60 protein-coding genes, 1 tRNA gene and 1 pseudogene are annotated in these 53827 nt (G+C 71.4%); 30 read left to right on the top strand and 32 right to left on the bottom strand.

What is annotated here, in order from left to right:
* Positions 1-846, bottom strand: an 846-nt coding sequence (locus ABZ693_RS05395) for a cobalt-precorrin-6A reductase (protein WP_435842349.1), incomplete at its 3' end; no start/stop codon positions are given.
* Here ABZ693_RS05395 and ABZ693_RS05400 point away from each other — a divergent pair.
* The 4 genes from ABZ693_RS05400 to ABZ693_RS05415 all read left to right on the top strand — a co-directional run bounded on the left by ABZ693_RS05400 (position 841) and on the right by ABZ693_RS05415 (position 4039).
* Complete coding sequence (locus ABZ693_RS05400; protein WP_359873616.1) at positions 841-1992, top strand: cobalt-precorrin-5B (C(1))-methyltransferase; 1152 nt, start codon at positions 841-843, stop codon at positions 1990-1992. The genes ABZ693_RS05395 and ABZ693_RS05400 overlap by 6 nt on opposite strands.
* A gap of 42 nt (positions 1993-2034) precedes the next feature.
* Entirely contained in the window at positions 2035-2595 is a 561-nt protein-coding gene (locus tag ABZ693_RS05405; RefSeq protein ID WP_359873618.1) for a GNAT family N-acetyltransferase, read from the top strand.
* A gap of 261 nt (positions 2596-2856) precedes the next feature.
* Entirely contained in the window at positions 2857-3498 is a 642-nt protein-coding gene (locus ABZ693_RS05410) for a hypothetical protein (protein WP_359873620.1), read from the top strand.
* A gap of 139 nt (positions 3499-3637) precedes the next feature.
* Positions 3638-4039 carry an SHOCT domain-containing protein gene (locus ABZ693_RS05415; RefSeq protein ID WP_359873622.1) on the top strand — a complete coding sequence of 134 codons (402 nt, stop codon included), beginning with the start codon at positions 3638-3640 and terminating at the stop codon, positions 4037-4039.
* A gap of 39 nt (positions 4040-4078) precedes the next feature.
* On the opposite strand, the gene ABZ693_RS05420 is transcribed toward ABZ693_RS05415, so the two are convergent.
* Positions 4079-5539, bottom strand: coding sequence for a cation:proton antiporter (locus ABZ693_RS05420; protein WP_359873624.1), 1461 nt, complete (start codon positions 5537-5539; stop codon positions 4079-4081).
* A gap of 255 nt (positions 5540-5794) precedes the next feature.
* Between ABZ693_RS05420 and ABZ693_RS05425 the strand changes: the two genes are divergently transcribed.
* The gene (locus tag ABZ693_RS05425) at positions 5795-6460 is read left to right on the top strand and encodes a hypothetical protein (protein WP_359873626.1); all 666 of its coding nucleotides are present in this window, start codon (positions 5795-5797) and stop codon (positions 6458-6460) included.
* A gap of 300 nt (positions 6461-6760) precedes the next feature.
* On the opposite strand, the gene ABZ693_RS05430 is transcribed toward ABZ693_RS05425, so the two are convergent.
* The 3 genes from ABZ693_RS05430 to ABZ693_RS36150 form a co-directional block, all read right to left on the bottom strand.
* Complete coding sequence (locus ABZ693_RS05430; protein WP_359873628.1) at positions 6761-7180, bottom strand: SRPBCC family protein; 420 nt, start codon at positions 7178-7180, stop codon at positions 6761-6763.
* A gap of 48 nt (positions 7181-7228) precedes the next feature.
* Positions 7229-8239, bottom strand: a complete 1011-nt coding sequence (locus ABZ693_RS05435; protein WP_359873630.1) for an aldo/keto reductase — start codon at positions 8237-8239, stop codon at positions 7229-7231.
* 267 nt (positions 8240-8506) lie between these two features.
* Positions 8507-8797 carry a hypothetical protein gene (locus ABZ693_RS36150; protein WP_435842350.1) on the bottom strand — a complete coding sequence of 97 codons (291 nt, stop codon included), beginning with the start codon at positions 8795-8797 and terminating at the stop codon, positions 8507-8509.
* A gap of 278 nt (positions 8798-9075) precedes the next feature.
* Here ABZ693_RS36150 and ABZ693_RS05445 point away from each other — a divergent pair, with 278 nt between their 5' ends.
* Positions 9076-11472, top strand: a complete 2397-nt coding sequence (locus ABZ693_RS05445) for a DUF8508 domain-containing protein (protein ID WP_359873957.1) — start codon at positions 9076-9078, stop codon at positions 11470-11472.
* On the opposite strand, the gene ABZ693_RS05450 is transcribed toward ABZ693_RS05445, so the two are convergent.
* Positions 11462-12004: a hypothetical protein gene (locus ABZ693_RS05450; protein ID WP_359873632.1), complete on the bottom strand. Its 543-nt coding sequence runs from the start codon at positions 12002-12004 to the stop codon at positions 11462-11464. The two genes, ABZ693_RS05445 and ABZ693_RS05450, sit on opposite strands and share 11 nt — an antisense overlap.
* Positions 12005-12067: 63 nt before the next feature.
* Here ABZ693_RS05450 and ABZ693_RS05455 point away from each other — a divergent pair, with 63 nt between their 5' ends.
* Together ABZ693_RS05455 and ABZ693_RS05460 are read left to right on the top strand one after the other, a co-directional pair.
* Complete coding sequence (locus ABZ693_RS05455; protein ID WP_359873634.1) at positions 12068-12370, top strand: DUF418 domain-containing protein; 303 nt, start codon at positions 12068-12070, stop codon at positions 12368-12370.
* 248 nt (positions 12371-12618) lie between these two features.
* The gene (locus ABZ693_RS05460; protein ID WP_359873636.1) at positions 12619-12834 is read left to right on the top strand and encodes a DUF6243 family protein; all 216 of its coding nucleotides are present in this window, start codon (positions 12619-12621) and stop codon (positions 12832-12834) included.
* 69 nt (positions 12835-12903) lie between these two features.
* Here ABZ693_RS05460 and ABZ693_RS05465 read toward each other — a convergent pair whose 3' ends face one another.
* Together ABZ693_RS05465 and ABZ693_RS05470 are read right to left on the bottom strand one after the other, a co-directional pair.
* Positions 12904-13149, bottom strand: a complete 246-nt coding sequence (locus ABZ693_RS05465) for a hypothetical protein (RefSeq protein WP_359873638.1) — start codon at positions 13147-13149, stop codon at positions 12904-12906.
* Positions 13150-14190: 1041 nt separating this feature from the next.
* Positions 14191-14529 (bottom strand): MerR family transcriptional regulator, encoded by a 339-nt coding sequence (locus tag ABZ693_RS05470; RefSeq protein ID WP_359873640.1) that lies wholly within the window; start codon positions 14527-14529, stop codon positions 14191-14193.
* 804 nt (positions 14530-15333) lie between these two features.
* Here ABZ693_RS05470 and ABZ693_RS05475 point away from each other — a divergent pair.
* A complete protein-coding gene (locus ABZ693_RS05475) occupies positions 15334-15690 on the top strand; it encodes a hypothetical protein (RefSeq protein ID WP_359873642.1) in 357 nt (118 codons plus the stop codon).
* Between the two features lie 31 nt (positions 15691-15721).
* A pseudogene (locus ABZ693_RS05480) lies at positions 15722-15862 on the top strand (IS30 family transposase); the annotation flags it as partial.
* Positions 15863-15978: 116 nt separating this feature from the next.
* Here ABZ693_RS05480 and ABZ693_RS05485 read toward each other — a convergent pair.
* From ABZ693_RS05485 to ABZ693_RS05500, 4 genes are all read right to left on the bottom strand, one after another.
* A complete protein-coding gene (locus ABZ693_RS05485; protein ID WP_359873644.1) occupies positions 15979-16290 on the bottom strand; it encodes an SCO5918 family protein in 312 nt (103 codons plus the stop codon).
* Positions 16291-16445: 155 nt separating this feature from the next.
* Positions 16446-16724 carry a CBS domain-containing protein gene (locus tag ABZ693_RS36155; RefSeq protein WP_435842351.1) on the bottom strand — a complete coding sequence of 93 codons (279 nt, stop codon included), beginning with the start codon at positions 16722-16724 and terminating at the stop codon, positions 16446-16448.
* 35 nt (positions 16725-16759) lie between these two features.
* A complete protein-coding gene (locus tag ABZ693_RS05495) occupies positions 16760-17065 on the bottom strand; it encodes a hypothetical protein (RefSeq protein ID WP_359873988.1) in 306 nt (101 codons plus the stop codon).
* Between the two features lie 133 nt (positions 17066-17198).
* Complete coding sequence (locus ABZ693_RS05500) at positions 17199-17402, bottom strand: cold-shock protein (protein WP_359873646.1); 204 nt, start codon at positions 17400-17402, stop codon at positions 17199-17201.
* Between the two features lie 948 nt (positions 17403-18350).
* Between ABZ693_RS05500 and ABZ693_RS05505 the strand changes: the two genes are divergently transcribed.
* Positions 18351-18614 (top strand): STAS domain-containing protein, encoded by a 264-nt coding sequence (locus ABZ693_RS05505; protein WP_359873648.1) that lies wholly within the window; start codon positions 18351-18353, stop codon positions 18612-18614.
* 432 nt (positions 18615-19046) lie between these two features.
* Here ABZ693_RS05505 and ABZ693_RS05510 read toward each other — a convergent pair whose 3' ends face one another.
* The 4 genes from ABZ693_RS05510 to ABZ693_RS05525 form a co-directional block, all read right to left on the bottom strand.
* Positions 19047-19319, bottom strand: coding sequence for a hypothetical protein (locus ABZ693_RS05510; RefSeq protein WP_283852583.1), 273 nt, complete (start codon positions 19317-19319; stop codon positions 19047-19049).
* A gap of 37 nt (positions 19320-19356) precedes the next feature.
* A complete protein-coding gene (locus tag ABZ693_RS05515) occupies positions 19357-19623 on the bottom strand; it encodes a hypothetical protein (protein WP_359873651.1) in 267 nt (88 codons plus the stop codon).
* 106 nt (positions 19624-19729) lie between these two features.
* Complete coding sequence (locus ABZ693_RS05520) at positions 19730-19939, bottom strand: hypothetical protein (protein WP_359873653.1); 210 nt, start codon at positions 19937-19939, stop codon at positions 19730-19732.
* Positions 19940-19943: 4 nt separating this feature from the next.
* Complete coding sequence (locus ABZ693_RS05525; protein WP_359873655.1) at positions 19944-20501, bottom strand: DUF5994 family protein; 558 nt, start codon at positions 20499-20501, stop codon at positions 19944-19946.
* A 246-nt stretch (positions 20502-20747) separates the two neighbouring features.
* On the opposite strand from ABZ693_RS05525, the gene ABZ693_RS05530 reads away from it, so the two are divergent.
* Entirely contained in the window at positions 20748-21203 is a 456-nt protein-coding gene (locus ABZ693_RS05530) for a DUF5994 family protein (RefSeq protein ID WP_359873657.1), read from the top strand.
* On the opposite strand, the gene ABZ693_RS05535 is transcribed toward ABZ693_RS05530, so the two are convergent.
* A complete protein-coding gene (locus tag ABZ693_RS05535) occupies positions 21136-22344 on the bottom strand; it encodes a PP2C family protein-serine/threonine phosphatase (RefSeq protein WP_359873659.1) in 1209 nt (402 codons plus the stop codon). The genes ABZ693_RS05530 and ABZ693_RS05535 overlap by 68 nt on opposite strands.
* A 143-nt stretch (positions 22345-22487) precedes the next feature.
* Positions 22488-22667 carry a hypothetical protein gene (locus ABZ693_RS05540; RefSeq protein WP_359873661.1) on the bottom strand — a complete coding sequence of 60 codons (180 nt, stop codon included), beginning with the start codon at positions 22665-22667 and terminating at the stop codon, positions 22488-22490.
* A 315-nt stretch (positions 22668-22982) separates the two neighbouring features.
* Here ABZ693_RS05540 and ABZ693_RS05545 point away from each other — a divergent pair, with 315 nt between their 5' ends.
* The gene (locus ABZ693_RS05545) at positions 22983-23492 is read left to right on the top strand and encodes a DUF5994 family protein (protein WP_359873663.1); all 510 of its coding nucleotides are present in this window, start codon (positions 22983-22985) and stop codon (positions 23490-23492) included.
* Between the two features lie 41 nt (positions 23493-23533).
* On the opposite strand, the gene ABZ693_RS05550 is transcribed toward ABZ693_RS05545, so the two are convergent.
* Together ABZ693_RS05550 and ABZ693_RS05555 are read right to left on the bottom strand one after the other, a co-directional pair.
* Positions 23534-23881 (bottom strand): STAS domain-containing protein, encoded by a 348-nt coding sequence (locus ABZ693_RS05550; RefSeq protein WP_359873665.1) that lies wholly within the window; start codon positions 23879-23881, stop codon positions 23534-23536.
* A gap of 277 nt (positions 23882-24158) precedes the next feature.
* Positions 24159-24446 (bottom strand): ATP-binding protein, encoded by a 288-nt coding sequence (locus tag ABZ693_RS05555; RefSeq protein ID WP_359873667.1) that lies wholly within the window; start codon positions 24444-24446, stop codon positions 24159-24161.
* Between the two features lie 417 nt (positions 24447-24863).
* Between ABZ693_RS05555 and ABZ693_RS05560 the strand changes: the two genes are divergently transcribed.
* Positions 24864-25721 (top strand): slipin family protein, encoded by an 858-nt coding sequence (locus ABZ693_RS05560; RefSeq protein WP_359873669.1) that lies wholly within the window; start codon positions 24864-24866, stop codon positions 25719-25721.
* An 820-nt stretch (positions 25722-26541) separates the two neighbouring features.
* On the opposite strand, the gene ABZ693_RS05565 is transcribed toward ABZ693_RS05560, so the two are convergent.
* Positions 26542-26612 (bottom strand) — tRNA-Gly (locus ABZ693_RS05565).
* A 402-nt stretch (positions 26613-27014) separates the two neighbouring features.
* Between ABZ693_RS05565 and dcd the strand changes: the two genes are divergently transcribed.
* Positions 27015-27590, top strand: coding sequence for a dCTP deaminase (gene dcd, locus ABZ693_RS05570; RefSeq protein WP_359873671.1), 576 nt, complete (start codon positions 27015-27017; stop codon positions 27588-27590).
* A gap of 10 nt (positions 27591-27600) precedes the next feature.
* The gene (locus ABZ693_RS05575; RefSeq protein WP_359873673.1) at positions 27601-28098 is read left to right on the top strand and encodes a phosphoribosyltransferase; all 498 of its coding nucleotides are present in this window, start codon (positions 27601-27603) and stop codon (positions 28096-28098) included.
* A 103-nt stretch (positions 28099-28201) separates the two neighbouring features.
* Here the strand turns inward: ABZ693_RS05575 and ABZ693_RS05580 are convergent, their stop codons facing one another.
* The 3 genes from ABZ693_RS05580 to ABZ693_RS05590 all read right to left on the bottom strand — a co-directional run bounded on the left by ABZ693_RS05580 (position 28202) and on the right by ABZ693_RS05590 (position 32295).
* The gene (locus ABZ693_RS05580; RefSeq protein ID WP_359873675.1) at positions 28202-29131 is read right to left on the bottom strand and encodes a Yip1 family protein; all 930 of its coding nucleotides are present in this window, start codon (positions 29129-29131) and stop codon (positions 28202-28204) included.
* Between the two features lie 239 nt (positions 29132-29370).
* On the bottom strand, positions 29371-31632 hold the full coding sequence (locus ABZ693_RS05585) for a (Fe-S)-binding protein (RefSeq protein WP_359873677.1): 2262 nt from the start codon (positions 31630-31632) through the stop codon (positions 29371-29373).
* A gap of 120 nt (positions 31633-31752) precedes the next feature.
* On the bottom strand, positions 31753-32295 hold the full coding sequence (locus tag ABZ693_RS05590) for a sugar transferase (RefSeq protein WP_359873679.1): 543 nt from the start codon (positions 32293-32295) through the stop codon (positions 31753-31755).
* A 228-nt stretch (positions 32296-32523) separates the two neighbouring features.
* On the opposite strand from ABZ693_RS05590, the gene dnaK reads away from it, so the two are divergent.
* The 4 genes from dnaK to ABZ693_RS05610 are packed head-to-tail and all read left to right on the top strand — an operon-like array spanning position 32524 to position 36690.
* Positions 32524-34365, top strand: coding sequence for a molecular chaperone DnaK (dnaK, locus tag ABZ693_RS05595; RefSeq protein ID WP_359873681.1), 1842 nt, complete (start codon positions 32524-32526; stop codon positions 34363-34365).
* On the top strand, positions 34365-35009 hold the full coding sequence (gene grpE / locus ABZ693_RS05600; protein ID WP_359873684.1) for a nucleotide exchange factor GrpE: 645 nt from the start codon (positions 34365-34367) through the stop codon (positions 35007-35009). Before dnaK ends, grpE begins: the two co-directional genes overlap by 1 nt.
* A 30-nt stretch (positions 35010-35039) precedes the next feature.
* Positions 35040-36218 (top strand): molecular chaperone DnaJ, encoded by a 1179-nt coding sequence (gene dnaJ / locus ABZ693_RS05605; protein WP_359873686.1) that lies wholly within the window; start codon positions 35040-35042, stop codon positions 36216-36218.
* A gap of 4 nt (positions 36219-36222) precedes the next feature.
* Positions 36223-36690, top strand: coding sequence for a heat shock protein transcriptional repressor HspR (locus tag ABZ693_RS05610; protein ID WP_359873688.1), 468 nt, complete (start codon positions 36223-36225; stop codon positions 36688-36690).
* Between the two features lie 106 nt (positions 36691-36796).
* On the opposite strand, the gene ABZ693_RS05615 is transcribed toward ABZ693_RS05610, so the two are convergent.
* Positions 36797-37777 carry a helix-turn-helix transcriptional regulator gene (locus tag ABZ693_RS05615; protein WP_359873690.1) on the bottom strand — a complete coding sequence of 327 codons (981 nt, stop codon included), beginning with the start codon at positions 37775-37777 and terminating at the stop codon, positions 36797-36799.
* Between the two features lie 131 nt (positions 37778-37908).
* Here ABZ693_RS05615 and ABZ693_RS05620 point away from each other — a divergent pair, with 131 nt between their 5' ends.
* A complete protein-coding gene (locus ABZ693_RS05620; protein ID WP_359873692.1) occupies positions 37909-38268 on the top strand; it encodes a hypothetical protein in 360 nt (119 codons plus the stop codon).
* Positions 38265-38597, top strand: a complete 333-nt coding sequence (locus ABZ693_RS05625; protein ID WP_359873694.1) for a Rieske (2Fe-2S) protein — start codon at positions 38265-38267, stop codon at positions 38595-38597. The genes ABZ693_RS05620 and ABZ693_RS05625 overlap by 4 nt, the downstream gene beginning before the upstream one ends.
* Positions 38598-38843: 246 nt before the next feature.
* Here ABZ693_RS05625 and ABZ693_RS05630 read toward each other — a convergent pair whose 3' ends face one another.
* The gene (locus tag ABZ693_RS05630) at positions 38844-39257 is read right to left on the bottom strand and encodes a pyridoxamine 5'-phosphate oxidase family protein (RefSeq protein ID WP_359873695.1); all 414 of its coding nucleotides are present in this window, start codon (positions 39255-39257) and stop codon (positions 38844-38846) included.
* A gap of 128 nt (positions 39258-39385) precedes the next feature.
* Between ABZ693_RS05630 and clpB the strand changes: the two genes are divergently transcribed.
* Positions 39386-41986, top strand: coding sequence for an ATP-dependent chaperone ClpB (gene clpB, locus ABZ693_RS05635; protein ID WP_359873959.1), 2601 nt, complete (start codon positions 39386-39388; stop codon positions 41984-41986).
* 15 nt (positions 41987-42001) lie between these two features.
* On the opposite strand, the gene ABZ693_RS05640 is transcribed toward clpB, so the two are convergent.
* The gene (locus ABZ693_RS05640; RefSeq protein WP_359873696.1) at positions 42002-42532 is read right to left on the bottom strand and encodes a hypothetical protein; all 531 of its coding nucleotides are present in this window, start codon (positions 42530-42532) and stop codon (positions 42002-42004) included.
* A 103-nt stretch (positions 42533-42635) separates the two neighbouring features.
* Between ABZ693_RS05640 and ABZ693_RS05645 the strand changes: the two genes are divergently transcribed.
* Entirely contained in the window at positions 42636-43184 is a 549-nt protein-coding gene (locus ABZ693_RS05645) for a type III secretion system chaperone family protein (protein ID WP_359873698.1), read from the top strand.
* A 134-nt stretch (positions 43185-43318) separates the two neighbouring features.
* Here ABZ693_RS05645 and ABZ693_RS05650 read toward each other — a convergent pair whose 3' ends face one another.
* The 3 genes from ABZ693_RS05650 to ABZ693_RS05660 all read right to left on the bottom strand — a co-directional run bounded on the left by ABZ693_RS05650 (position 43319) and on the right by ABZ693_RS05660 (position 45769).
* Positions 43319-45091, bottom strand: a complete 1773-nt coding sequence (locus ABZ693_RS05650; protein WP_359873700.1) for an NlpC/P60 family protein — start codon at positions 45089-45091, stop codon at positions 43319-43321.
* A gap of 150 nt (positions 45092-45241) precedes the next feature.
* Entirely contained in the window at positions 45242-45502 is a 261-nt protein-coding gene (locus tag ABZ693_RS05655) for a Txe/YoeB family addiction module toxin (protein WP_359873702.1), read from the bottom strand.
* Positions 45503-45511: 9 nt separating this feature from the next.
* Positions 45512-45769: a type II toxin-antitoxin system Phd/YefM family antitoxin gene (locus ABZ693_RS05660; RefSeq protein WP_359873704.1), complete on the bottom strand. Its 258-nt coding sequence runs from the start codon at positions 45767-45769 to the stop codon at positions 45512-45514.
* Between the two features lie 118 nt (positions 45770-45887).
* Between ABZ693_RS05660 and ABZ693_RS05665 the strand changes: the two genes are divergently transcribed.
* Both ABZ693_RS05665 and ABZ693_RS05670 read left to right on the top strand, forming a co-directional pair.
* Positions 45888-46079, top strand: a complete 192-nt coding sequence (locus ABZ693_RS05665; protein ID WP_359873706.1) for a DUF6342 family protein — start codon at positions 45888-45890, stop codon at positions 46077-46079.
* 206 nt (positions 46080-46285) lie between these two features.
* Positions 46286-47242, top strand: coding sequence for a helix-turn-helix domain-containing protein (locus ABZ693_RS05670; RefSeq protein ID WP_359873708.1), 957 nt, complete (start codon positions 46286-46288; stop codon positions 47240-47242).
* A 50-nt stretch (positions 47243-47292) separates the two neighbouring features.
* On the opposite strand, the gene ABZ693_RS05675 is transcribed toward ABZ693_RS05670, so the two are convergent.
* Both ABZ693_RS05675 and ABZ693_RS05680 read right to left on the bottom strand, forming a co-directional pair.
* Complete coding sequence (locus ABZ693_RS05675; protein WP_359873710.1) at positions 47293-47862, bottom strand: VOC family protein; 570 nt, start codon at positions 47860-47862, stop codon at positions 47293-47295.
* A 413-nt stretch (positions 47863-48275) separates the two neighbouring features.
* Positions 48276-49451 (bottom strand): pyridoxal phosphate-dependent aminotransferase, encoded by a 1176-nt coding sequence (locus ABZ693_RS05680; RefSeq protein ID WP_359873713.1) that lies wholly within the window; start codon positions 49449-49451, stop codon positions 48276-48278.
* 122 nt (positions 49452-49573) lie between these two features.
* Here ABZ693_RS05680 and ABZ693_RS05685 point away from each other — a divergent pair, with 122 nt between their 5' ends.
* From ABZ693_RS05685 to ABZ693_RS05700, 4 genes are all read left to right on the top strand, one after another.
* A complete protein-coding gene (locus ABZ693_RS05685; protein ID WP_359873715.1) occupies positions 49574-49840 on the top strand; it encodes a hypothetical protein in 267 nt (88 codons plus the stop codon).
* Between the two features lie 354 nt (positions 49841-50194).
* Complete coding sequence (locus tag ABZ693_RS05690) at positions 50195-50713, top strand: DUF2617 family protein (RefSeq protein WP_359873717.1); 519 nt, start codon at positions 50195-50197, stop codon at positions 50711-50713.
* A gap of 74 nt (positions 50714-50787) precedes the next feature.
* Complete coding sequence (locus ABZ693_RS05695) at positions 50788-52635, top strand: spermine/spermidine synthase domain-containing protein (RefSeq protein WP_359873719.1); 1848 nt, start codon at positions 50788-50790, stop codon at positions 52633-52635.
* 93 nt (positions 52636-52728) lie between these two features.
* On the top strand, positions 52729-53763 hold the full coding sequence (locus ABZ693_RS05700) for an SRPBCC family protein (protein ID WP_359873721.1): 1035 nt from the start codon (positions 52729-52731) through the stop codon (positions 53761-53763).
* Positions 53764-53827 lie beyond the last annotated feature (64 nt).

Raw genomic sequence — 53827 nt, forward strand, 5'->3', positions numbered from 1 at the left:
AGAAGAATCGACAAGACCCGGGCGCGGGTCCCGGCGGAGTACGGCCATCCGGGACCCCGCCGGTCGAGTGAGCTCCCCGAGCCTCCTGAACACCCACGCGGCCGCCTCCCCCGGGGAGGCGGCCGTCGGCGTGTCCGCGGGGACCGGCGGGCGGCGGACCAGGACGACCGGGATGCCGGCCTCGCGGGCGGCGGTCAGCTTGGGCGCGGTGGCGGCGGCGCCGCTGTCCTTCGTCACCAGGACGTCGACGCGGTGGCGGGCGAGCAGTGCGCGTTCGCCGTCCAGGGTGAACGGGCCCCGGTCCAGGAGGACTTCGGTACGCGCCGGCATCGGGGCCTCGGGGGCGTCCACCGAGCGGACCAGGAACCACTGCGGGCAGTCGGCGAAGGCCGCCAGGCCCATCCGGCCGGTGGTGAGGAAGACCCGGTCGCCGAGGCCGTCGAGGGCCCGCGCCGCCCCGGCGAGGGAGTCCGCCTCGTGCCAGTCGTCCCCGTCCCCGGGGACCCAGCCGGGGCGGCGCAGCGCGAGCAGGGGAACATGGGCGGTGGCGGCCGCCTCGGCCGCGTTGAAGCTGATCCGCTCGGCGAAGGGATGGGTGGCGTCGATGACCGCGTCCACGGCGTGCTCCCGTATCCACGCGGCGAGCCCGGCGGGACCGCCGAAGCCGCCGATCCGCACCTCGCCGGCCGGTAGCCGCGGGGCGGCGACCCGCCCGGCGAGCGAACTGGTCACGCGGATCGCGCCGGTCTCGCCCGTCCCGTCGATTCCGTGGGTCCCGCCGGCTTCGTGGAGCAGTCCGGCGAGGACACGGGCCTCGGTCGTCCCGCCGAGAAGGAGGATGTGCATGAGAGTCCCGGGGGTCCCTTCGTGAGCGGCGGCGGGCGTGCCGCCCAACTCAAGCACACGGGCCTGCGGCCCGGCTGGACGACCGGCGCCTGCGCGACGGCGGCCACGACCGCCGCGTACACCGCCCTGCTCACCGGCGAGTTCCCGGACCCGGTGACGATCACCCTGCCCAAGGGGCAGACGCCCGCCTTCGCGCTGGCCGTCGAGGCGACGGGGCCCGGGTTCGCGACCGCCGGGGTGGTGAAGGACGCGGGCGACGATCCGGACGTCACGCACGGGGCGACGGTCCGCGCGACCGTACGGGAGCTGCCGCCCGGCTCCGGGGTCGTCTTCCGAGCCGGGGAGGGCGTCGGGACCGTCACGCTGCCCGGGCTGCCGCTGGAGGTCGGCGAACCGGCGATCAACCCCGTCCCCCGGCAGCTCATGCGCGACCACGTGACCGAGGTCGCCGCCCGGCACGGCCGGACCGCCGACGTCGAGATCACGATCTCCGTCGACGACGGCGCCGAGATCGCCCGGTCCACCTGGAACCCGCGCATCGGCATCCTCGGCGGCCTGTCCATCCTCGGCACCACCGGCGTCGTCGTCCCCTACTCCTGCTCGGCGTGGATCGAGTCGATCCGGCGCGGCATCGACGTGGCCCGGGCCGGCGGTCTCACGCATGTCGCGGGCTGTACGGGTTCCACCTCCGAGCGGACCGTCGACGAGCTGTACGAGCTGCCGGAGATCGCCCTCCTCGACATGGGCGACTTCGCCGGCGCCGTCCTCAAGTACCTGCGCCGCCACCCCGTGGACCGGCTGACGATCTGCGGCGGCTTCGCGAAGCTCTCCAAGCTCGCGGCCGGGCATCTCGACCTGCACTCCGCCCGTTCCCAGGTCGACAAGTCCTTCCTGGCCGGCCTGGCCCGTACGGGCGGGGCGGACGAGGCCCTCGCCGCCGAGGTCGCCGCGGCCAACACCGGACTCGGCGCGCTCCGGCTGTGCGAGGCCGCCGGTGTCCCGCTCGGCGACCTCGTCGCCGCCGGTGCCCGCGACGAGGCCCTGGCGGTGCTGCGCGGATCGCAGGTCGCGGTGGACGTGGTCTGTATCGACCGGGCGGGCGTGGTCGTCGGGCGCGCGGCGGTGAGGGGGCCGAAGGGCCCGTAAAAAGGGCATGCCGTCCTCCGGTTCGCCTTGCAGAATGCCCAGATGACCGACTTCTCGTTCAAGCCCACCCTGACCGGCGAACGCGTCACCCTCCGCCCCGTCACCGAGGAGGACGTCCCCGCGCTGTTGCCGCTGTTCGAGGACCCCGAGATCTCCCGGCTGACCGGCTCGCACGCGGACTTCACGGAGGCGGCGCTGCGGCAGTGGTACGCGACGCGCGGCGCCCGCGCCGACCGGCTCGACCTCGCGGTGGTCGACCGGGCGACCGGCCGGGTCGTCGGCGAGGCCGTCCTCAACGAGTGGGACAAGCCCAACGAGAGCTGCGCCTTCCGGATCTGCCTGGTCCCGGACGCCCTCGGCCGCGGCTTCGGTACGGAGGCGACGCGGCTGATCGTCGGCCACGCCTTCGAGGAACTGGGCCTGTACCGGGTGTGGCTGGAGGTGTACGCGTTCAACCCGCGCGCCCGCCGCGCCTACGAGAAGGCCGGCTTCCGGGCGGAGGGCGTGCTGCGCGGGGCGCTGCTGTGGGAGGGGGAGCGGGTGGACGCGACGCTGATGTCGGTGATCGCGCCGGAGTGGCCGCCGCCGGCGGCGGCCGTCTGACGAGGCGGCGAGGCATAGGCCCGAGCGGGGATGTGACGTCCTGTCATATGCCCGCCTGACGCACGGCGGTCACGACGGAAGAAGCCGCCCCCGATTCCTTTTCCTCATTCCTGGGAGAGCTCCTCCACGCATGGCACGACGCACGTTCTTCCCCGCTCCGCCGCGGTGGTGACGCTGTTCGCGGCGCTGGTCCTGGCGGGGTGCTCCGGGCCCGGTCGGGAAGTGGACCCCGGTCCGGGCGCCGCGCGGACGGACGCCGGGGTGTCCGGGAACCGGGCGGGCGAGCCCGCGCCCGCGGAACCGAGTCCCGACGCCCAGGTCGGGCTGGCCAACAGCGCCCTGGTGAGCGAGTCCTTCCACTCCTCCGGCACGAGCACCGCCTTCCCCGGAGCGAAGCAGGAGATGTGGTGGGAACCGGCCGGCGGGCTGCGTCTCCGCGTCACCGGCTCCGTGTCCGAGGACATGTACTGCGACGGCGGCACCTCCTACACCAGCGCTCCGCTGTTCGCCGCCTCGCTGACGTCACGCGGGCAGTCCGTCACGGTCCCCGGCCGGCTTGAGGACACCTACGTGTCCACCGTCCTGGACACGGGCTGCGAGGTGTACTTCTCGATCCCCGCCACCGCCAAGCCCGCCCCGGACAAGGACCGCGGTATCGACGGCGGGAAGGCCCTGGCGTACGAGGCGTCCGGCGCCGGCACCCGGGACGTCTACTACCTGCCGGACCTCTCCTCCCCGCCGAAGGGGGCGGTCCGGCTGGGCCCCCTCCGCCTCGAATCGACGCGCTCCGGCCGTACGAGCGTCACGACGTACGACTCCTACGGCGAGTCCTTCTCGATCACCATGCCGCCCGAATCGAAGATCATGACGGTCGAGGAGTTCCGCGCCGCGGTCCAGGGCTGAGCGGCGCACTCCGCCCCGTACTGCGCCCGCGTCTCAGGAGGCGCATCCCGCTGGGGATGCGGCGGGGGGCACCCGGACGCAGTCTGGGGGAGGGGGAATCGGGCCGCCGGTGCGCCGGCGTCGCGAGAGGAGTGGAGTCGTGGACTATCCGCTGTTGAACGCCTTCTGGACCATCATGTGGGTCTTCCTCTGGGTCCTGTGGTTCATGCTGCTCTTCCGCATCATCGGCGACATCTTCCGGGACGACGGCCTGAGCGGCTGGGCCAAGGCCGGATGGTGCGTGTTCGTCGTCTTCCTGCCGTTCCTCGGCTGCTTCATCTATCTCATCGCCCGCGGCAAGGGCATGGGCAAGCGCGAGATGGAGCGGGCCCGCAGCAACGAGCAGCAGTTCCAGGAGTACATCCGGGCCGCCGCGACCACGTCCGGGACGTCCGGCGCCGGGCACGCCGACCAGCTGTCGAAGCTGGCCGAGCTCAAGGCGCACGGCGACATCACGGACGAGGAGTACCAGCGGGCCAAGGAGAAAGTCCTCGCCGGCTGACGGACGGGTGCGGGGCTCCCGCAGAGGAGCTTCGGCGCCTTACGCGGTGTCCGCCCGCCCCGGTGCGGGTCCCGGCCCCGGTGCCGGGCCCCGTGCCGGCGCGGGCGGGCCCTCGCGCAGTCCGGGCCGCCGGAAGGCCGCCCGGTGGTGCCAGTCCCCGTACCGGTCGGCGAGGAAGTGCGCCGTCAGGCCGTGCAGCAGGATGCTCAGGGCGATGGTCAGGGCGACGACCCGGCCGATGAGGGTGGTGCCCGGAACGTGTTCCTCCACCACGAGGAGCCCGAAGACGACCGAGGCGAGGCCGCGTGGTCCGAACCACCCGGCGTACGCGACCGTGGCGAGGGACAGGCCGGTCCCGGCCAGGGAGAGGGCCACCGGCACCATCCGGACCACGGTGAGGCTCAGGACGGCGTAGACCACGATCCGCCAGTCGAGGTGCTGGAGCTGTGGGCCGAGCAGCACGGCCCCGAAGACCAGGAAGCTCAGCGCGGCGAGGAAGTCGCCGAGCCGCGCGGCCGGCCGGGCCGTGTCGTCACTGGCCACCGTCCCCTCCGCCGGACCGCCCTCCGCCGAAGCCCCTGCCCCTGCCCCCGCCCCCGTCTGCTCCGCGGAAGCCCCCGCGTCCTCCTTCGATGTCCCCGCGGTCCCCGCGGCCCCCGCCCGCACCGCCTCCGCCGCCGACACCGCCGCCCGTCGCGCTCCCTGCCGGAGTGCGGCCCCGAGGGCGAAGCCGGCCACCCAGGCCGCGATGAACCCGCTGCCGTCGATGACGACCGCCAGGGCGTACGAGCCCGCGGCGACGGCCAGGACGAACACCTGCCGCCACTCGTCGGTGACCCAGCCCCGGGCGCGCGACGCGCTGAGCAGCCACCCGCCGATCCCGCCGATGGCCAGCCCCAGGAGTGTGCTGAGGACGAGCGCGCGCCAGAACGTGCCGGCGATGCCCTCCGCCGAGGCCGCGGTCCCGGGGATCGCGGCGAGGAAGAGCACGAAGAACGGCAGCACCATGCCGTCGTTCAGGCCGCTCTCGACCTTGAGCCCTTTGCGGACCAGCGGCGGGACGCCGGGGCCGGCGACCGCCGACTCGCCGAGGGCCGCGTCCGTCGGGGCCAGGATCGCCCCGATCAGGGCGAGTTCCCACAAGGTCAGACCCGGCAGCAGCGGCCAGGCGAGCAGCCAGCCGGCCCCGATGGTCAGCGGGAGGGCGATCCCGAGCAGGCGGCGCGGCAGGAAGCCGCCGACCCGCAGATCCCGGCGGCGTACGGACATCGCGTCGGTGAGCAGCACCAGCGTCAGGGTGCCCTCCACCAGGGTGAGGACGGGGCCCGCGTCGTGGTCCAGGCTGAGCAGGCCGAGCCCGGCCGGTCCGACGGCCACGCCGAACGCGGTGAACACCATCGGCGCCGACACGACGGTGGTCGCGAGCCGGCGGGAGACCAGTGCGTACCCCGCCGTCACGGCGGCCACGGCCGCGACCGCCCAGCTGCCGCCACCGCTCATCGCGCCGTCCTCGGGCCGCCCCGCCGGTCGTGTCCGCCGGCCGTGTCCGGCGGCCGTGTCCGGCGGTCGTGCCGGAGGTCCGTCCGTGGATCCGGCGTGTGACCCCAGAGGAACACGCGCCGCCCGGGCCCGCCACGCGCGCGTACCGGCCGGGTGGCCGCCGGCCGCTCCGGATGGCCCAGGCCGGGGTGCCGCACGCGCGCGGGTCGACGCAAATGGACACAGCGGACCCGGCGAGCGAGAGCGGAGGGGCGGATGACACGAACGCTGAGGAGCGTGTCGTCGGCGGTGCTGATCGTCCTCGCCTGCGTCCTGGTGCCCGTCAGCATCCTCACGGTGTGGGTGCACGACATCGTCCTCGACACCAACCGCTACGTCGCCACGATGAAGCCGCTCGCCTCCGACCCGGCGATCGAGGCGGCGGCCCACAACCGGATCGTGCACGCCGTGGACGTCCGCGTCGACGGCAAGGAGGTCACCGCCGAGATCGCGGCCTGGCTGCAGTCCCAGGGCCTGCCGCCGCGCGCGGCGAAGGCGGTCAGGGGCCTCGCCCCGCAGCTGGACGCCGCCGTGAACACGGCCGCCGACAAGGTGGCGACCCGGTTCGTGCGGAGCGACCGGTTCGAGAAGGTGTGGGTCACCGCGAACCGCGCCGCCCACACGGCCGTCGTGCACGCCCTGACCGGCCAGGGCCGCGGCGCGCTCGGCGTTTCGGACGGCACGGTCACCCTCGACCTCGGCGCCGCCGTGGACCAGGTCAAGAAGGAGCTGGTGGACGCCGGACTGGAACCGGCGGCGAAGATCCCCGAGGTCCACAAACAGATGGTCCTCTTCCACTCCGACCAGTTGCAGAAGATGCGGAGCGCCGCCCACGCCCTCGATGTCGAGGGCACCTGGACGCAGGCCCACCCAAGTGGCTGACCCTGGGCGTCCTGCTGGTCGTCGCGCTGGTCTTCGCGTTCTGGAACCACCCCACGGTCCTCACCGTGCTGCCGCTGGTCCTGATCCTGCTCGCGGTCCTCGCGGTCATCGCCCTGCTGGCCGCCGACGGCCGCCGAACGGTCGCCGAACGGTCGCCAGGACCGCCGCCGGGGCCCGCGCCCCCCGTCCTCCGGACGACCTCGAGCCCCCGGGGACGGGCCGAGCCCCGGACCCGCGTGACGGCGGGGCCGTCGTCCGGGGGCCGGGGCTCGATGCCGGTGGTCCGAGATCCGTGGATGCTCAGACCGACAGCCTCTTGTGGAGGGCGTCGAGACCGTCGCGGTAGATGCCCGCGAACAGGTACTCGGCTTCGGCGCTGCTGACGCCGACGGGGTTGAAGCGGCCGGACCACTGCACCTCGGCGATGTCGTCCCGGCCGGGGATCGCGTGGACGCGGAGGGTGGAGACGTAGCCGTCGACCGGGAACGGGGCCTGGAGGATGGCGTAGCTGTAGTGGCGCTCGGTCTCGTTGAAGTCCACGAGGCGCTCGATGATGACCTCGCCGTCGGGGTTGGCCAGGCGGCGGATCCGGCCCCCTTCGAGAGCGGTGCTTTCGGGGATGTAGGGGAGCCAGTCCGGGAGGGCGTCGAACCCGCCGATGAGGTTCCAGGCCTCCTGGGGGGAGGCGGGGACGACGCGGGAGACGGTGGTGGAAGCCATGGTGGTGCTCCTGTTGCCGTGGGGGAGAGCAGAAGGTGCGGGGGAAGGTCAGGCGTTCTGCGGGAGCGGGGCGGCCGGGCTGATCAGACCCGCGGCGCGCAGCTCGGTCCAGAACGCGGCCGGGACGGTCTCGTTCAGGGCCGCGAGGTCCTCGGCGATCCGGCTGGGCCGGGTCGCGCCGGCGACGACGGCGGCCGAGGCCGGGTGCGCCAGGGAGAACCGCAGGGCGGCGGCCTTGATACTCACGCCGTGCTTGTCGGCCAGGGCCTTGATCCGGCCGACGCGCTCGATGATCTCGGCGGGCGCCCGCTGGTACTCGAAGTGGGTGCCGCCGGCCAGGACGCCGGAGCTGTACGGGCCGCCGACGACCATCTCGACGCCCTGCTCCCGCGCCATGGGCAGCAGGCGGGTGAGGGCGTGCTCGTGGTCGAGGAGGGTGTAGCGGCCGGCGAGGAGGAAGCCGTCGGGCCGGGGCTCGTCCAGGGCGAGGGTCAGCTCGATCGGTTCGGTCTTGTTGACGCCGAGGCCCCAGGCCTTGATGACGCCCTCGTCGCGCAGCCGGGACAGGACGCGGAAGGCGCCGGTGCGGGCCTCCTCGAACTTCGCGAGCCACTGGTCGCCGTGGAAGTCCTGGGCGATGTCGTGGACCCACACGATGTCGAGCCGGTCGGTGCCCAGCCGCTTGAGGCTGCCCTCGATGGAGCGCTCGGTGGCCTCGGCGGTCCACTCGTGGAGGATCTTGTTCGGGTTGCCGTGCTCGAACAGGCCGCCCTTCTCGCCGAGGTCGCGGGCGGTCTCCTCGCGCTCGTCGAGGATGACCCGGCCGACCTTGGTGGACAGGACGAACTCGTCGCGGGGCTTGGTGGACAGGACCTCGCCGAGTCGCTCCTCGGCGAGCCCGGAGCCGTAGAGCGGGGCGGTGTCGAAGTAGCGGACGCCCTGGTCCCAGGCGGCCTCGACGGTGGCGCGGGCCTCCTCGTCGGGGATCGCGCGGAACATGTTGCCGAGCGGGGCGGTGCCGAAGCCGAGGCGGCCGGGAAGGATGTGCTGGAGAGCCATGGAACTGCCTTTTCGTGGGGGGCCGAGGCGGGCACCCGGTGCGCGGCGGCTTCGGGGAGCCGGGGCGCGGTGGGGAAGGGTGGTCCACCGGTCGCGCCGACGTGTGTGCCACGCGAGCGCGCCTTACAGGAGAAGACAGTACTTGCAGGCGCGGACTAATGCAAGAGGTTATATCCAGCGTTCGCCCTTCATTCTTCTTTCGTGCCTGTACGTAGGTATCCGTGCCGGTCTGTACGTACCTGGGCTGTGCGTACCCGGGCGGGGCGGTCAGGCCGTGGCGCCGTCGGCCGCCCAGCGCCGGGCGCCGACGGTGAGCGGCGCGCCGGCGGTCTTGGACTGCCCGTACGCCGTCCACGGGTCGTACGCCCGCCGCTCGAAGTGCGGGTCCTCGAAGTCGACGGCCTCCGGCCTCCCGCGGCCGGCCGGACGGCCGTCGGCACCCGCTCCCGCGGGCGCGGGCACGGGGGCGCCCGACGTGGCGCCCGCCGCGTCTTCCGCCACGTCGCCCGCGCACTGGCCGGACGCCGGTCCGGCCGGCGTCCCGTACCCGCGCGACAAAAGTCCAACTCACCTGCGCGGACCGGCCCGACCTGCGGGAACACGGATCGGGCGGCGAGGCAAGGTGACGAGAAGTTCACGTCCGAAGCCTTGTTACGCCATGTTCTACGCGCGTATCTTCAGCTCCGGATCCGTGCGAGACGCCCATCGGCGTCCCCCGCCGCCACTTTGACGATCCCTCACCGACCCTGGCGCCGGCGCGGCGACCGGGCTGTGTTCTGCCATGAAGGAGTGCCGCAACGGTGCCCAGTCCCTTCTCCACCCGCCGCTCCCGCCGCATGCTGATGCGCGCGACCCTGCCGGCCGCGGTCACCGCGTCGCTGGTGCTCGTCCCGCTGCCCGGCGCCGTCGCCACCCCGTCCGCGGGCGCGGTCATCGCCGAGGTCTACGGCGGTGGCGGCAACTCCGGCGCGACGCTGAAGAACGACTTCATCGAACTCGCCAACCCGACCGGCGCCGCCTTCGGCCTGTCCGGCTACAGCGTGCAGTACCTGCCCGGCAGCCCCAGCGCCTCCAGCAAGTGGGGCGTCACGACGCTGAGCGGCTCGGTCGCCGCCGGCGGCCGCTACCTGGTCGCCGGCGCGCCCGGCACCGGCGGCACCGTGGCCCTGCCGAACCCCGACGCCACCGGCACCCTGGCCCTCTCCGCCACCACGGGCACCATCGCGCTCGTCGACGGCACCGAAGCGCTGACCTGCAAGACCAGCGAGGACTGCGCCGCCGACCCGCGCGTCGTCGACCTCGTCGGCTTCGGCACCGCCCTGGTCCACGAGGGCTCCGGCGCCGCCCCCGGCGCGTCGAACACCGCCGCGGTGGCCCGCGCCGCCTCGCTCGCCGACACCGACGACAACGCCGCCGACTTCCAGGCCGGCGCGCCCACCCCGGTCAACAGCAAGGGCGAGTCCGCCCCCGGCGACGGTTCCGGCGGCGGCGACACCGGCCCGACCGAGCCCGGCACGGTGCGCGTCCACGACATCCAGGGCGCCACCCGCCTCTCGCCGATGGCCGGCAAGACGGTCACGGGCGTCCCCGGCATCGTCACCGGCGTCCGTACGTACGGCACCAAGGGCTTCTGGATCCAGGACCCGAACCCGGACGCGGACCCGGCCACCAGCGAGGGCGTGTTCGTCTACACGGGCGGCACCGGCCCGGCCGTCAAGGTCGGCGACTCCGTCCTGGTCACGGCCAAGGTGACCGAGTACTACCCGAACAACTCGGGCGGCTCGCAGTCCCTCACCGAGCTGTCCAACACCAAGGTCACCGTGGTCTCCTCGGACAACCCGGTGCCCGCCCCGGTCGTCCTCGACGGCTCGAACATCCCGGCGGCCTACGCGCCCGACGCGGCCGGCGCCTCGATCGAGTCGCTGCCGCTGCGGACGGACGCCTACGCGCTCGACCTGTACGAGTCGCTGGAGGGCATGAACGTCGAGGTCCGCGACGTCTCGGTGGCGCAGGCCAGCAACTCGTACCACGAGCTGTGGGTGAACGCCCGCGCGCAGGACCCGCGTTCGGCGCGCGGCGGCTCCGTCTACCTCGGCTACGACCAGCAGAACGCGGGCCGCCTCCTGGTCCAGTCGCTGGGCGCGGCGGCCGACTTCCCGGTCGCCGATGTCGGGGACACGCTCACCGGTGCCACCGGCGGTCCGCTGGACTACACGAACTACGGCGGCTACGCGGTGGCGGCCACCCGCGTCGGCACCGTCCAGTCGGGCGGCCTGGAGCGCGAGGTCACCGCCTCCGCCCTGCCGAGCGAGCTGACGATCGGCACGTACAACGTCGAGAACCTCGACCCGGGCGACTCGGACGAGAAGTTCGCCGAGCTGGCCAAGGGCGTGGTCACCAACCTGCGTTCGCCCGACATCCTCGCCCTCGAAGAGGTCCAGGACGACAACGGCCCGGTCAACGACGGCACGGTCACGTCCGGTGCCACCGTCGCCAAGTTCACCGAGGCGATCAAGGCCGCCGGCGGCCCCGCCTACGACTGGCGCTCCGTCGACCCGGAGAACGGCAAGGACGGCGGCGAGCCCGGCGGCAACATCCGCCAGGTGTTCCTGTTCAACCCCGACCGCGTCTCCTTCACCGACATACCGGGTGGCGACGCCACCACGGCCGTGGACGTGACCGGCACCGGCAAGCGCACCTCGCTGACGGCCTCCCCGGGCCGCATCGACCCGGCCAACGAGGCCTGGAACAACAGCCGTAAGCCGCTCATCGGCCAGTTCCGCTTCCACAACAAGCCGGTGTACGTGATCGCCAACCACTTCAACAGCAAGGGCGGCGACCAGGGCCTCGACAGCCGCTTCCAGGCCCCGACCCGCAGCTCCGAGGTGCAGCGCGGCAAGCAGGCCGAGGTCGAGCAGGCGTTCGTCGCCAAGCTCCTGGCCGCCGACCCGGGCGCCCGCGTGGTCTCCCTCGGCGACTTCAACGACTACCAGTTCTCGCCGGCGCTGAAGACCCTCACCAAGGGCGGCGTCCTGCGCGACCTGGTGAACGAGCTGCCCGCGTCCGAGCGCTACTCGTACGTCTACCAGGGCAACTCGCAGGTGCTCGACCACATCCTGGTCAGCCCGGCCTTCAAGCCGCAGCAGACCCGCTACGACGTGGTCCACATCAACAGCGAGTTCGCCACCCAGGCCTCCGACCACGACCCCCAGGTCGTCCGCGTCAAGCCCTGACCCGGCCCACTCCCACGGACTCCCCCGCCTGGCCCCCGGCCGGGCGGGGGAGTCCGTCTTCTTCCCTCCGCGACCCGTCGGATTCGGGGTCGGTGGACGTGCGTGTGTAGTGGCAGGCGTGGACATAGGGGTCTCCGCCCCCGGCCGTGACGCTCCCGTCCGCCCGCAGCCTTCCGTGATCCACGGTGAAGGGGAGGGACTCGATTCCCGGTTCGTCGTCGAAACGGAGCACCAAGTAGGGCGGCAGGCCGGCGTCTTTGTCGACCGCGTGCCATGTCCCGCCGGCCGACCGCCGGGTCAGCTGTGCGTCCGGCACGGGGCCGTCCCACTCGACCGGGTAATCCTCGGCGGAGAAGGTGTAGTCGTCGCGCAGCCGGAAGACCGGCAGCGGCGCACCGCATTCCCTCTCGCCGTCCCAACGGCCGACCAATTCGGAATGCCGTACGGCCTTCGGCGTGACCGCGGCGGGTTTGAGCACCGTCACCGTGGCGGTCGCGAGGACGGCGCTGATGCGGAACGCGTCGGATGTCACGGTGTCTGCTTCCAGTCGTTCCAGTCGTTCCGGGCGGTGGGGGCATCAGCCTGCCACCGGCCTGTGACACGCGGCGGAAGTGCCTTCGCGTCGGGTGCCACCCACGGCCCGGTCACGTACGACGTGGAGCGCTCGTCGCCGCGTCTGCCCCTGACCGCGGTGGGCGCGCCGCGAGCCCTCTTCGCCGAGGGCTTCTTGGACGACGCCGCGCTGGTGGGCCGCCTCGTGCCCGGGTACGGCGTCCTCGCCGCCCTGGCGCTGTTCGCCGCCCAGGCGGTCTTCAGCCGCTGGTGGCTGGAGCGGCACCGCTACGGGCCGGTCGAGTGGGTGCTCCGCGCGGTCACCCTGGCCCGGTGGCCGCGCTGACAGGAGACGCGGGCCGCCAAGAGGTCCCTACAAGGCACAGCCCCCGGGTCGGTGACCTGGGGCTTTGCCGTGGAGCGGAGACGGGAATCGAACCCGCGCCCTAAGCTGGGGAATCACCGCCGCTCGGAGGCGCCGCATTCACCGGCGAGGGCGGTACGGGCCCGCCGGCGTCCTTCGTCGCCGCGCCCGCCCCCCCCGCCGTGAATCCGCGAATCCGTGGATCACTCACCTCAGCACCAGGAGAACCCGTGACCGACAGCAAGAACATCAACAACCCCGTGGGCCAGGGCGGTGGCCAGCGCAAGAGACTGTCCCGCGCCGAGCGGCAGAACAACGGTCCGCATCGCAACTTCGACCGTCAGAATGCCGCCGACCGCAAGGCGGAGCTGGTGCGCAAGATGCGTGAGAAGACGCATGGGGCCGAGGACGCCGGGCAGGCGGACGACGGCACCGCGCAGAGCTGACGACGGCGCGCCGGCCGGGCCGCGCGGCGGCGGATCAGATCCACTCCCGCCGCGCCGCGCGCGGTGGCGCTACGCCCGCCGGCGGCCCGCCCGCAGGCCGGTGTACGCCGCCCCGGCCCACAGCACGGCCGCGCAGCCGATGCCCGGCACGGACTGCCAGACGTTCTCGGTCGCGTCCGGCAGCAGCGTGGCCAGCGCCGCGAGGCCGATGGTGGCCAGCATCGCGGCGCCGACCCACCGCAGCATCGGGACGCGCAGGCTCCGGGCCATCGGGAAGAAATGCGCGCCGACGACCAGAGCCGACCAGGTCGGCATCAGCTCCGGGCGGTGCAGGCCGGTGCGTATGCAGTTGTTGCCCGCGCCGAGGGCGACGGCCTCGACCAGGACGACGGTGAGCGCACCGCAATGGCTGGCTGCTCCAATAGCAACGGGCGAGGTGGCGGCCCCGGTGAGTGGAGCGCGGTCAGGGGTGCGACGGCCGCGAGAGATCTGGGTAACACAAAAGGCCCAGGTCGCCGACCTGGGCCTTCGTTCAAGAGCGGATGACGGGAATCGAACCCGCAGGCATAGCGCACCGCTCCGTCGGCGGGGAAGGGCGCCGGCCCGTCGCCGGTCGGGTTCAGCCATTCGCGACAGCCCCCGACAGGTCCGGACAACGACGAAGGCCCCGGTCGCTGACCGGGCCGTGGCCGAAGTCATGTACCAGGACATGGCCCCGTACGGAGGCTGGAAGGCCGTTGTCCGCGACCACGACCCCGGAACGGGTACGGCGGTGATGCCGGCGCCGGCCCGAGCCGTGACGGAGTCGCGAAGCCGTCGTAAATGCGCTGCGCGAAGCGGGTGTCCCACGTCGTTGCGGCCGACGTTCTTGGTCGGTGGGTCGATCATCAGGAAGGTCGGCGGGTCGCCGTCGTGGTTGGTGAGCAGGTAACGCAGCAGTTGATGTGGTAGCCGACGGTGACCGCGGCGCGAGTACCGCCCCGCCCCAGCCCGGGACTCGCCGCTGCCCGCTCCGGCCGTATGGCGGCCGGCCGTGGGTTGGGCCGGGAATGGTCTTGAGGTGCGGACTTTCTTGCTCTCTTACCTCTGCCGTCCGCTGGTCACCCCCGCTGCCCGCACCCCGCGGCGCGGCCTTTCGGCCGGCGGATTCCAGGGAAGGCCGCCCTCGGTGGCTCACGGCCGACACCGCTGCCGTGCGGGCTTCACCGCTGTGCGGGAACCTGTCCCCCGCGGCTGACCGCTGTGGCGGGCTGGGGCCGACCGTCACAGCGACGGCCCGCCGACCGCCCGGCGCTTCGGGCGGGTGGCGTCGACCTGGTCAGGCCCCGACTACTGCCGGCATCGGTCGTCCTTGTCTCAGGCCTTCTCCGGGGGCGTGCCCGATTCGGCGGCACGCCGGTACTCGGCGTTGATGCGCTGGGCCTCCTCGAGCTGGTCCTCGAGGATGATGATGCGGCAGGCGGCCTCGATCGGGGTTCCCTGGTCGACGAGTTCGCGGGCGCGGGCGGCGATGCGGAGCTGATAGCGGGAGTAGCGACGGTGGCCACCCTCGGAGCGCAGCGGCGTGATCAGGCGAGCTTCGCCGATCGCACGGAGAAAGCCCTGGGTGGCACCGATCATCTCGGCAGCTCTGCCCATGGTGTAGGCGGGGTAATCGTCGTCGTCGAGACGGTCGTACGAGTCGTCTGCTGTCATTTGCACCTCTCCGTGAAACGCATAGAGGGGCCCTGGTGCCAGTACTGGCACCAGGGCCCTGAAGGAACTACTACACCACCTGCCGGCCCTGATGAAGCGCCGGCCTTCTGTGTCCGCTCACCCGGCCTGGTCGCTGCCGGGGTGCGGGGATCGCAGTTGCTTGACCGAAGACCACCTCACTATCGATGTCCTGCGGTACCCGGACTCGAGACCTCCGTCCGGGCGATCCTGATGGCGCCGCGTTCCTCCACTTCCCTCGGTGATCGACTTCTTGCCGTGCGGATACCGCGTACTGCTGGTGACACGTACGACACAGCGACCTGAGGGAGCGTCACCGTTGCCGCGCCCTGGTGCGCGCGTCCGCAGCCCGACGCCTTCACCAGGGGTACCGCCCTGCTGCTCTCACGGGTACCGCTTCCACCATGACCGCGATCCCGCACATGGAGGCCCCTGCTCACTCCGGGCCGCCCAGTCCGGCCGCCAGTTCCGTCGCCATCCCACGAAAAGCCCTGGCTTCGAAACTCCACGGCCGCACTGTCCTGATCACTGCGACTACCTGTACCGCTTGCCGGCAGTTCATCTCTGCCGACCCCATTGTCTCCGTGGGTTACGAGAAGAAACATAGGCCATCACTTCGCCAATGTCTACCTTGGCCGTGTTAGATATTCGCGTGTCCGGCCAGGAGGTAGGGGGCGGCGGGCGGGAGCGTCCAGTGATCGCGAAGGCGTGCCGCCGCTGCGATGCGTGCGCCCTGCCGGGAGGACGACCGGCGGGCGGGGGGAGGCCGCTCGTAGGATCGCTCTCATGTCGAAGACTGACGAGCTGCTTGTTGAAGTCGCCAGGCTGATCGAATCCGGGCAGAGCAACCAGATGTCCCTGACCGTCGTCACCGGGGGTGCTGTCATCACGGGTCGGCTGGCGCCCGAAGCGGTGTGGCGGCAGCGGGTCTCGGAGGTTCTGGCGGACTCCGAACGCCTGGCCGAGTTCTCCGCCGCCTTCGCCGCCGGGGGCGGGCACGAGCCGCCCACGCACCTGCACTTTCACATGGCCCGGATTCTGCAGGGCATGGTGGGGATCCCCGAGACGGGCGGAATGTACCGGGTCTCGATCGCGGACATCAGCGCCTGGACCATGGGCGACGTCACGTACTTCGATCACTGACCTCGCGCGAGGCACAGCTCCGTACGGGCCGTACTTCCCCGAAGGCGCCGATATGTCCGTCCACGACCGGGAACACCTCGGTGCAGTCGCAGCCGGGCTCAACGGCCGCACACGCGAAACGCTCGGCTGGGAAACCCCGGCCGAGCGCTTGCGTCAACTGCTCACGGACTGAGCAGCGCGATCTCGTGTGGCGACGATCCTGTGCTGCGACGATTCCTGGAGACCGCCATACCGGTCGAGCCTTCACGGCTGCCCGGGAGTCAGGTCATGGCCGCCCCGTGGGTCCGGTCAGGCCGCCGGGGCACCGGGCGGCGAGGCGTACCGGACGGGGGTGGGGGCGGGGGCATAGGCAGGCGCGGTGCTCTGAGGGAGGCCGCGACAGGTGAAGCCGAGTTTGGTCATGGCGAGGACGACTTCACGGGCGGTGAAGTCGCGGCGGTCCTGACGGGTGAGGACCTGGCCGACCTGCTTGACGGGATAGGTATGGTGCCCGATCGTCACGGACTCCCCGGCGATCTCCTCGGGCTGGATGCCGTGCATGGAGTCCAGGACGCCGCTCTTGGTGAGCTCGAAGGGAAAGCGTGCGATGACACAGCGCATGATGCCTCACAGGGGGAGGGGAAAGGGGATGGTTCCGTCGTCGTGGGCGGTTTGTACGGGGACGGGGGTCGGTGCGGGGGTGCCCGAGATGTCGTTCTGTTCACCTGGGACGGGTGGGGCGGGGAGCCCGCGGACACGCAGGGGTCGACCGGCCGTCACAGGGGCCGCCGAGGTGAACGGCCGCGGTCGTCGGAGAGGTCGCGCAACTGGAGCCGGTCCGTGTACGCGGGGCTGTCGCGGACGGTGGCGAGTTGGGTTCGGGTGACGAGGCCGGTGCGCTGATCGTCGTTGTCGCAGACGAGGAGGAGTTCGGTGCGGGCTCCGGCCATGACGGCCAGGGCCACCTCCACGGTCATGTCGTCGCACACCTGCGGTCCGGGCGTGTCCGCGGTGTCGGTGCCCGTCGGGCGGGGCTGCATCTGGACCAGTGTCACAACGTGCCTCCTGAGGAGATGAGTCGGCTTCCGGGTCACGCGGCGCTCAGGCCGCCGTGCCGGCGGAACGCCGCTTGCCGGAGCGCCTCGACGGCGGGGCGGAAGCGCGTCGACCGTGAAGCTCCGGCTCGCGCGGTACGGCCGCCGCGGTGGAGGTGATCCTTGTGGCCGGCCGGCGAGACCACGTTGACGACGACGAGCTGCCGTGCATTCGGGGGTTCATCCGGAACCTTCCTGATGCGGCGCGTAGCGAGAATTTCGGCAGAGAAGAATGCGCCGAAATTGCCGGAGTGGACGAATGCGCATGCGGAAATCAGGCGATGCGGGTTCGTGGGCAGCAAGCCGATCAGCGGTGGGCGGGGATGACGGCCGAGGTGCACGTGGTGTGGTGCACGTGGAGGTCGCGCGAAATGCATGCAGCTGGGGCCCGCACCCCGAAGGATGCGGGCCCCAGCTACGTATTACGCGTCAGCGTCAGGCGGGAACGATGTTCTCGGCCGTCGGGCCCTTCTGGCCCTGCGCGATGTCGAAGGAGACCTTCTGCCCCTCCTGGAGCTCGCGGAAGCCCTGGGAGGCGATGTTCGAGTAGTGGGCGAACACGTCAGGGCCGCCACCATCCTGCTCGATGAAGCCGAATCCCTTTTCCGCGTTGAACCACTTCACAGTGCCAGTAGCCATGTCATTTCTCCTTTGGGCAGTGCAGCGGCATCCACACTTTGTGGATACCGTGTCGCCGCGATGATTCCCTGCCCGGAAAATGACCGGAATGCAAAACGCTTCCCTTCGGCATGCGACCGACGGGGCGCCCTAGGTTTCGGGTACCAAAACTGCAACTGATTCGACAGTAGCATGTCGATGCCTTCCGTGCGTGATCCGAATTCATACCCGCGTGGTGCCGGGAGAAACTCTCTCGGTAATGCTGGCGAGAATCTCGGTCGGCGAGTTCAGGTATTCGCTCTTCCGAATGCGACGTTCGGCCGTCCGGCTCACCCCGGCTCGGCCTCCTCGTGACCGCCTCGCCCATCGGCCCCCGGAGGCCATCCCCGGCGGAACCAGGGGCGAGAGGTGCTGTGCGGCCTTGACGGCGCGCACTCAGGCGGTCGAGCGGGGCGGCGCGGAGGCACGCGGGCTCTGAGAGGTCTGGGCAACGACGAAGGCCCAGGTCGCTGACCTGGGCCTTCGTTCACGAGCGGATGACGGGAATCGAACCCGCGCTATAAGCTTGGGAATCACGACGTCCTGGGCGCCAATAGGGCCTCTGACCTGCGGACAAGCCTCTTCGCAGGACGTTCCGAGGGGTTCCGCCCGCACCCCTGGTGACCGCTGTTCACCGCTGTTCACCGCCTTGAAGGGCACGGATGGGGCACGTGACAGATCTCCTGTCGAAGTCCACGGGCATCGAAGTCTCCAGTCGGCAGGACGCCCGGGGAGACGCTCTCCCTCACAGCCGGTCCCACTCGGTGCGCGGTCCCGGCGGTCCCGGAGGACAGCGGTCGCGTCGTAGGTGTCCGTCTGCCTCGTTCGGGTGGAATCTTTCCCCCTTGCCGGGGATCGGTGCTGGTCACATGGGGTGAGAGGGGCGCGTGGCTCGTTCCCCGGCCCCGGGCGGGAGGCGTTGATGGGGACGTGAGTACTTCAAGCGCCGCCCCGCTGCGGGCGTTGCTGGCCTCGGCAGCCGACGACGGCTGCACCGGCCTCATCCTGGACACCTCCCGGGTCGCCTTCCGCGACTCCGGCTTCCTGGCCGTCCTCGACTGGTGGCCCCGGCAGGGGCGCCGCCTCAGACTCGCGAACCGCTCCCGGGCCGTTCGGCACCTTCTGGCCGCCGCTGCGCCAGCACGGCGGCGGCGGGCCCATGCCGGCTCCCCGACGGCGGCGGGCCGGTCATGACGTTCGTACTCCTGACCCGCGTCCCGATGCCCGCAGCGGTTCTCCTTGCGCATGGGGAGCCTCGCGAACCGGGGCACCGCCGTCCCGCCCCACCTCCGCGACCCGCACCTCGCAGGACTCTGATCCACTGCCGCCTGGCGCCGCCGCTCCTCCGTGCCATGCAACAGCCGACGGAAGGGGTGGGGGCCGCGGCAGCGCGCGGGCCCCGACGGCGGATCTCCGGGCCGGCGCCGACTGGCGTCGGCGTACCGGCCGGTGCCACGTCGGGTGCGCGGGCTTGGCGGTGGTCGTCACAACGGCCCCGGCGCATTCACTCCGTCGGGGCCGCCCTTCCGGATCGTCACACGTGAGCGTGCTCGATCCGTGTTCAATTGTAGGACTTCTCGGCCGGGCGGGCCGGGAGGCGAGAGCGGGCCGCCGGGGTAGCCCGGCTCAGCCGCGCTCTTGTTCCTCGGCCTCCATACGGCGGATTCCCTGGTGGGTGAGGGAGACCATCGCGGGCGTGTTGCCCGGTTCCCAGTCGACGGTGATCAGGCCCTCGCCGGCGAGGTAGGCGCAGGCGGCGGCCAGGTCTTCCTCCGGGATACGCAGGTCGTTGCGCAGCTTCCGTCCCGTGATGCCGAGGAGCCGGTTTCCTTCGGTGGCTTCGTAGAGGGCGGTCAGGACCCGCTCGCGGTAGAGCTGTCGCTCGTGGAGTGTGGCCATGACCGAGTCCTTTCGTCGTGTGAAGGCCCGGTTCCGTTCAGATTTCGTCGACGTGGGTGCCGGTGAGAGGGGACGATCTGCTGGTGGTGAGCCAGGAGCGGGCGGGCTCTGCGGCGGTTTCGGTGTCGACGGTGAGGTGGAGCCGGGTGCCGCCTTCGGGAGCGGGGTAGCTGCGCTGTTCCGTCCCGGCGAACGAGCGGCGGATCACCTCGGCGACCGTGCGGGCGGCTTCGGGGGTGGCGGCGACGATGCGGATCTCGGCCTGTCCGGCCGAGGGCAGGGCCGCGGTGTCGGTGCGGTACAAGGGGTGTGGTCCCTTCGCGGGTGAGCGAGAGACCGGCGGGTGGGTTGTCCCGGGTGTGGGGTGCCCCACCCGCGGCCTTCGGTCGGAGGAGTGGTCTCTGGAGCGGTCAGGGCCAGGTGCCCATGGCCCTGCGGCGGGCAGCTTGCTCTGTCGGCGTGTGGGGGCTGTGACCGGGCGGTCGGACGATGGCCGGGAAGGGGTCGCTGTAGTGGCGGGCGGCGATGCGTGCCTCGTGCTGGGCGTTGAGCCGGTGGACAAGGCGCGTGCCGAACGTGATCAGCACAGCGACGGCCGCGAGCGCGATCAGGGTCTCCATGTCGTCACCACCGCGTGTTCTTCGGCAGCGGAATCATCCGCGCGCCGACGACCGGGTGCCGGAGGGGCGGCAGGGCGGCCCCTCCGTCCGTCTCCCAGGCGTCCTCGCTGCTGCGGGCGTCGCGCATACGGCGGCCGGTCGCGGCTTCGTCGGACATCAGGACACCAGCTGTGAGGACACTGCCGGGGACCGCGGCGGCCGCCATGAGCCGGGTGGCTGCGGCGGGTTCGGTCTCGGGCGGTATCACCAGCAGGTCGACCCGGCCGACTGTGTAGGAGAGAAGGATCATCTTGTCGGGATCCTGTTCGGTGAACCAGCCGACGTGCACGGTATGCCCGGTGGCAGGAACCTTGTGCGGGACGACGGGCCAGCGGGTGGGGTTCACCGTGGCGCGTGTGATGCGTCCGAAGTGGTGCTCTTCCAGCGCGTCGACCAGGGGTGGAAGCTCAGCGGCGAGGTCACGCGAGCGAGGCCACCAGGCGCCGTCCAGGAGACCGGCGAGTGTGGTCTTCGGCGTCAGCGAAAGGCGCGCCGAATGCGAGGGTGCGAGGGTGGTGGTCATGATCGCGGACCCGTCTCCGGGTCGCCCTGCAGGGCGACCCAGTGTCTTGATCGCCGGAAACGACGTCCGCGTGGGAGCGGGTGTTCGAGTTACTCCCGGTACCTTCAGCCTACTCCGCGCCGGGGGCGGACGAGCGGTCTCCGTCCAGCCGCTTTCCCGGGCCGGGAGCATCCGCCCAGGTCGGCGGTCGCGGGCGTGACCGCGGGCACGCGCGTACCGTGACGCCTCGGCGGTGTCTCGCCGGCCATGAGGTGCCGGCAGCCCCGCGCGGACAGGCGGACCACCAGGGGTGAATCCGGCAGCTCCTGCCGGACGAGTTCCACCGAGTGGTCAAGCCCCGGCACGGACCTGCTCCGGCGGCAGACCGCGCGGTGCCTCGGAGGCGTTCCCGACGGTGCGTGGTGGCCCCGTTCCCGGGATGTCGCGACCGAACTGCCCGCCTGGCAGAGGTGCTCACCCTCGCACCTCAGCCCCCTCACGGACATCGGCCTGGACACGCGCGCCCGGCAGGGCCCTCATCACCCTTGGCCACGAAGACCACTTCGCCCTCTTGGCGGTGCCCCCGGGCACGCCACCCGACGCCGTGGCTCGTGCGGTCGACGTCGGCAACCTCACCTTGCGGCACGTCCCTCCGTCACCCGCGCCACTCGACCAGGAGGAGCGTGGAGTCGTCCGAAGTGGCTTCGCCGCGTGCCCGTTTGAGGGTGTGGGACAGGTCCCGCGCCACCGCGTGTACCTCCCGGTCCGCCCTGTCCAGCTGATTCACCCAGCCGATCAGTTGGTCCTCGCCGAACTCCTCCTCGCCGCTCTCGTGTTCCTCGATCAGCCCGTCGGTGAAGCAGAGGATCCGGTCCCCGGGTTCGAGCGCCACTTCGCTGACCCGTGGCTGGTCTCCGCCGAAGCCGACGGGGAGGGTGGTGGGGCTGTTCAGGCGGCGTACGACGCGGTGGTCGCGGATCAGCAGGGGGGCGGGGTGTCCGGCATTGACCCACTGGAGGCGGCCGGTTCCGGTGTCGAGCCGGAGCATCTGCGCGGTGACGAAGTGGTCGGGGGCGAACTGCTCGGCGACGGCCCGGTCCATGAAGAGATAGATCTCGGACAGCTCGACGCTGATGCGGCGGGCGTGCCGGTACGCGCCGATGGCGACGGTCGCCATGGTCGCCGCGTCCAGGCCGTGGCCCATGGCGTCGATCATGGCGAGGTGGAGGACGTCCCCGTTCAGGGCGTAGTCGAAGCTGTCGCCGGCCACGTCGTAGGCGGGTTCCAGGACTCCGGCGACTGCGACGCGGGACATCCTCATGGCGAGCGGTGGCAGGAGGGACCACTGGATCTCGGCGGCGACGCTCATCGGTTCGCCGCGCCGGGCCTGGAAGAAGAGGTCGGTGTAGCCGTTCTTGGTCTGCAGCGTGGCGGCGGCCAGGGCCGCGAGCCTGCGCAGGAGGCGGCGGGCGTCGTCGGCGACCGCGTCCAGGGTGACGGCCAGGACGCCTGCCTGGTCGCCACCGTCCAGCAGCGGGGCATGGACCCGTACGCCGTCGGCCACCGGCACCTCGACCGCGCGCGAGGTGAGGAAGCAGCGGCCGGCCTCCGTACCGTCGATGGGCACGGGATCGCCGTCCTCCAGTCCGTCCCCGGCGAGGGGGACCAGATTCCGCTGCCCGTAGTCCTGGAGCAGGATCCGCACCTCGCGGCCCCCCATCCGGGCGACCGTGTCGGCGAGGGCCGGCCCGACCCGGTCGGGCGGCAGCCTGTGGACTTGGTCCAGGAGCCCGCCCAGCAGCATCTCCCCGAAGCTCTCCGCGCGGTCGGGATCCCCGTCGTCTTCGTGGCGTCCGACGGTCATCCGGGGCCTCCAGGCAAGCAGCGGGGCGGCACGTCCTGTATCCGTTGCCGGGGGGCCGGATCGGACGGCAAAGCGGTGTGGCTTCCAGGATGCTCCGCGGCGGCCGGGGCCGCCACGCGCGCCCGCCGGCTCCGGCCGCCCGGTCAGGGTTCCCAGGCGTGGAGCCCGGTACCGCTCAAGGGCCGGCTGGTGGCCAGTCGGGACCGTCCCGGCCCGGCGGTGCGGGTGGCGTCGACGGCGAGATGGAGGCGGGTGCCCTTGCCCCGGGCGGGGTAGCCGCGCTGCTCCCCGCCGACGGGACGGTGGCGCAGGATGTCGGCCACTCCGCGGGAGGCGGAGCCGATCCGGATTTCGGCATACCCCTGGCAGCGGGGCCTCGGCTTCCGGCTCGTTGCGGTCCAGAGCGGCACCGTCCTTCCCGCCCTTGCCCGGACGACCGAAGTCAGGCGGTACGTCTCCGTACGCGCACGGTACGTCCGAAGCCCGGGCGCCGATCGGTTCCCCAGCGGAGGGCTGCGCGCCCGCACGTCCCCCGGGGTACGGTGAAAGCGCGGGGCCGCCGCCCCGCCCGCCGGCCCGGCGTCCGCTGTGGCACCGGCCGGGCGGAAGCGGCACCACCCGTGGACGGGCGGACCACCATGACCGACGCAAACGTTTTCCCCCACCAGGTCCCCGCGCCCCCGCGCCTCCTGCCGGACGAGATCCACCGCTCGGTCGAACCGGGCGCCGCGCTGCTCCGGATGGAGACGACGGGGTCCCGGCAGAGCCTTCTGGACGGCGCGTGGTGGCCGCGCTCGCGTGACGTCGAGCGGGAGGTCCCGCCGCTGCTCACCGCCCTGACCGAGTACCTCGGGCCCGTCACCCGGGTCGGCCTGGACGCCTCCGCCTGGAACGGCATCCCGACCCGCCTCGTCGTCGACGGCCGGGTCGTGCACCTCGATTCCTTCCCCGTCGGCGACGACACCGTCCTGATCACCCGCGGTGACAACGACCACTTCTCCTTGATGGTCGTCCCACCGGACACACCACCGCAGGCCGCCCGCACGGCCATGGCACGCGCCGTCGACGCCGACAACGCCAGTCAGGCCGCCGAGATCCTCCTCGCCGGGCCGCCTCGGTCGGCGGGTCCGCCGACCGGGGCGGCCTGATCAGAGGCCGACCGGGGCGGCCTGATCAGAGAGGGCAAGGCTCAGACGAAGCCGGAGGCGCCGCGGTCCGTCGCGAGGAGGACGAGGGGGAACAGACGCAGAGTGCCCGTGATCTCGAACAGGCGCCGGATCTGGAAGGGAAGCGGCCCGACGAGGACGAGCCCGGCGGGTCCGCGACGCGCCTCGACCAGTGCGTCGAGGAAGGTGGAGTCCCCGAAGCCCACCCGGGAGACATCGAGCAGGATCCGCTCGGCGTCGTCCCGGCGGGCATCGCCGAGCGCTTCGCGCAGGCAAGGGACGGTGTCGGAGTCGAACTCGCCCGCCGCGCGGAGGAACCACGTCGAGGGTGTCTCGCTGCCCGCACGCTCGACGCGTGCGTATCCGTTCACCGCTCGGTAGACGCGCCGCGTGGAGTGAAGGGAGACACGCGGCGCCTCGCTGCTCGGGATCCGTGGGTTGTTCGCTTCCATCACGATCAGACCCCCTCACCGGTGTGAGCTGGTCGGAGGATCCGCCGGTTGCTTCTCCAGTGTGCATCCCCGCGGCATCGTCTGTCAGCGGCGGAGGTCGATCCGGGCATGGACGGTCTTGCCGCTCCCGTGGCACACCACGGTCGGCTCGCTGGTCAGACGGGCGATGATGCCCCAGCCGTATCCGCCGTCCCCGTCAGGGCTCGGGCTCCTGGGGACGCGGTGGTTCGCGGCTGTGATCGCTCACGTCGATGTCCATGGCGTCCGGTCGCAGGGCGAGGTCCACGGAGCATCCGCCCCCGGCATGACGCACGGCGTTGCTCACCGGTTCGCTGACCACCAGCATCGCGTCGGCCTCGGTCACCTCGCTGACCGCCTTGCCCGCCAGGAGGGCATCGGCCACGAGGCCGTGCATCTCGCGGCGTGCCTCGGCGGCGGCCCACGGGCCACGGATGGTGCGGTGCCGTCGAATCGAGGCCGCCATGTCGGTCCTCTCCGCGAGCGAGTGCGCCGGCTCTTACGGGGCCGTCTGCCCGCATTCGGGCTCGTGGGGACGTCGGGTGGTGCGCCGTGAGACGTCGTGCGAACCGGCGCGCGGCTTCTGACGGAGGGCATGACCCGCCGGCAGGCCGGCCCGTCCGATGTTCCGCGGCCGAAGGCTCCCCTGACCATGAAACGCGCCTCCGCGCCGAGACGGCTCCGGGAGGGGGCGGCCCGTATGCGGACCGTTCTGCCCCTGCCCCGGGCCGGGAACCCGCGCGATGCTGGGAAGGAGGAGGACTCGTCGCACGTACAGGATCCGCGCAGTCCTCCGGGTGACCTGGAGAAGTCCTCTTCTTGTCGCCGCCGTCGGCGGGCCTCGCGCGGGCGTGACGTGGTCCTCGTTCTGAGGAGCGGTGTCGTGGGAGTGTTGATCGTGGTTCTGATCGTGCTGGCCGTGATCGCCCTGGTGGGGCTGGCGATGGCCGTCAAGATCGTCAGGCAGTACGAGAAGGGCGTGCTGTTCCGTTTCGGCCGGCTGATCGGTGTCCGGGAGCCGGGGCTGCGGCTGATCGTGCCGTTCGTGGACGTTCTGCACCGGGTGTCGTTGCGGATCGTCACCATGCCCATCCAGTCCCAGGGGATCATCACCCGCGACAACGTCAGCGTCGACGTCTCCGCGGTCGCCTACTACCGCGTCGTCGACGCCGTGAAGTCGGTCATCGCCGTCGAGAACGTCAGCGCGGCCATCAACCAGATCGCCCAGACCACCCTGCGCAAGGTCGTCGGACAGCACACCCTGGACGAGACCCTCTCGGAGACCGACCGCATCAACGTCGACATCCGCGAGATCCTCGACATCACCACCGCCGACTGGGGCGTCGAGGTCACCCTGGTCGAGCTGAAGGACATCCAGCTGCCCGAGAGCATGAAGCGCGCCATGGCCCGCCAGGCAGAGGCGGAGCGGGAGAAGAGGGCCAAGATCATCAGCGCCGAGGGCGAATCGATGGCCGCGGCGGCACTCGGCGACGCCTCCGACACCATGATGTCCCACCCGCTCGCCCTCCAGCTCCGCAACCTGCAGAGCCTGGTCGAGATCGGGGTGGACAAGAACAGCACCGTCGTCTTCCCCGCCCCTCTCATGAGCACCATCGGCGAACTCGGCACCTTCCTGGCCCGCGAAACGGCCGCCGCCGCACAGCAGGACAAGACTCCGGCGGACATCACCGAGGACACCGCTGTGCGGTCTCCAGCGGACGTATCCGCCAAGCCCTCCTGACGGCCGGAGCGGCCGCCCCGAAGACCCCGGGCACGGGAGGCGCCGACCGTGCAGCGCTCCTGAGCGGAGCCCGAGGCCACCGCGCCCGCGACCGGTCCCCGGAGTACGCCCGGGTCACGTGCCGTCCGCCGGTCCGCGGGTCCGGGAGGACCGGGGAAGCCGTTCCGATATCCCGGACGGTGGCTTCCGGCCGGAGAACGAGAGAGGGTGGAAGCAGCCCCTCGGCGGGCAGACAGGCGCGTTCCCCGTTCCGTCCCGTCCCGGCACCGCCACGGCACACCGCCGCTCGGATCACGCCCACCGGACGCACGAGACCAGGCGTTCCCACGGCCGGTACCTACGCGCTGATCAGTCCCGACGGACTGCACTTCCACGAAGGCGTTCCCGGCACGCCGGTCCGGATCGGCGGCCTGCCCCGCACGACTCCCTCCACCTTCAGCATCCAGCACGCCGGCTGGGGCGGCCCCGGCCTCCGGCCACACCGCCGCCGCTGACGGCCCCGTCGGCGCCCACCGCTTCAACCGCGTCGCCTCGTCGGTCGCGTCCGTGCTGGGCGGGCCCGACCAGAGCATCCTCGACGGCCTGGTCATCTGGGGGGAACGGGATGAGCCCGGCTCAGGACCAGCCATTCCCTGCGGTCTCACCGAAGCGCAACAGCACCTCATCCAGGACGTGCACCAAGCCGTCCTCAAGGACGCCGGCATCGACGGGCGCGGAGAAAGGAACTGACCGACCGAGGCGGCCTTCTGCTCCGGGCCGCATGGAGAGGTCGGGCGACAACGACGAAGCCCCAGGTCGCAGACCTGGGGCTTCACAGAAGAGCGGATGACGGGAATCGAACCCGCGCTATAAGCTTGGGAAGCTCATGTTCTACCATTAAACTACATCCGCATACATGCCGCTCGAAGATCGAAGCCGCATCGTCGCACACTGTACCCCATCCCACATCTCGGGTGAAGTTCCGACACACCGGGTGCCGGGTCGGGCGGGGTCCTGTTGATCCCCTAATGTGGCTGTCTCGTCCACCACTTGTCGGGGAAGGGACTTGATGGGTTCGATGGAGCGCACCGTCGTCCGTTGTGCCGAGGGGCACGTGTTCAGTACCGCTTCGTTCCCGCTGCAGCGGCTCGGGGCCGGGCGGCTGGGGCCGGGGCGGCTGATCCGCTGTCCACAGTGCGCGCGCTTGCGGCATGCCGTGCGGCTGGAGCTCGAGCAGCGCTGAGGTAGAGGTTATCCGGGGCGTGGGGCCTTCCCGATTGGGGGAGCTCCGCGCCCTCTGCGTATCGTGGGAGGGTGCTTCTCTCAGACAAGGACATCCGGGCCGAGATCGACGCAGGCCGGGTGCGTATCGACCCGTACGACGAATCCATGGTGCAGCCCTCGAGCATCGACGTGCGGCTTGACCGCTTCTTCCGGGTGTTCGAGAACCACCGCTACCCGCACATCGACCCCGCGGTCGAGCAGGCCGACCTGACCCGCCAGGTCGAGCCGGAGGGCGACGAGGCGTTCATCCTGCACCCGGGCGAGTTCGTGCTCGCCTCGACCTACGAGGTCATCTCGCTGCCGGACGACATCGCCTCCCGCCTGGAGGGGAAGAGCTCGCTCGGGCGGCTCGGTCTGGTGACGCACTCGACGGCCGGGTTCATCGACCCCGGTTTCTCGGGGCACGTGACCCTGGAGCTGTCCAACCTCGCCACCCTGCCGATCAAGCTCTGGCCGGGGATGAAGATCGGGCAGCTGTGCATGTTCCGGCTCAGCTCGCCGGCCGAGCACCCTTACGGGAGCGAGCGCTACGGGTCCCGGTACCAGGGCCAGCGGGGGCCGACGGCCTCCCGTTCCTTCTTGAACTTTCATCGGACCCAGGTGTGAGGCAGCCGGCATGACTGAAGTACGCGAGAACCTGACGTACGAGGGCTTCGGCCTCGCCGTCCGTGAGCTGGCCCAGACGATCGCCGACGACGGCTACGAGCCCGACGTCGTGCTGTCCATCGCCCGCGGCGGTGTCTTCGTCGCCGGCGGTCTGGCCTATGCCCTGGACTGCAAGAACATCCACCTCGTGAACGTCGAGTTCTACACCGGCGTCGGCACCACGCTCGAGATGCCGGTCATGCTCGCGCCCGTCCCGAACGCGATCGACTTCTCCGACAAGAAGGTCCTGATCGCCGACGACGTCGCCGACACCGGCAAGACGCTCAAGCTCGTGCACGACTTCTGCAAGGACCACGTCGCCGAGGTCCGCTCCGCCGTCGTCTACGAGAAGTCGCACTCGCTCGTGAAGTGCGAGTACGTGTGGAAGAAGACCGATGACTGGATCAACTTCCCGTGGTCTGTTCAGCCGCCCGTGGTTAGCCGCGCGGGCCAGGTCCTCGACGCCTGACGCGGGCTCCCCGAGACATGCGAAGGGGCCCTGCCGGAACGTTCCGGCAGGGCCCCTTCGTCGTTGCACGCGTCAATGAAGCGGGCCGTATCGGGCGGCCGTCCTACAACGTGCCCAGCTTGATCAGGCTCAGCAGCGCCACCAGCTGGATCGCCGACGCGCCCAGCGCCTTCGGCCACGGCAGGTCGTGCGAGCGGCTCACCATGGTCGTGAACAGCGCGCCCGCCGCCAGCCAGGTCAGCCAGCCGAGGACCTGGACCACCGCGTTGTCGCCGCCCATGAAGAGGGCCACGAGCAGGCGCGGCGCGTCCGTGATCGACATGATCAGCATGGACAGGCCGACGGTCGGCTGCCAGGAGCCGTCGCCGCCGAGCTGGCGGGCCAGCGTGTGGGTGACCATGCCGAGGACCAGGCCACCGATGACGAAGCCGACGCCGGTCAGCAGGATGTACGGGACGACCGTGGACAGCGTCGCGTTGATCGCGTCCTCGCGGGCCTGGTCGAAGCCGAACACCGCGAGCAGGCCGTACAGGAACGTGACGGCGAGCGCCGGGCCCCAGACCGCGTGGTCCCGCATCTGCAGGAACGTATCGGCCGGGCGCGTCACGATGCCGCTCAGCAGCGCCTTCCAGGGCAGCCGCGGGCCGACCGGGACGGGCGCGCCGCCGGCCTCGTACGTGCCGCCGGCCTGGTACGCGCCGGCCTGCCCGTACGGGTCCTCGTTGATGCTGAAGGCCTGGGTGTGCCCCGGGTTGTTCGCCGCGTAGTTCTGCTGCGGGTGGTGCGGTGCCTGCGGGGCGTACGGGTCGCCGAAGTACTCCGGCTCGCCGTGCGCGGGCCCGCCGCCCTGCTGCTGCCCCTGCGGCTGTCCCCACTGCACCGGCTGCTGCCGTGGCTGTTGCCGCGGTTGCTGCTGTTGCTGCGGGTACGACGGCGGGGGCGCCTGGTACCCGTACGGCGCCTGCTGCGGTTGCTGCGGTTGCTGTCGCGGGGGGCCGCCTGCCCGGCCGCGTCCGTTCCTGAATCCAGCCACGTGCATGAACGTACCCCGTCCGGGCGTGACCTGGGCCTTCCGGGGCAGAGTGCGGCAGAGCTGTGACATCCCCTAGGGGGTTGCTCCGGGCACCCAGGGGACTTCCCCGAGCCGCCCGGGAGAGGTTCCCGAGCAGGTTCCCGAGCTGCCCCGAGGACATCCCTGAGCAGCGAGAAGGGCCCTGTCCGCGCTCTTCGCGCGGGCAGGGCCCCTCTTGTCGTTCTACGCGCCGTACGGCCTTACGCGGCCGGCTCCGGCTCCGGAGCGTCCGCCGGGGCGCCCTCCGGGTCCGCGGGCGTCTTCACCGAGTCGAGGAGCAGCTGCGCCACGTCCACGACCTGGAGGCTCTCCTTGGCCGCGCCCTCGTTCTTCTTGCCGTTCACGGAGTCCGTGAGCATGACGAGGCAGAACGGGCAGGCGGTGGAGACGATGTCCGGGTTGAGGGACAGGGCCTCGTCGACGCGCTCGGTGTTGATGCGCTTGCCGATCCGCTCCTCCATCCACATCCGCGCGCCGCCGGCGCCGCAGCAGAAGCCGCGCTCCTTGTGGCGGTGCATCTCCTGCTGACGCAGGCCCGGGACGGCCGACATGATCTCGCGCGGGGGCGTGTAGACCTTGTTGTGGCGGCCCAGGTAGCACGGGTCGTGGTAGGTGATGAGGCCCTCGACCGGGGTCACCGGGACCAGCTTGCCCTCGTCGATGAGGTGCTGGAGCAGCTGGGTGTGGTGGATGACCTCGTAGTCGCCGCCGAGCTGCGGGTACTCGTTGGCGATGGTGTTGAAGCAGTGCGGGCAGGTCGAGACGATCTTCTTCGACGCCTTCGGCTTCTTCGTCGACTCGTCCTCGTCATCCTCGCCGAACGCCATGTTCAGCATCGCGACGTTCTCCTGGCCGAGCTGCTGGAACAGCGGCTCGTTGCCCAGACGGCGCGGGGAGTCACCGGTGCACTTCTCGTCGCCGCCCATGATCGCGAACTTGACGCCCGCGATGTGCAGCAGCTCGGCGAAGGCCTTGGTGGTCTTCTTGGCGCGGTCCTCCAGGGCGCCGGCGCAGCCGACCCAGTAGAGGTACTCGACCTCGCTGAGGTCCTCGATGTCCTTGCCGACGATCGGGACCTCGAAGTCGACCTCCTTGGTCCACTCGACGCGCGCCTTCTTGGCCAGACCCCAGGGGTTGCCCTTCTTCTCCAGGTTCTTGAGCATCGTGCCCGCCTCGGACGGGAACGCGCTCTCGATCATGACCTGGTAGCGGCGCATGTCGACGATGTGGTCGATGTGCTCGATGTCGACCGGGCACTGCTCGACGCAGGCGCCGCAGGTGGTGCAGGACCACAGGACGTCCGGGTCGATGACGCCGTTCTCCTCGGCGGTGCCGATGAGCGGGCGCTCGGCCTCGGCGAGGGCCGCGGCCGGGACGCCGGCGAGCTGCTCGGCGGTGGCCTTCTCGTCGCCCTCCATGGTCTTGCCGCCGCCCGCGAGCAGGTACGGCGCCTTGGCGTGCGCGTGGTCGCGCAGCGACATGATGAGGAGCTTCGGCGAGAGCGGCTTGCCGGTGTTCCAGGCGGGGCACTGCGACTGGCAGCGGCCGCACTCGGTGCAGGTGGAGAAGTCGAGGATGCCCTTCCAGGAGAACTGCTCGACCTGGGAGACGCCGTAGACGTCGTCCTCGCCCGGGTCCTCGAAGTCGATCGGCCGGCCCGCGGAGGTCATCGGCTGCAGGGCACCGAGGGCGGTGGAGCCGTCCGCGTTGCGCTTGAACCAGATGTTCGGGAAGCCGAGGAAGCGGTGCCAGGCGACGCCCATGTTGGTGTTGAGCGAGACCGTGATCATCCAGGTGAAGGACGTGACGATCTTGAGCGCGGCGAAGAAGTACGTCAGGTTCTGCACGGTGCCGAGGTCGGCGCCGTCGATCAGCGCGATGAGCGGGTACGAGGCGAAGAAGCCCGGCTCCCAGCTCGTGACGTGGTGCTGGACGCCTTCGAGCGCGCGCAGCGTCATGATGCAGACGCCGACGATGAGGATGACGGCCTCGACGAAGTAGGCCTGGCCCGTCTTGGAACCCGCGAAGCGGGACTTGCGGCCGGCCTGGGTCGGCTTGCTGAGCTGGCGGATCACGATGAGCGTGACGATGCCGAGCACGGTCATCAGGCCGAGGAACTCGGTGAAGATCTCGTACGGCAGCCAGTCGCCGATGATCGGGATCAGCCAGTCGGCCTGGAAGAGCTGGCCGAAGGCGTTGACGATCGTGAGAAGGAGGGAGAAGAAGCCCACCGCCACGAACCAGTGCGCGACGCCGACGACGCCCCAGCGGTTCATCCGGGTGTGGCCGAGGAATTCCTTGACCAGCGTGATGGTGCGCTGCTTCGGGTCGCCGGTGCGCGTCCCCGCGGGCACCGGCTGACCCAGCCGCACGAAGCGGTAGATCTGCGCGGTGGCGCGGCCGAACAGCGCGACGGCCACCACTGTGATGACGATCGACACGACGATCGCGGCGAGTTGCATGTGGGGCTCCTCGGGCGGGCCTCAGCTTCGGGCCTACTAAGCAGTAACTTATTGAGTCCGTGCTGAGGGTACCCGCTTGGGGCGCCGTACTGTAGCGGACCAAGCGGTGATCTGTATCGCTCAGGCGACCCTTGTCCCGGGGCCGCAGAACCGGCCCGCCGCGCGGGTCGCCGAGTGACGTCGACGGACTGCTGGAAGGGTACGCGCCAGGATCGCCAGATCCATGCCGAGCCAGTGGTGGTCCACATAGTGGAGATCCAGCAGTTCGCGCTCTTCCCACGGTAGTTCCGACCGCCCGCTGACCTGCCACAGGCCGGTCATCCCGGGGCGTACGGAGAGCCGTCGCCGACCCTCGCCACGCGACTCGCGGTGGCCGGGCGCCAGCGGGCACGGTCCGACGAGTGACATATGCCCGCGTACGACGTGCAGCAGGAGCGGCAGCGAGGCCAGCGGGCCCTTCGTGCGGAACGTCAGCAGAGTGAAGGGGACGTTGCCGCGGCCCGCGACCGGACGCCGGCGCAGTACGCGCGCGCCCGGGCAGGTGTTCCGGCCGTTTCCGGCGTCCTTGAGGGCGAGGGAAAGGGCGAGGGCCGCGGCGAGCGGGAAGAACAGGAGGAGAAGGGCGAGTCCGCCCGTGAGATCCAGCGCGCGCTTCGCCGTCATGCACCCCACACCTTCCGGTTCCAGGCGAGAACATGGGAAATGTCCGGACCCTCTCACGTCGTACCCGTTCCGTCCGGGAACGACGCGCGCGGCTCGCCCGTTGAGCGGAGGGGAGCGTGAAGAGTTGAGCGCCTCCGACTCAAGTCTGTTGACTCCGGAGCGGGAGTTGTGCATCCTTGAGCCAGATCCACTCAAGTCCGTAGTGAGCAGTCAGCTGGAGGAACCGAAATGGCACGTGCGGTCGGCATCGACCTGGGTACGACTAACTCCGTCGTCAGCGTTCTGGAAGGCGGCGAGCCCACCGTCATCACCAACGCAGAGGGCGCCAGGACCACGCCGTCCGTCGTCGCCTTCGCCAAGAACGGCGAGGTGCTCGTCGGCGAGGTCGCCAAGCGTCAGGCGGTCACCAACGTCGACCGGACCATCCGGTCCGTGAAGCGTCACATGGGCACCGACTGGAAGATCGAGCTGGACGGGAAGAACTTCAACCCGCAGCAGATGTCCGCGTTCGTCCTCCAGAAGCTGAAGCGCGACGCGGAGGCGTACCTGGGCGAGAAGGTGACCGACGCGGTCATCACCGTCCCGGCGTACTTCAACGACTCCGAGCGTCAGGCCACCAAGGAGGCCGGCGAGATCGCGGGCCTGAACGTCCTGCGCATCGTCAACGAGCCGACCGCCGCCGCCCTGGCGTACGGCCTCGACAAGGACGACCAGACCATCCTCGTCTTCGACCTCGGTGGCGGCACCTTCGACGTGTCCCTCCTGGAGATCGGCGACGGCGTCGTCGAGGTGAAGGCCACCAACGGTGACAACCACCTCGGTGGTGACGACTGGGACCAGCGTGTCGTCGACTACCTGGTGAAGCAGTTCCAGTCGGGTCACGGCGTGGACCTGTCCAAGGACAAGATGGCCATCCAGCGTCTGCGCGAGGCCGCCGAGAAGGCGAAGATCGAGCTGTCCTCCTCCACGGAGACCTCGATCAACCTGCCCTACATCACGGCGTCCGCCGAGGGCCCGCTGCACCTGGACGAGAAGCTCACCCGCGCCCAGTTCCAGCAGCTCACGTCCGACCTGCTGGAGCGCTGCAAGACGCCGTTCCACAACGTCATCAAGGACGCGGGCATCGCGCTCTCCGAGATCGACCACGTCGTTCTCGTCGGTGGCTCCACCCGTATGCCGGCCGTCGCCGAGCTCGTCAAGGAGCTGACCGGCGGCAAGGAGGCCAACAAGGGTGTGAACCCGGACGAGGTCGTCGCCATCGGCGCCACCCTCCAGGCCGGTGTCCTCAAGGGCGAGGTCAAGGACGTCCTGCTCCTCGACGTCACCCCGCTGTCCCTCGGTATCGAGACCAAGGGCGGCATCATGACCAAGCTGATCGAGCGCAACACCACGATCCCGACGAAGCGCTCCGAGATCTTCACGACGGCCGAGGACAACCAGCCGTCCGTCCAGATCCAGGTCTACCAGGGCGAGCGCGAGATCGCGGCGTACAACAAGAAGCTCGGCATGTTCGAGCTGACCGGTCTGCCGCCGGCCCCGCGTGGCGTCCCGCAGATCGAGGTCGCCTTCGACATCGACGCCAACGGCATCATGCACGTGACCGCCAAGGACCTGGGCACGGGCAAGGAGCAGAAGATGACCGTCACCGGCGGCTCCTCGCTGCCGAAGGACGAGGTCGACCGGATGCGCCAGGAGGCCGAGCAGTACGCGGAGGAGGACCACCGCCGCCGCGAGGCCGCCGAGACCCGCAACCAGGGCGAGCAGCTCGTCTACCAGACCGAGAAGTTCCTCAAGGACAACGAGGACAAGGTCCCGGGTGACGTGAAGACCGAGGTCGAGGCCGCCGTCGCCGAGCTGAAGGAGAAGCTCAAGGGCGAGGACGGCGCCGAGATCCGTACGGCCACCGAGAAGGTCGCGGCCGTCTCGCAGAAGCTCGGCCAGGCCCTCTACGCCGACGCGCAGGGCGCCCAGGCCGCCGGTGACGCCGGTCAGGCCCAGGCCGGTGCCGACGACGATGTCGTCGACGCCGAGATCGTCGACGACGAGAAGCCGAAGGGCGGCGCTGCCTGATGTCGGACGAGAACGCGGGCTTCGAGGAGAAGCCCGACGTCCCCGCCGACGGCACGCCCGAGGAGACCGAGGCCGCCGACTCCGCCGCGCAGGCGGAGGGGGCGGCCCCGGCCGGGGACGCTACGGACGTAGCACTGCTGGCCCAGCTGGACCAGGCCCGTACGGCGCTCTCCGAGCGCACCGGTGACCTCCAGCGGCTCCAGGCCGAGTACCAGAACTACCGGCGCCGGGTCGAGCGGGACCGGATCACGGTCAAGGAGATCGCCACGGCGAACCTCCTGTCCGAGCTCCTGCCCGTGCTCGACGACCTGGGCCGGGCCCGGGACCACGGCGAGCTGGTGGGCGGCTTCAAGTCGGTCGCCGAATCGCTGGAGACCATCGTCGCCAAGATGGGTCTGCAGCAGTTCGGCGCGGAGGGCGAGCCCTTCGACCCGACCATCCACGAGGCCCTGATGCACAGTTACGCACCGGACGTCACCGAGACGACGTGCGTGGCGATCCTGCAGCCGGGGTACCGGATCGGCGAGCGGACCATCCGGCCCGCGCGCGTGGCCGTCGCCGAGCCCCAGCCGGGCGCGGCTCCGGCCGGCAAGGACGAAGAGAAGAAGGCCGACGAGGAGAGCGGTGGCCCCGAGGCGGGCTGACGCGACGATCGTCCGAGAGGAGGGACGTCGATGAGCACGAAGGACTTCGTCGAGAAGGACTACTACAAGGTTCTCGGCGTCCCCAAGGACGCCACCGACGCCGAGATCAAGAAGGCGTACCGGAAGCTCGCCCGCGAGAACCATCCGGACGCCAACAAGGGCGACTCCGGCGCCGAGGCGCGCTTCAAGGAGATCTCCGAGGCCAACGACATCCTCGGCGACCCCAAGAAGCGCAAGGAGTACGACGAGGCGCGCGCCCTGTTCGGGAACGGCGGCTTCCGGGCCGGCGGCCCGGGCGGCGGCTCGTTCAACTTCGACCTGGGCGACCTCTTCGGGGGCGCCCAGGGCGGCCCGAGCGGGCCCGGCGGCTTCGGCGGCGGCATCGGAGACGTGTTCGGCGGTCTGTTCAACCGCGGCGGGGCCGGCGCGGGCACCCGCGTCCAGCCGCGGCGCGGCCAGGACATCGAGTCCGAGGTGACGCTCAGCTTCACCGAGGCGATGGAGGGCGCGACCGTACCGCTGCGGATGTCCAGCCAGCAGCCGTGCAAGGCGTGTTCGGGCACCGGCGACAAGAACGGCACCCCCCGGGTGTGCCCGACCTGCGTCGGCACCGGGCAGGTCTCGCGCGGCAGCGGCGGCGGCTTCTCGCTGACCGACCCGTGCGTGGACTGCAAGGGCCGCGGCCTCATCGCCGAGAACCCCTGCGAGGTCTGCAAGGGTTCCGGCCGGGCCAAGTCCTCGCGGACCATGCAGGTCCGGATCCCGGCGGGCGTCTTCGACGGCCAGAAGATCCGGCTGCGCGGCAAGGGCGCTCCGGGCGAGCGCGGCGGGCCGAACGGCGATCTGTACGTCGTCGTGCACGTCGACGCCCACCCGGTGTTCGGCCGCAAGGACGACAACCTCACCGTCACGGTGCCCGTCACGTTCGACGAGGCGGCGCTCGGCGGCGAGATCAAGGTGCCCACCCTGGGCGGCCCGGCGGTGACGCTGAAGCTGCCCGCCGGCACCCCCAACGGCCGCACCATGCGCGCCCGCGGCAAGGGCGCGGTCCGCAAGGACGGCACCCGCGGCGATCTGCTGATCACGGTGGAGGTCGCGGTGCCGAAGGAGCTGGCCGACAAGGCCCGCGAGGCTCTGGAGACGTACCGCGAGGCCATGGCGGACACCGACCCGAGAGCAGAGCTGTTCCAGGCCGCGAAGGGAGCATGAGGACATGGAAGGACGCCGCCGACACCCCGGATTCGCCGACCGGGCGTACGAACTGACCGAAGAGACTCCGGTGTACGTCATCTCGGTGGCGGCCCAGCTGTCCGGTCTGCACCCGCAGACGCTGCGTCAGTACGACCGCCTGGGCCTGGTCTCGCCGGACCGGACGGCCGGCCGCGGCCGCCGTTACTCGGCCCGCGACATCGAGCTGCTCCGTCAGGTGCAGCAGCTGTCGCAGGACGAGGGCATCAACCTGGCCGGCATCAAGCGCATCATCGAGCTGGAGAACCAGGTCGCGGCGCTCCAGGCGCGGGTGGCCGAGCTGTCGACCGCGGTCGAGGGCGCGGCGGCGGCGATGCGCCAGCGCGAGGCCCAGGTGCACGCCTCGTACCGGCGCGATCTGGTGCCGTACACGGACGTGCAGCAGGCCAGCGCGCTCGTGGTGTGGCGGCCGGGGCACAAGCGCGGGGAGTGATCCCCGAGTCGCGTGCGCGTCGCGCGCGTCCTTCATGTTCCGCCGAAAGGCCCCCTCTTCGGAGGGGGCCTTTCGCATGGGCGGTGAAAACGGCCCTACAAGAAGGTCACTCGTCGCGTTCGAGGATGCCGGACTGGGCGATCAGATAGCCGAGCTGGGCCCGGCTGCCGCTGCCCAGGGCGGCGGCGAGCTTGGCGATGTGGGCCCGGCAGGTACGGACGTTCATGCCGAGGCGGCGCGCGATGGCCTCGTCGACATGCCCCTCGACGAGGAGCTTGGCGATGGAGCGCTGGACGCCGCTGATGCCGTCCGTCTTGAGGTCGTAGGGGATCTCGTCTCTTATAGGGACGGCGAGTTGCCAGAACTGGTCGAAGACGCCCCTGAGGTACGCGACGAGGCCCGGATGGCGCAGTTCGAGGGCGATCTGCCGGTCCCGGCTGGCCGGGATGAAGGCGACCTCGCGGTCGACGATGATCAGCCGGTCGATGATCTCCTCAAGGGTGCGGACCTGCACCTCGGGGCCGACGTGTTCCAGGTACGCGAGGGTGAGTTCGGTGTGCCGGGCCGTGTGCTGGTAGAGCGTGCGCATCTGGATGCCGCGGCCGAGCAGCGGCGCGACCCGGCTCAGGGCCTCGCTGAGGGCGTGGGCGGGGCGGCCGCCGCCGGGCTGGATGGTGAGCAGTTCGCTGCGGCAGTTCGCGACGACCCGGTCCAGGGTGGCGTTGATGCGGTCGATGCCCTCGAGCACGGAAATGGCGTGTGAGGACGGTGAGTCGTGCGCGCTGATGGCCATGAATGGCGCGAAGGTGTCGGACAGCGCGACGGTCAGCCGGCGCCGGTCCAGGATCTCCCGCTCGATGGGCGACAGGAGTTGGGCGAGGGCGGCGGACGGCGGGACGGGCCGCAGCCATTGCGCGTCGTCCGGGTCGGGGTGCAACAGCGAGAGGTCGAGGAGGCAGGGCGCCTCCACTGCCTCTGACCGGCGTATTCGCCCCGTCCGCAACGCCACCGCGTAGAGCTCGGCCCCCGCTTTGCACAGCTCCGCATGCGAATGAGGGTGCCCGATTTCGTCCGCCTCTTTCCGCATATGTACACCCCCAGGCTCCTGCATCTCAGGAACATGATGCATGGGTTTGGTGGTGCGCGCGCAGAGACTAAGCCATCGTCTTACTTGCGGGGGTCGGAAATCACGTTTCCTTCAAGTGAGGTTGCTCGGTGATGAAGAAGAAGCTCATAAGCGCGGTGGCTGGAGTCGCCTTCATCGCGGCTGCGTCAGTCGGCGCGGGCATCGCCCTTGACCCGGGCTGGCACACGGAGCCTTCCGGCACGCTCGCAGTGGCAAACGACCCCGGCTGGAACGATCCGGGCTGGTCCGTCGCCCCCGCCGTGGCGAAGGACCCGGGCTGGTCGGTCGCCCCCGCGGCCGTCGCCGGGGACCCTGGCTGGTGGGTCGCCGCCCCCGCCGTGGCGCAGGACCCGGGCTGGCACCTGAACACCCCGGCCGCGGTCGGCGACCCGGGCTGGTCGGTCGCTCCCGACGTGGCCGCCGATCCCGGGTGGAGCTTCGTGGGCGTATGAACGTACCCGACGACTCCCGGTTCCGACGGGAGATGGCCTCGGCCTACCGCTCCGGATGGCACTTCATCGACCTGGTCACGGCAATCCCCCACCGTGGCGACTCCTTGATGGTGACCCTCTTCGGCGAGCCGATCGTCATCGCCCGCGAACAGGACGAGGACGTCCGTGCCTACCGCTGCCTGCGCCGTCCGCGCGGCGCGCCGCAGCCCGTCCGCTGCGCGATCCGGTACGGAATGATCTTCGTCAATCTCGACCAGCGCGACCATCAACTGGTCGAGCCGCAGCTGGTCGCCCCTGAAGCCATCACCGCCACCCCCCGCAGTGCCTGAACGGTTCCCCCGTCGTTGTAGATCGTTCAGGCACTTCCCCCACACAGCGGCGCCATCGCGGACCTGAAACGCGATGGCGCCGCTGTGCTTCGTCCGCCGGCCCCCGCTGTACGCGCCCCAACGCGTGCGGGGGCCGGCGGATTTTCGTGTGCCGGGTCAGGGGCTCGGCGTCAGGGGCTCGACGTCACGGGTCAAGGGCTCGGGGCTCGGGCCCCCGGCCGGCCCCGGCGGCCCCGGGATCCAGGGTCAGGCCCGGCCCATCGCGCGGGTGAGCGCGATCTCGATGACGACCCGGTCCGGGTTCGGCGTCGGCGTCCGGTCGTAGCGGGCCGCGTAGCGCGCGACGGCGTCCGCGACGACCTCCGCCTCGGTACGGATCCGCGCCACGCCCTCCAGCGTCGCCCAGCGCCCCCCTTCCACCTGGCAGACCGCCACCCGCGCGCCCTCGGGGCCCGCCGCCAGCACGTTGGCGACCTTGCGGCTGTTCTTGTTGGTGATGATCCGGGCGATCCCCTTCTCGCCGCCCTCGGGGTCGTACGTGGCGCCGACCGCCACCACGTGCGGGGTGCCGTCGGGGCGAAGGGTCGTCAGGGTGCAGATGCGGTACTCGCGCCAGAAGGCGAGGTACGAGTCGCCGGGCTTGCTCGGGTCGATGGCCATGCCCGGAAACTACTGGAAATACCTTGAGCGGAATCGACTCAACTTTGTGTATGTTGGAGGAGTCATAGAGGTTGTACGGGCGGCTGGACGAGTCGTAGAGCCGACGGATGATGGAGGAGAACGCGCACGTGGACGCCGAACTGACCAACAGGAGCCGGGACGCGCTGAACGCGGCGAGCAGCCGCGCCGTGTCCCAGGGGCACGCCGATCTGACCCCCGCGCATCTTCTTTTCGCACTGCTGGCGGGTCAAGGACAGCAAGAAGCTGCGAACATCACCGACCTGCTCGCCGCCGTCGAGGCCGACCAGGCCGTCGTACGCTCCGGCGCGGAGCGGCTGCTCGCCGCCCTGCCCAGCGTCACCGGGTCCACGGTCGCGCCCCCGCAGCCGAACCGCGAGCTGCTCGCCGTCATCGCCGACGCCGCCGAGCGCGCCAGGAAGCTCGGCGACGCGTATCTGTCGACCGAGCACCTGCTCGTCGGCATCGCCGCCAAGGGCGGCCAGGCCGGCCAGGTTCTCGACCAGCAGGGCGCCACCGCGCACCGCCTCCAGGACGCCTTCGAGAAGGCGCGCGGCAGCCGCCGTGTCACCACGCCCGACCCGGAGGGCTCGTACAAGGCCCTGGAGAAGTTCGGCACGGACTTCACCGCCGCCGCCCGCGAGGGCAAGCTCGACCCGGTGATCGGCCGCGACCACGAGATCCGCCGCGTCGTGCAGGTCCTGTCCCGCCGGACGAAGAACAACCCGGTCCTCATCGGCGAGCCCGGCGTCGGCAAGACCGCCGTCGTCGAGGGCCTGGCCCAGCGGATCGTGAAGGGCGACGTGCCCGAGTCGCTGCGCGACAAGCGCCTCGTCTCGCTCGACCTCGGCGCGATGGTCGCCGGCGCGAAGTACCGCGGCGAGTTCGAGGAGCGCCTGAAGACCGTCCTGTCCGAGATCAAGGAGAGCGACGGCCAGATCATCACCTTCATCGACGAGCTGCACACGGTCGTCGGCGCGGGCGCGGGCGGCGACTCCGCCATGGACGCCGGCAACATGCTCAAGCCGATGCTGGCCCGCGGCGAGCTGCGGATGGTCGGCGCCACCACCCTCGACGAGTACCGCGAGCGGATCGAGAAGGACCCCGCCCTGGAGCGCCGCTTCCAGCAGGTCCTGGTCGCCGAGCCGACCGTCGAGGACACCATCGCCATCCTGCGCGGTCTCAAGGGCCGTTACGAGGCCCACCACAAGGTGCAGATCAACGACTCCGCGCTGGTGGCCGCCGCGACCCTGTCCGACCGCTACATCACCTCCCGCTTCCTGCCCGACAAGGCCATCGACCTCGTCGACGAGGCCGCGTCCCGGCTGCGCATGGAGATCGACTCCTCCCCGGTGGAGATCGACGAACTCCAGCGCACCGTCGACCGGTTGAAGATGGAGGAGCTGGCCCTGTCCAAGGAGACGGACGAGGCGAGCCGGCAGCGTCTGGAGAAGCTGCGCCGCGATCTCGCGGACCGCGAGGAGGAGTTGCGCGGTCTCACCGCCCGCTGGGAGAAGGAGAAGCAGTCCCTCAACCGCGTCGGAGAGTTGAAGGAACGGGTCGACGAGCTGCGCGGCCGGGCCGAACGCGCCCAGCGCGACGGCGACTTCGACACCGCCTCCAAGCTGCTCTACGGCGAGATCCCGGGCCTGGAGCGCGAGCTGGAGGAGGCCACCGAGGCCGAGGCGCGCCAGGAGGCCGACAAGGACACCATGGTCAAGGACCAGGTCGGCCCGGACGACATCGCGGACGTCGTCGGCGCCTGGACCGGCATCCCCGCCGGCCGGCTGCTTGAGGGCGAGACGCAGAAGCTGCTGCGGATGGAGGACGAGCTGGGCAAGCGGCTCATCGGCCAGAGCGAGGCCGTACGGGCCGTCTCGGACGCGGTGCGCCGCACCCGCGCCGGGATCGCCGACCCCGACCGCCCCACCGGCTCCTTCCTCTTCCTCGGCCCGACCGGCGTCGGCAAGACCGAACTGGCCAAGGCGCTCGCCGACTTCCTCTTCGACGACGAGCGGGCCATGGTCCGGATCGACATGTCGGAGTACGGCGAGAAGCACTCCGTCGCCCGTCTCGTCGGCGCGCCTCCCGGCTACGTCGGCTACGAGGAGGGCGGCCAGCTCACCGAGGCCGTCCGCCGCCGCCCGTACTCCGTCGTCCTCCTGGACGAGGTGGAGAAGGCCCACCCCGAGGTCTTCGACATCCTGCTCCAGGTCCTCGACGACGGCCGGCTCACCGACGGCCAGGGCCGCACGGTCGACTTCCGCAACACGATCCTGATCCTCACCTCCAACCTGGGCAGCCAGTTCCTCGTGGACCCGCTGACCAAGCCGGAGGAGAAGCGGAAGCAGGTCATGGAGGTCGTCCGGGCGAGCTTCAAGCCCGAGTTCCTGAACCGGCTGGACGAGACCGTGGTCTTCTCCGCGCTGGACCAGGAGGAGCTGGGCCGGATCGCCCGCCTCCAGATCGACCGGCTGTCCCGGCGCCTCGCGGACCGGCGGCTCACCCTGGACGTCACGCCCGAGGCCCTGGCCTGGCTGGCGGAGGAGGGCAACGACCCGGCGTACGGCGCCCGGCCGCTGCGCCGCCTGATCCAGACCTCGATCGGCGACCGGCTGGCCAAGGAGATCCTGGCGGGCGAGGTCCGCGACGGCGACACGGTGCGGGTCGACCGTTTCGAGGACGGGCTGATCGTGGGCCGGGTGGAGTAGCGGGACCTCGCCGGGTCAGGTGGTGAAGGCCGTGACGGTGACGAGGGCGGTGTCCCCGCCCTCGTACCGTACGGAGACATCCACGCCGGCCGGTGCTCCAGGGCCGTCGTACGCGGCGATCTGCCCTTCGTCCGACTCCAGGTGGACGCAGAAGTCGTCGCCCGGGTCGCGGAACCGGGTCTCGGCCTCGCCGGCCGGCCAGGTCCCGGCCACCCAGCCCGCGGCTTCGTTCGCGGGCATCCGGAATGCGATGTGGTCGTAGACGTCCATCCAGCTCGCCTCGGTGCAGCGGGCGTCCCGGGAGGTCTTCGGCAGCGTGGCTCCGGCCCAGTCCATCGCCTGCGCGCAGTCGGTCGGCTCGGATCCGCCCGGGCCGTCCCAGACGAACATGAACCACACCACAAAGGCCACCGGCACGCCGAGCACGACCGTCCCGACGGCCGAGACCGTGATCCGGATCCACGTCCGACGGCTCCACCCGGGCCCCCGGCGCCGCCGGGAGGGACCGGACGTATGGGTCGGACGGGTGCTCTTCTTCTCCCCCACGGGCGAGATCATGTCAGCCCGCAGCGGATCGCGCCGTGGGGACTTGCCAGCGACCGCCTGCCATGGGGGAGGATGGCGGCATCCGTACGAAGGGAAGAACCCGGTGAGCATCGACCCGTCCTCGATTCCTAATTTCGGGGCCCAGCCCCAGCCGCAGGCCGGAGGACCGGCGGGCCCCGTCGTTCCCGACCAGGACCTGGTCAAGCAGCTCCTCGAGCAGATGGAGCTGAAGTACGTCGTCGACGACGAGGGTGACCTCGCGGCGCCGTGGGAGGACTTCCGCACCTACTTCATGTTCCGTGGCGAGGCCGAGCAGCAGGTCTTCTCGGTCCGGACGTTCTACGACCGGCCGCACGCCGCGGACGACCGCGCCAAGATCCTCGACGCGATCGACGACTGGAACCGCCGCACCCTGTGGCCCAAGGTCTACACCCACCTCCACGAGGAGGAGGACGGTTCCGCCACCCTCCGCCTCATCGGCGAGGCGCAGATGCTGATCGGCACCGGCGTCGCCCTGGAGCACTTCGTCTCCTCGACCGTGAGCTGGGTCCGCGCGTCGATCGAGTTCGACAAGTGGATCGTCGAGCAGTTCGGCCTGGCCTCCCCGGAGGACAAGGAGTCGGACGCCGACGGCGAGGCCGACTCCGAGTAGTCGTCCCGCGCGTCTCGCGTGCCTCGCGCGCGTACGAGAGCCCGGCCGGGCCCGTGATCTGGTGATCGCGGTGTTCCGGCCGGGCTCTCGGCATATTCGGCATATTCGGCATATGCCGTATCGAGAGCGGCGGGTCAGAAGCGGCGGATCACCCGCAGCGTGTTCGTGTACAGGTCGCCGTTGCTCGTCGGGGTCTTCGGCGCGCCGTTGAGGATCGACTTGCCGCCGACGTCGGCGATGGTCGGCCCGTTCGGCGTCTTGCGGCTGGAGACGAAGCGCAGCTTCCCGTACTGGTCGGGCCCCAGGTGGATGCCGATGTGGCCGCCCAGGTCGGAGTCCTCGTCGGTGTCGAAGAAGACGGTGTCGCCGATGCGCAGCCCGTCCAGCGGCGGCACCTGGCCGGTGGCGCCCTCGGCGATCTTCACACCGGGCCCGGAGGCGGCGATGTCCTTCGACTCGCGCGGCAGGGTGCGGCCGTCGAACTGCCGGGAGCGGACCATCGGTATGCCCATGTGGTGGCCGTAGACCATCCGGACGAAGCCCGAGCAGTCGAGCTGCCCCAGGAACTCCGGCCGCGCGGCCCGGGTCTCGCCGCTCGCCTCGAAGGTCCAGTCGAGCCCCATGTACTCGTGGAAGTCGGCGCCGACCGTCCGCAGCCCGGTCACCGGGTCCGGCTTGCTGTAGCCGGACTCGCCGAGGACCCGCGCGCCCTGGAGGGCGGGGTCGGTGACGGTGGGGGCGTGGGGCCGGTACATGCAGGAGTACGCGAGGACGTCCGGCGAGGTGTCGCCCGCCCAGGCGCGGATCCGCTGCTCGGTCTCGGGGGTCCAGTCGCCGGAGAAGGGCTCGGGGAGGACCCGTACCCAGGTGTCGTGGCCGATCAGGGGCGCGTCGGGCCAGGTGGCCGCGTCGATCCGGAAGTCGTAGACGCGGGCCTGCGGGGCCACGGTGGCGTTCAGGGAGGCGAGCCCGCGCACGCCGACGGCGCCGGTCCGGAAGACCAGGGCGGGGTCCTTCTCGGGGTCGTACACGCTGTGCTGCCAGGTGGCGGTGGGCTCCTCGACGCCGGTGCCGTGCTTCCAGGCGCGGGCGCGCAGCAGGTCGCCGGTCTTCTCGACGCGGACCCACCAGTGGTCGAAGGCGGCGAAGCCGGTGCCGACGGTGACGGCGGCGCTCAGCGTCGTCACGGCGTCCTTCAGTTCCTTCTCCAGGACGAGCTGGACGTCGCCGGAGGGCGTGACGATCAGGCGGGCGCGGTAGTGGTTGTTCACGTCCTGGGCGGCGAAGACCAGGCCGAGCGAGGCGGGCCCGCCGGCCGGCAGCCGGTCGAAGGAGAACCGCGCGGCGGCGGACACGTCGCCGAGGGCGCGGTCGGGCAGCAGGGAGAAGCGACTCGCGTTGGGGACGAGGGTGAGGGCCGCCCGGCCGTCCTCCACGAAGTAGTCGGCGGTGGTGCCGTTGTGGTGCGACCAGGTGCCGCCGCCGGGCGACTGGCCCCAGCCCGCCGCCGGGGTACGGGAGAACGGGTCGTCGACGGGCTTCGGCTGCTCCGTGAACCAGCGCTTCGGCCCGCGCAGCGTCACCGTCCGCGCCCCGGTGGTGAGCGTGGCGAGCACGCCGCGGCCGTCCGACACTTCGAGCCCGCCGGGGACGGTACGGGTGGTCAGCGCGCCCGCCGGGTGCGGGGCGAAGTGCCAGGCGTCGGTGGGGTCGACCAGCATCGGCAGCCGCGCCCCGGGGCCGGCCGGACCGGGAACGGCGAGGGCGGCGGGGGCCGCGGGTGTGCTCTCCACGACAGCGTCGGCGGCGGCCGGTGCGGCGGTCAGGGGCAGCGCCCCGCCCGCCGCCGTCCCGGCGAGGGCGAACAGGGCGGCTCTGCGGCTCGGTTGGAACTTCGGTGTCGACATGCGCGGTACCCCCACGGCGTGGAACGTGATGATCGTTTCGGTCGGGCGTGGGGACCCTACCCAGGGGGAGGGGTGTGGCTGTCGTACGCCGATCGCGCGGCATCGCGGGTGTGGCGAAGCGGTGCGTGTGTGCTCGGGCCTCGAGTCGTGTCAGCTCTCGTAGTGGTAACGGCACTGCGCGATCAGGACACCGTCTGCGACGACCTTGTAGATCAGCCGATGTTCGTCGTTGACGCGGCGGGACCAATAGCCCTGGAACCCGTGCTTGAGCGGTTCCGGCTTGCCGATCCCTCCGTTGCCGTTCCGGGTGATATCCGCGATGAGTGTGTTGATGCGCTTCAGGGTCTTCCGGTCCTGAAGCTGCCACCACAGGTAGTCCTCCCAGGCCCGGGAGGAGAAAGTGATCTTCAACCCGGGCCTTCAGTCGTCCGTCGCCAGCTCGCGCACGGTGCCGCCGCCATTTTCCAGCTCGTCGATGGATGCGAGCAGGCGTCGGGCGTTCGCCGGGCTGCGCAGCAGGTACGCCGTCTCCTTCAGGGACTCGTAGTCCTCAAGGGAGACAATGACGACCGGCTCGTGTCCGGCTCGGGTGATGACGATCTCCTCGCGATCGTCGGTGACGGAGTTGAGCACCTCGGCGTACCGTGCGCGCGACTCGGAATAGGTCATGGTCTTCACGATCGACCTCCTCACGTACAGGAAATTGTACGTAGTGCGGTGCGGTGAGACAAGCGCCTGAAGCCCCCGGTGGGGTGGTGTGGGTATTTTCGGTCTGGATTCATGCAAGTTCGATCAAATGGTCATCAGCTCGCCGGTGAGCATCGAGCTGTCCGTGAACACGAACTTCTCCTCCTCGCAGGAGGCGGACAAGATCTACTTCACGACCCACCACGGCAGCACCAAGAAGATCATCGGGATCCTGGACTCCAACGGCGACCTCTACATCGCCGGGCGCGTGATCACGGACCAGAAGGATCTGCGGTTCTGATCCAGCGAGTTGGCCGTTCAGGCCAGTCGTGACAGCAGGGCACCCGCGGCCGGCGGGGAGGGCGGAACCGCCTCTCCCGTCGGCCGTCTTCATTCGATCCACCCCTGCGTAGTGAGTGTGGTACGTTCCGTGACGACAATCGAAGAGAGATGACCCCGGCAGTGCGCCAACACTCCGGGGCCCGGCAACAGGAGTAAGAGCTCCCGATGCATGTCCATCGTACCGATCACGTACGTAATTTCACGGTGCTGCCCAACTGCGTCCTGCAGAATCGGCGGCTTTCCTACACGGCCCGCGGCCTTCTCGTGGACCTGCTCTCCCGCCCCGACGGCTGGCGCGAGGACGGCAGGCAGATGGCCGACCGCAGCACGCAGGGGCGGGGCACGATCCGCAAGGCGCTGAAGGAGCTGGCCGAGGCCGGTTTCTACCGGGTCGAGAAAGTCCGGCTGACCGACGGGACGTTCCGCACCCAGACCCACGTCTACGACACTCCGCAGCTGGTGGCACCGGACGTCACCCGTCCGGTCGCCGGTGCCGCGACAGCCGGTCCCGGTGACACCCCTCCCGTAAAGGACGGGCGGAAAGAACCCTCCCTCCCCGCCGCGCAGGCCGAGCACGCCGCCCCGCAGGCCGAGCGGTCCGAACAGACCGAGCCGGACGAGCAGGCCGAGCCGGACGCGCAGACGCGCGAAGCGGTCGCGATGCTGTACCGGGTGATCCGCCCCGAGCCGCGGCTCCGCCTGGGCGCGGCCGAGGCCGCCGCCCTCGCACCCCTCGTGGCCCAGTGGCTCGAACGCGGCAGCTCCGCCAGCGACTTGGCGTACGCCCTGCTGCCCGGCCTGCCCGCGCGGGTGCACTCGGCGGTGGGCGTCCTCCGCAGCCGCCTGGAGCGCAAGATGCCGCCTGCCGAGGCCCCGTCGGAGCCCTCGTCGCCGGGGCGTACGGAGCCGTCGAAGCCCTGGTACGCCGAGTGCGCCGAGTGCCACGACCCCGTACCCGAGCCGGGCATCTGCCGTACGTGCGCGGGCCTGGGCGTCCGCGAACCCGCGCCCGGCGCCTTCGCGGCGATCGCGGCTCTCGCCGCCACGGGCGCCGCCCGCGCCCGTACGGCCCTCGATGCCGCCCGGCAAGGCCCCGTGGCGGTCGCCTCGATGGCCGTGTAGCGCGGCAACCGGCCTGGCGCCGGGGCGTGCGGGCCTGTCCGGTCAGTCGGTCAGTCGGTCGTCCGGACCGGCGCGCTGGCGCGGCCCTGGGAGCGGCCGGCGAGTTCGGCGTCGAGGGTCTCCTGGGCCACGCGCATGGACTCGGCGTACACCGGGTCCTTCAGGCGCCGCCACATCTCGTCCTCGGGCACGTCCTCGACCTGGGACATCACCCACCAGATGGTGCCGAACGGGTCCTTGATCCGGCCGCCCCGCTGCCCGAAGGCGCTGTTCGTGAGCGGCGTGACGACCTGGCCGCCGGCCTCGACCGCGCGCGCGAACGCGGCGTCCGCGTCCGGGACGAACACCCGGAGCAGGCTCGGCAGGGCGGGCCAGTCGTCGTGCCGGTCGAAGGCCAGAAGGACGGTGTCGCCGACCCGGATCTCGCCGTGTCCGACGCGGCCGTCCTCGGTCCGTACCAGCGCGAGCTCCTCGCCCTCGAAGGCCCGCGTGACGAAGGCGAAGAGGGCCTCCGTGTCCTCGGTGACCACCCAGGGCGCCACGGCGGTGTAGCCGTCCGGCACGGTGTTCTTCTGCTGCTCGCTCATCGCGGTCCTCTCGCCGAACTCCGGTGTCGGCATGGACAGTAGGGAGCGAGTAGGTCGGTAGTCGGCCTAGATGACCCTTCCCGGCCGGCGTGTGGGGCGTGCGCCCCACACCCCGCCCGCGACCCCCGCCGCGGCGCTCGGAATCGCGGCGCGCCGCCCCGGTGACGTGCGGGGGACCGGCTGGTCTGGTCTTCGCCTTGATCGCCCCAAGGGATGTTCAAAGGCCGGGTCGAGCAAGGTCTGCACGAGGCCCTGTCGGCGACCGGCCTGGCCTTCGGCGTCAGCGTGCTGCCCGACGACTGCGGAGCCTGGGTCCGCATCCTCGGCAGCGACTCGCCCGCGGTCACCCGCGCGCTCCACACCGCCTGGGACGCCGCCCGCCGCCTCCTGATCGGCGCCCCGGCCCCGGCCTCCGTAAATCCTGATCCACTTTGCCCAGGGGCCCGTCAGCCCGCCCGCAGCCCGGACAGCCGCTCGGTGGCGGCCTCGATCACGCTGTCCTTCTTGCAGAAGGCGAAGCGGACCTGGCCGCGGCCGGCGGTCTGGTCGTCGTAGAAGACGGAGTTGGGGATGGCGACGACGCCGCAGCGCTCGGGGAGGGCGCGGCAGAACGCGTAGGCGTCCTTCTCGCCGAAGGGCGTGATGTCGGTGGTGATGAAGTACGTGCCCCGGGGCTGGTAGACCTCGAACCCGGCCGCCCGCAGGCCGGCGCCGAGCAGGTCGCGCTTGCGGCGCAGGCCGGCGCGGAGCTCGTCGTAGTACGAGTCGGGCAGGCGCAGCGCCTCGGCGATGGCGTACTGGAACGGGCCGGACGCCACGTACGTGAGGAACTGCTTGGCCGAGCGCACCGCGCTCGTCAGCTCGGGGCTCGCGGTGACCCAGCCGACCTTCCAGCCGGTGAAGGAGTACGTCTTGCCCGCCGAGCCGATGGTCACGGTGCGCTCGCGCATGCCGGGCAGGGTCGCGATCGGAAGGTGTTCGGCGTCGTCGAAGACGAGGTGCTCGTAGACCTCGTCGGTGACGACCAGCAGGTCGTGCTCCTGGGCGAGTTCGGCGATCGCGGTCAGTTCGGCGCGGTCGAGGACGGTGCCGGTGGGGTTGTGCGGGGTGTTGAGCAGGATCAGCCGGGTGCGCCGGGTGACCGCCGCCCGCAGCTCGTCGAGGTCGAGGCCGAAGGCGCCCTCGCGGGGACGGAGCGTGACCGGGACGCGAGTGCCGCCGGCCATGGCGATGCAGGCGGCGTAGGAGTCGTAGTACGGCTCCAGGGCGATGACCTCGTCGCCCGGTTCGAGCAGCGCGAGCAGCGTGGCGGCGATGGCCTCGGTGGCGCCGGCGGTGACCAGGACCTCGCTGTCGGGGTCGTACGCGAGGCCGTAGCGGCGCCGCTGGTGGTCGGCGATCGCGGTGCGGAGCTCGGGGACGCCGGGGCCGGGCGGGTACTGGTTGCCGCGTCCCTCGCGCAGGGCGCGGACCGCGGCCTCGCGGATCTCATCGGGACCGTCGGTGTCGGGGAAGCCCTGGCCCAGGTTGATCGCGCCGGTGCGGGTGGCGAGCGCGGACATCTCGGCGAAGATCGTGGTGCCGAACTCGGCGAGGCGGCGATTGAGCAGTGACCGTGTCATGGCGTCATCCTGGGGCGAAGCTCTGGACTTGCTCAAGTGTGCTTCGGGCGGGTCGGGGGCGGGCATCTCCCTCGCACAGCCCACGGAAGGACGAGGGCTGGAACAGACGTACGGGGGATGATATGGAAATCGTTCTGATCATCGGCATGTTCGCGCTCGTGATCATCGGCCTCAACGTGCTGGCGTTCAGCGGCCGGTCGAAGAAGCGGCGCCGGCGCAAGGGCGGCTGGGCGAGCGACGGGGGCTCCTCCTCCGGCGGTGGAGGCGGCTGCGGATCGGCCTCGTCCTGCGGATCGTCCTCGTCGTCGTGCAGTTCCTCCTCCTCGTCCTGCAGTTCCTCCTCCTCGTCGTGCGGGGGCGGCTGCGGTGGTGGCGGGGGCGGCGACTAGGAACCCCTGGCGCCGAGAGGCGCCGGCGGGTGTGGCGTGAAGCCGGCAGGTGCCGGCCGATGTGGACAACGGGCGGTGGTGGCCCCCTCGTTGGGGGATCCGCCGCCCCATGGTGGGAACCGGCGATCGAATCCTTTTGAACACGTGAACCGTGGTGCCCCCGGGGGGATGGAAACCCCCGCCAAGTTGGGCAAAAACGCTGTGGCTCGCCCACGGTTCGTGGTTCCCTCGCTGTTGAGAACATCCAGCCCTCGGACCGTGTGTGGAACCGAGCCGGCGATCCCCACTCCCGGTCGAAGACCTTCGCCGGGACGCCTCCGGCCCACTCGCCAAGTGTGTTTGCGGAGCCGACTCATGCTCACGATTCTGAAAACCTCCTACACCGATACGCGTGCGGCCGATCTGGCCTGGGCGCTGGGGCGCGAACCGCTGCCCGCGCTGGCCGTACTCGATCTCGAACTCGCCGGAGCGAAACTGCAGTTGCGGCTGCTCGGCGCCTCCCACCAAGTGCTCCTGGAGGAGGTCGACCGCTGCTGCTCGGAGACCGTCGCCTGCATGCCGGGCAGCAGCACCCCGCTGCCGCTCGGCGTGTCCAAGCGGGTGGGCGACTGGGAATACGAGTTCGCGGCCCGCGTCGAGATCCTGAACCAGGGCTCGTTCGCCGGCCGCGCGCAGGAACTGCTCGCCCTCGTCGCCGACCATCCCCACGGCCTCGCCGGGACCTTCCCCGGCTCGCCGTACGCCTTCACGGCGATGCTCGCGCAGCGCCACGAAGGCCAGGTGCGCTGGCGCACCTGGCACGCGTACCCACAGGAAGGGCGGTTGGTGGTGACGAGAACCCGGATCGGGGCGCGTATGCCCGCGATGCTCTGACGCGCGGGCGTACGCCCCAGATGCACTCGTGTGGGTGACAGTTCGCGCACGTGGCGTGACGTAGCGTTACGGGCATGATCGACCCGCCCGTGACCCTGTCGACCCTGCCCCGGCCACCCCGACAGGCGGTGCGGCCGCCTGTCCGGCCGGGCGCGGTGCGATATCCGGTCCTCGCGGTGGTCTTCGTCTGCTCCGCCTGCGGCCTGGTCTACGAGCTCGAACTGGTCGCGCTCGCCTCGTACCTGATCGGCGACTCGGTCACCCAGGCGTCCGTCGTACTGTCCGTCATGGTCTTCGCGATGGGCATCGGTTCGCTGCTCGCCAAGCGGCTGCGCTGCCGCGCCGCCGTCGGCTTCGGCATGCTCGAAGCCGGGCTCGCGCTGGTCGGCGGCGGCTCGGCGATGGCGCTGTACGCGGCCTTCGCCTGGCTCGGCCCGTCGCAGTACGTGCTGGTCGCGTTCTCGCTGGCCATCGGCGTGCTCATCGGGGCGGAGATCCCGCTCCTGATGTCGCTCATCCAGCGCGCGGAAACGGTCCGCTCACGGGGAGCGGGGGCCGAGGGCTCCCTGGCCGCGCCCCTCGGGATGCCGGGCGGGCGGCGGGGACGGCGCCGGCGTACGGGCCGGGGCTGGCCGCTGACGCCCCGTGCGCGGGCACGCCGCGGGGCGCGTCCCCCGAAGGACCCGTACGACGCGGCCGGCACGGTCGCCGACCTGTTCGCCGCCGACTACGTGGGCGCGCTGGCCGGCGGCCTCGCCTTCCCGTTCCTGCTGCTGCCCTGGCTCGGGCAGCTCACCGGCGCGCTGGTCACCGGCGCGGTCAACGCGCTCGCGGGCGGCGGGCTGGTGCTGTGGCTGTTCCGGCACGACCTCACGCCCCGCGCGCGGAAACTGCTCATCGGGGCCAACGTCTTCGTGCTCGCCCTCCTCGGCACCGCGACCGTCCTGGCCGACCCCTTCGAACAGGCCGCGCGCCGGGCCGTGTACGGCGACCGCATCCTGGTCGCCGTCCGCACCGACTTCCAGGAGGTGGTGGTCACGGGCCGGCGGGGCAGCCCGCCCGACCTGTTCCTGGACGGGCGGCTGTGGGCGGACGGCCGGGACGAGTACCGCTACCACGAGGCCCTGGTGCACCCGGCGATGAACGGCCGCCACGCGCGCGTCCTGATCCTCGGCGGCGGCGACGGGCTCGCCGCCCGCGAGGTGCTGCGCTACCCGGACGTCCGGTCCGTCACCGTCGTCGAACGCGACCCCGGCGTCGTCCGGCTCGCCCGCACCGACCCGGACCTGGCGGCGCTCAACGGGCGGGCGTTCCGGGACCGCCGGGTGACCGTCGCGTACGAGGACGCCTTCCGCCGGCTGCGCGCCGGGGGCGGGGGCGGGACCGGGGACGGGGGCGGCGGGGCGCGGTACGACGTGGTGATCTGCGATCTGCCGGACCCCACGACCACCGACGGCACCACCCTCTACTCGGAGGAGTTCTACGGACTCGCCGCCGGGGTGCTCGCGGACGGCGGGCGGCTCGTGACCCACGCCGGCCCCGCGGTCGCCCGGCCCGGCACGTACTGGACCGTCGACGCGAGCCTGCGCGCGGCCGGGTTCGCCACCCGGCCGTACGACATGGACACCGGCACCGGCACCGGCGACGGTGACGGCACCGAAACCGGCACGGGCACCGGCCCACGCACGACCGCGCGGGCGGGCACGGCGTCGGGTTCGGGGCCGGCGAAGGACTGGGGCTTCCTGCTCGCGGCGTACGGCGGCCGGGCCCCCGGCCTCGGACTCGGACTCGCCGCGGTCGTCCCCCGCCCCCGTTCGCTCAGCCCGGCCGTGCTCGCCACGGCCGCGTCCCGCGCCGAGCGCACCCGCGCCCGCGCCCCGCGCCGGCTGTCGCCCTCCACGCTCGTGCACCCCCGCTACTGAGCCGGGCGGGGCGGCGGCAGGCCGGTGACGGCCCGGCGTGGGCGGCGGGGGAACAGGCGACGGGCGGCGCCGCGCTGAGTAGGCTCGGCTCCCATGGAGCATGAGGTGTTCGTTCCGGTCCCGGCCGAGGTCCTGCGGGCCACCCTCGCCGACCCCGCGCGGCTGGCGCGCTGCGTCCCGGGGTTCCAGCAGGACGCCGACGCGGCCGCCGGTCCGCTCGCGGGCCGGCTGAAGGTCCGGGTCGGCGGCAACACCATCACCTACCGCGGCGCCTGGCACGTCACCGAGCGGCCCGGCGGGTTCGCCGTCGAGGGCGAGGGCGCCGAGGTCCGCGGCAAGGGCACCGTGACCTGCGGGCTCACCGTGGCGCTCGGCCCGCTCGCCGGGGGCACCACGCTCGGCTTCACCGGCTCGGTCACCGCGACCGGACGGCTCGCCGACGCCGCCGAGGAGGCCCGGAACGCGGCCGGGGCCCGGATGCTCGACCGGTTCGCGGAGGCGCTGGCCGCCGTCGCGGACGTCGAGGCCGAACTGGCCGCCGAGGGCACGGGCGAGGGGACGGGCGCGGGCGTGGCTGCGGGCGCCACCGCGGGCGAGGCCACCGACGACGAGGCCACCGACGACGAGGCCGCCGTGGACGACGACGGGGTGGACGACGACGGGGTGGACGACGGCGTGGAGGAACCGGGCGGCCACACCTCGGTCTTCGACACCCCGGTCCCGCCCCCGTCCCTGGACCCCCGCGCCGACGAGGACTTCGGCAAGGACGCGGACGCCGACACCGACGCCGGGAAGAACACGGACGGCGACGGCTCCGCCCCGGCCGGCGGCCCGGCGAAGAACGGATCCCCCCGCGACGCGGACGCCGCCCCGAAGAACGGCAAGCGGGACGACGCCACCGCCGGCCGGGCCGGCCGGCCGCCCGCCGAGGCCGCGCACGCCCGGCGCACGATGATCGGCCGCAGCGCCGAGGAGGTCGACCACGCCCCGCCGCGCGGCCGGTACGCCCCCATGCCCGCCGCCGAGACCTCCAGCGCCGGCGCGACCCTGCGCTGGATCGCCCCCGCCGCCGCCCTCGCGGTCGCCTCCGCCGTCGTCGTCCACCGCGCCCTGCGCCGCCGCCGCTGACCGCGCGGGGCCGGCCGGGGCGGCCGGGGCGGCCGGGGCGGAGAAGGCCGCTGAGCAGGTGAAC

It is taken from the genome of Streptomyces laurentii (assembly GCF_040635425.1).
In the GTDB taxonomy this organism is placed as follows: Bacteria; Actinomycetota; Actinomycetes; order Streptomycetales; family Streptomycetaceae; genus Streptomyces; species Streptomyces laurentii.

What these genes read in the sequence shown, in the direction of transcription:
- ABZ693_RS05685 (WP_359873715.1), top strand. Translation starts at nt 49,574, where the DNA reads ATGGAAATCGTTCTGATCATCGGCATGTTCGCGCTCGTGATCATCGGC.
- ABZ693_RS05435 (WP_359873630.1), bottom strand. Translation starts at nt 8,239, where the DNA reads ATGGCTCTCCAGCACATCCTTCCCGGCCGCCTCGGCTTCGGCACCGCC.
- ABZ693_RS05615 (WP_359873690.1), bottom strand. Translation starts at nt 37,777, where the DNA reads ATGCGGAAAGAGGCGGACGAAATCGGGCACCCTCATTCGCATGCGGAG.
- ABZ693_RS05465 (WP_359873638.1), bottom strand. Translation starts at nt 13,149, where the DNA reads ATGCCGACCTGGTCGGCTCTGGTCGTCGGCGCGCATTTCTTCCCGATG.
- ABZ693_RS05525 (WP_359873655.1), bottom strand. Translation starts at nt 20,501, where the DNA reads ATGACCACCACCCTCGCACCCTCGCATTCGGCGCGCCTTTCGCTGACG.
- ABZ693_RS05485 (WP_359873644.1), bottom strand. Translation starts at nt 16,290, where the DNA reads ATGCGCTGTGTCATCGCACGCTTTCCCTTCGAGCTCACCAAGAGCGGC.
- ABZ693_RS05680 (WP_359873713.1), bottom strand. Translation starts at nt 49,451, where the DNA reads ATGACACGGTCACTGCTCAATCGCCGCCTCGCCGAGTTCGGCACCACG.
- ABZ693_RS05695 (WP_359873719.1), top strand. Translation starts at nt 50,788, where the DNA reads ATGATCGACCCGCCCGTGACCCTGTCGACCCTGCCCCGGCCACCCCGA.
- ABZ693_RS05555 (WP_359873667.1), bottom strand. Translation starts at nt 24,446, where the DNA reads ATGGCGGCCTCGATTCGACGGCACCGCACCATCCGTGGCCCGTGGGCC.
- ABZ693_RS05675 (WP_359873710.1), bottom strand. Translation starts at nt 47,862, where the DNA reads ATGCCGACACCGGAGTTCGGCGAGAGGACCGCGATGAGCGAGCAGCAG.
- ABZ693_RS05445 (WP_359873957.1), top strand. Translation starts at nt 9,076, where the DNA reads ATGCTGATGCGCGCGACCCTGCCGGCCGCGGTCACCGCGTCGCTGGTG.
- grpE (WP_359873684.1), top strand. Translation starts at nt 34,365, where the DNA reads ATGTCGGACGAGAACGCGGGCTTCGAGGAGAAGCCCGACGTCCCCGCC.
- ABZ693_RS05405 (WP_359873618.1), top strand. Translation starts at nt 2,035, where the DNA reads ATGACCGACTTCTCGTTCAAGCCCACCCTGACCGGCGAACGCGTCACC.
- ABZ693_RS05630 (WP_359873695.1), bottom strand. Translation starts at nt 39,257, where the DNA reads ATGGCCATCGACCCGAGCAAGCCCGGCGACTCGTACCTCGCCTTCTGG.
- ABZ693_RS05425 (WP_359873626.1), top strand. Translation starts at nt 5,795, where the DNA reads ATGACACGAACGCTGAGGAGCGTGTCGTCGGCGGTGCTGATCGTCCTC.
- ABZ693_RS05650 (WP_359873700.1), bottom strand. Translation starts at nt 45,091, where the DNA reads ATGTCGACACCGAAGTTCCAACCGAGCCGCAGAGCCGCCCTGTTCGCC.
- ABZ693_RS05575 (WP_359873673.1), top strand. Translation starts at nt 27,601, where the DNA reads ATGACTGAAGTACGCGAGAACCTGACGTACGAGGGCTTCGGCCTCGCC.
- ABZ693_RS05500 (WP_359873646.1), bottom strand. Translation starts at nt 17,402, where the DNA reads ATGGCTACTGGCACTGTGAAGTGGTTCAACGCGGAAAAGGGATTCGGC.
- ABZ693_RS05475 (WP_359873642.1), top strand. Translation starts at nt 15,334, where the DNA reads ATGTCGAAGACTGACGAGCTGCTTGTTGAAGTCGCCAGGCTGATCGAA.
- ABZ693_RS05430 (WP_359873628.1), bottom strand. Translation starts at nt 7,180, where the DNA reads ATGGCTTCCACCACCGTCTCCCGCGTCGTCCCCGCCTCCCCCCAGGAG.
- ABZ693_RS05470 (WP_359873640.1), bottom strand. Translation starts at nt 14,529, where the DNA reads ATGACAGCAGACGACTCGTACGACCGTCTCGACGACGACGATTACCCC.
- ABZ693_RS05420 (WP_359873624.1), bottom strand. Translation starts at nt 5,539, where the DNA reads ATGAGCGGTGGCGGCAGCTGGGCGGTCGCGGCCGTGGCCGCCGTGACG.
- ABZ693_RS05520 (WP_359873653.1), bottom strand. Translation starts at nt 19,939, where the DNA reads ATGGAGACCCTGATCGCGCTCGCGGCCGTCGCTGTGCTGATCACGTTC.
- ABZ693_RS05690 (WP_359873717.1), top strand. Translation starts at nt 50,195, where the DNA reads ATGCTCACGATTCTGAAAACCTCCTACACCGATACGCGTGCGGCCGAT.
- ABZ693_RS05700 (WP_359873721.1), top strand. Translation starts at nt 52,729, where the DNA reads ATGGAGCATGAGGTGTTCGTTCCGGTCCCGGCCGAGGTCCTGCGGGCC.
- ABZ693_RS05610 (WP_359873688.1), top strand. Translation starts at nt 36,223, where the DNA reads ATGGAAGGACGCCGCCGACACCCCGGATTCGCCGACCGGGCGTACGAA.
- ABZ693_RS05665 (WP_359873706.1), top strand. Translation starts at nt 45,888, where the DNA reads ATGGTCATCAGCTCGCCGGTGAGCATCGAGCTGTCCGTGAACACGAAC.
- dnaK (WP_359873681.1), top strand. Translation starts at nt 32,524, where the DNA reads ATGGCACGTGCGGTCGGCATCGACCTGGGTACGACTAACTCCGTCGTC.
- ABZ693_RS05670 (WP_359873708.1), top strand. Translation starts at nt 46,286, where the DNA reads ATGCATGTCCATCGTACCGATCACGTACGTAATTTCACGGTGCTGCCC.
- ABZ693_RS05625 (WP_359873694.1), top strand. Translation starts at nt 38,265, where the DNA reads ATGAACGTACCCGACGACTCCCGGTTCCGACGGGAGATGGCCTCGGCC.
- ABZ693_RS05510 (WP_283852583.1), bottom strand. Translation starts at nt 19,319, where the DNA reads ATGGCCACACTCCACGAGCGACAGCTCTACCGCGAGCGGGTCCTGACC.
- ABZ693_RS05530 (WP_359873657.1), top strand. Translation starts at nt 20,748, where the DNA reads ATGAGGTGCCGGCAGCCCCGCGCGGACAGGCGGACCACCAGGGGTGAA.
- ABZ693_RS05590 (WP_359873679.1), bottom strand. Translation starts at nt 32,295, where the DNA reads ATGACGGCGAAGCGCGCGCTGGATCTCACGGGCGGACTCGCCCTTCTC.
- ABZ693_RS05620 (WP_359873692.1), top strand. Translation starts at nt 37,909, where the DNA reads ATGAAGAAGAAGCTCATAAGCGCGGTGGCTGGAGTCGCCTTCATCGCG.
- dnaJ (WP_359873686.1), top strand. Translation starts at nt 35,040, where the DNA reads ATGAGCACGAAGGACTTCGTCGAGAAGGACTACTACAAGGTTCTCGGC.
- ABZ693_RS05535 (WP_359873659.1), bottom strand. Translation starts at nt 22,344, where the DNA reads ATGACCGTCGGACGCCACGAAGACGACGGGGATCCCGACCGCGCGGAG.
- ABZ693_RS05545 (WP_359873663.1), top strand. Translation starts at nt 22,983, where the DNA reads ATGACCGACGCAAACGTTTTCCCCCACCAGGTCCCCGCGCCCCCGCGC.
- ABZ693_RS05585 (WP_359873677.1), bottom strand. Translation starts at nt 31,632, where the DNA reads ATGCAACTCGCCGCGATCGTCGTGTCGATCGTCATCACAGTGGTGGCC.